This is a genomic window from Paenibacillus typhae (assembly GCF_900099765.1).
Lineage (GTDB): Bacteria > Bacillota > Bacilli > Paenibacillales > Paenibacillaceae > Paenibacillus_AQ > Paenibacillus_AQ typhae.
This window is the reverse complement of the sequence record NZ_FNDX01000013.1, coordinates 1-57,671: the sequence shown is the minus strand read 5'-3', so window position 1 is coordinate 57,671 and position 57,671 is coordinate 1. Positions and strand designations below refer to the sequence as shown.

Annotated in this window: 48 protein-coding genes, 1 tRNA gene and 1 other annotated feature; of the genes, 37 read left to right on the top strand and 12 right to left on the bottom strand. The window is 48.4% G+C overall.

Going from position 1 to position 57,671, the window contains the following annotated elements:
- Nucleotides 1-18 precede the first annotated feature (18 nt).
- Nucleotides 19-1,947 carry an arginine--tRNA ligase gene (locus BLR64_RS13490; RefSeq protein WP_090714853.1) on the bottom strand — a complete coding sequence of 643 codons (1,929 nt, stop codon included), beginning with the start codon at nt 1,945-1,947 and terminating at the stop codon, nt 19-21.
- Nucleotides 1,948-2,031: 84 nt separating this feature from the next.
- Nucleotides 2,032-2,254: a binding site (T-box leader), on the bottom strand.
- 205 nt (nt 2,255-2,459) lie between these two features.
- Nucleotides 2,460-2,741: a hypothetical protein gene (locus BLR64_RS13485; protein WP_090714851.1), complete on the bottom strand. Its 282-nt coding sequence runs from the start codon at nt 2,739-2,741 to the stop codon at nt 2,460-2,462.
- A 231-nt stretch (nt 2,742-2,972) separates the two neighbouring features.
- Between BLR64_RS13485 and BLR64_RS13480 the strand changes: the two genes are divergently transcribed.
- The gene (locus BLR64_RS13480; protein WP_090714850.1) at nt 2,973-3,323 is read left to right on the top strand and encodes a hypothetical protein; all 351 of its coding nucleotides are present in this window, start codon (nt 2,973-2,975) and stop codon (nt 3,321-3,323) included.
- Nucleotides 3,324-3,356: 33 nt separating this feature from the next.
- Entirely contained in the window at nt 3,357-5,012 is a 1,656-nt protein-coding gene (locus BLR64_RS13475) for an exosporium glycoprotein BclB-related protein (RefSeq protein WP_090714848.1), read from the top strand.
- Nucleotides 5,013-5,287: 275 nt separating this feature from the next.
- Here BLR64_RS13475 and BLR64_RS13470 read toward each other — a convergent pair whose 3' ends face one another.
- The 5 genes from BLR64_RS13470 to BLR64_RS13450 all read right to left on the bottom strand — a co-directional run bounded on the left by BLR64_RS13470 (nt 5,288) and on the right by BLR64_RS13450 (nt 12,002).
- Entirely contained in the window at nt 5,288-5,869 is a 582-nt protein-coding gene (locus BLR64_RS13470; protein WP_090714846.1) for a thioredoxin family protein, read from the bottom strand.
- A gap of 136 nt (nt 5,870-6,005) precedes the next feature.
- Nucleotides 6,006-9,347 carry a DEAD/DEAH box helicase gene (locus BLR64_RS13465; RefSeq protein ID WP_090714844.1) on the bottom strand — a complete coding sequence of 1,114 codons (3,342 nt, stop codon included), beginning with the start codon at nt 9,345-9,347 and terminating at the stop codon, nt 6,006-6,008.
- Between the two features lie 133 nt (nt 9,348-9,480).
- Nucleotides 9,481-10,170 (bottom strand): TetR/AcrR family transcriptional regulator, encoded by a 690-nt coding sequence (locus tag BLR64_RS13460; RefSeq protein ID WP_090714842.1) that lies wholly within the window; start codon nt 10,168-10,170, stop codon nt 9,481-9,483.
- Nucleotides 10,171-10,236: 66 nt separating this feature from the next.
- Complete coding sequence (locus BLR64_RS13455) at nt 10,237-11,274, bottom strand: ABC transporter permease (protein WP_090714840.1); 1,038 nt, start codon at nt 11,272-11,274, stop codon at nt 10,237-10,239.
- Complete coding sequence (locus BLR64_RS13450; protein ID WP_090714838.1) at nt 11,271-12,002, bottom strand: ABC transporter ATP-binding protein; 732 nt, start codon at nt 12,000-12,002, stop codon at nt 11,271-11,273. The genes BLR64_RS13455 and BLR64_RS13450 overlap by 4 nt, the downstream gene beginning before the upstream one ends.
- Before the next feature lie 325 nt (nt 12,003-12,327).
- Here BLR64_RS13450 and BLR64_RS13445 point away from each other — a divergent pair, with 325 nt between their 5' ends.
- The 6 genes from BLR64_RS13445 to BLR64_RS13420 all read left to right on the top strand — a co-directional run bounded on the left by BLR64_RS13445 (nt 12,328) and on the right by BLR64_RS13420 (nt 19,266).
- Nucleotides 12,328-12,777 (top strand): hypothetical protein, encoded by a 450-nt coding sequence (locus BLR64_RS13445; protein WP_090714836.1) that lies wholly within the window; start codon nt 12,328-12,330, stop codon nt 12,775-12,777.
- Between the two features lie 201 nt (nt 12,778-12,978).
- Nucleotides 12,979-14,394 carry a stalk domain-containing protein gene (locus BLR64_RS13440; RefSeq protein WP_090714835.1) on the top strand — a complete coding sequence of 472 codons (1,416 nt, stop codon included), beginning with the start codon at nt 12,979-12,981 and terminating at the stop codon, nt 14,392-14,394.
- Nucleotides 14,395-14,454: 60 nt separating this feature from the next.
- The gene (locus tag BLR64_RS13435) at nt 14,455-15,318 is read left to right on the top strand and encodes a phosphate ABC transporter substrate-binding protein (protein ID WP_068726833.1); all 864 of its coding nucleotides are present in this window, start codon (nt 14,455-14,457) and stop codon (nt 15,316-15,318) included.
- Nucleotides 15,319-15,397: 79 nt separating this feature from the next.
- Complete coding sequence (gene pstC, locus BLR64_RS13430) at nt 15,398-16,342, top strand: phosphate ABC transporter permease subunit PstC (protein WP_090714833.1); 945 nt, start codon at nt 15,398-15,400, stop codon at nt 16,340-16,342.
- Entirely contained in the window at nt 16,342-17,220 is an 879-nt protein-coding gene (gene pstA / locus BLR64_RS13425) for a phosphate ABC transporter permease PstA (protein WP_090714831.1), read from the top strand. The genes pstC and pstA overlap by 1 nt, the downstream gene beginning before the upstream one ends.
- 177 nt (nt 17,221-17,397) lie before the next feature.
- Nucleotides 17,398-19,266 (top strand): FapA family protein, encoded by a 1,869-nt coding sequence (locus BLR64_RS13420; protein ID WP_167360673.1) that lies wholly within the window; start codon nt 17,398-17,400, stop codon nt 19,264-19,266.
- 1,062 nt (nt 19,267-20,328) lie between these two features.
- On the opposite strand, the gene BLR64_RS13415 is transcribed toward BLR64_RS13420, so the two are convergent.
- A tRNA-Arg gene (locus BLR64_RS13415) sits at nt 20,329-20,402 on the bottom strand.
- Between the two features lie 217 nt (nt 20,403-20,619).
- On the opposite strand from BLR64_RS13415, the gene BLR64_RS13410 reads away from it, so the two are divergent.
- The 5 genes from BLR64_RS13410 (at nt 20,620) to ispG (ending at nt 26,301) form a co-directional block, all read left to right on the top strand.
- Nucleotides 20,620-21,465, top strand: coding sequence for a hypothetical protein (locus BLR64_RS13410; RefSeq protein WP_090714950.1), 846 nt, complete (start codon nt 20,620-20,622; stop codon nt 21,463-21,465).
- Nucleotides 21,466-21,560: 95 nt separating this feature from the next.
- Nucleotides 21,561-22,898: a trigger factor gene (gene tig / locus BLR64_RS13405; RefSeq protein WP_090714828.1), complete on the top strand. Its 1,338-nt coding sequence runs from the start codon at nt 21,561-21,563 to the stop codon at nt 22,896-22,898.
- Between the two features lie 294 nt (nt 22,899-23,192).
- Nucleotides 23,193-23,783 carry an ATP-dependent Clp endopeptidase proteolytic subunit ClpP gene (gene clpP, locus BLR64_RS13400; RefSeq protein WP_090714827.1) on the top strand — a complete coding sequence of 197 codons (591 nt, stop codon included), beginning with the start codon at nt 23,193-23,195 and terminating at the stop codon, nt 23,781-23,783.
- 12 nt (nt 23,784-23,795) lie between these two features.
- Nucleotides 23,796-25,052 carry an ATP-dependent protease ATP-binding subunit ClpX gene (gene clpX, locus BLR64_RS13395; protein WP_068726859.1) on the top strand — a complete coding sequence of 419 codons (1,257 nt, stop codon included), beginning with the start codon at nt 23,796-23,798 and terminating at the stop codon, nt 25,050-25,052.
- 115 nt (nt 25,053-25,167) lie between these two features.
- The gene (ispG, locus tag BLR64_RS13390) at nt 25,168-26,301 is read left to right on the top strand and encodes a flavodoxin-dependent (E)-4-hydroxy-3-methylbut-2-enyl-diphosphate synthase (RefSeq protein ID WP_090714825.1); all 1,134 of its coding nucleotides are present in this window, start codon (nt 25,168-25,170) and stop codon (nt 26,299-26,301) included.
- A gap of 98 nt (nt 26,302-26,399) precedes the next feature.
- Here ispG and BLR64_RS13385 read toward each other — a convergent pair whose 3' ends face one another.
- The 4 genes from BLR64_RS13385 to BLR64_RS13370 are packed head-to-tail and all read right to left on the bottom strand — an operon-like array spanning nt 26,400 to nt 30,488.
- Nucleotides 26,400-27,551, bottom strand: a complete 1,152-nt coding sequence (locus BLR64_RS13385) for a GerAB/ArcD/ProY family transporter (protein WP_090714823.1) — start codon at nt 27,549-27,551, stop codon at nt 26,400-26,402.
- A 27-nt stretch (nt 27,552-27,578) separates the two neighbouring features.
- The gene (locus tag BLR64_RS13380) at nt 27,579-27,791 is read right to left on the bottom strand and encodes a hypothetical protein (RefSeq protein WP_090714821.1); all 213 of its coding nucleotides are present in this window, start codon (nt 27,789-27,791) and stop codon (nt 27,579-27,581) included.
- Entirely contained in the window at nt 27,788-28,996 is a 1,209-nt protein-coding gene (locus BLR64_RS13375) for a Ger(x)C family spore germination protein (protein ID WP_090714820.1), read from the bottom strand. Before BLR64_RS13375 ends, BLR64_RS13380 begins: the two co-directional genes overlap by 4 nt.
- A gap of 28 nt (nt 28,997-29,024) precedes the next feature.
- Nucleotides 29,025-30,488, bottom strand: coding sequence for a spore germination protein (locus BLR64_RS13370; protein ID WP_090714818.1), 1,464 nt, complete (start codon nt 30,486-30,488; stop codon nt 29,025-29,027).
- 169 nt (nt 30,489-30,657) lie between these two features.
- Here BLR64_RS13370 and lonB point away from each other — a divergent pair, with 169 nt between their 5' ends.
- From lonB to BLR64_RS30320, 24 genes are all read left to right on the top strand, one after another.
- Nucleotides 30,658-32,364: an ATP-dependent protease LonB gene (gene lonB / locus BLR64_RS13365; protein WP_090714817.1), complete on the top strand. Its 1,707-nt coding sequence runs from the start codon at nt 30,658-30,660 to the stop codon at nt 32,362-32,364.
- A 130-nt stretch (nt 32,365-32,494) separates the two neighbouring features.
- Nucleotides 32,495-32,650: a hypothetical protein gene (locus BLR64_RS30325; protein ID WP_156123845.1), complete on the top strand. Its 156-nt coding sequence runs from the start codon at nt 32,495-32,497 to the stop codon at nt 32,648-32,650.
- A gap of 183 nt (nt 32,651-32,833) precedes the next feature.
- The gene (gene lon, locus BLR64_RS13360) at nt 32,834-35,197 is read left to right on the top strand and encodes an endopeptidase La (protein ID WP_090714815.1); all 2,364 of its coding nucleotides are present in this window, start codon (nt 32,834-32,836) and stop codon (nt 35,195-35,197) included.
- A 14-nt stretch (nt 35,198-35,211) separates the two neighbouring features.
- Nucleotides 35,212-35,895 carry a ribosome biogenesis GTP-binding protein YihA/YsxC gene (yihA, locus tag BLR64_RS13355; RefSeq protein WP_090714813.1) on the top strand — a complete coding sequence of 228 codons (684 nt, stop codon included), beginning with the start codon at nt 35,212-35,214 and terminating at the stop codon, nt 35,893-35,895.
- A 208-nt stretch (nt 35,896-36,103) separates the two neighbouring features.
- On the top strand, nt 36,104-36,691 hold the full coding sequence (locus BLR64_RS13350) for a non-ribosomal peptide synthetase module (RefSeq protein ID WP_090714812.1): 588 nt from the start codon (nt 36,104-36,106) through the stop codon (nt 36,689-36,691).
- Nucleotides 36,692-36,793: 102 nt separating this feature from the next.
- The gene (locus tag BLR64_RS13345; RefSeq protein WP_139171975.1) at nt 36,794-37,576 is read left to right on the top strand and encodes a tyrosine-protein phosphatase; all 783 of its coding nucleotides are present in this window, start codon (nt 36,794-36,796) and stop codon (nt 37,574-37,576) included.
- A gap of 134 nt (nt 37,577-37,710) precedes the next feature.
- On the top strand, nt 37,711-39,690 hold the full coding sequence (locus tag BLR64_RS13340; RefSeq protein WP_090714809.1) for an S-layer homology domain-containing protein: 1,980 nt from the start codon (nt 37,711-37,713) through the stop codon (nt 39,688-39,690).
- A gap of 103 nt (nt 39,691-39,793) precedes the next feature.
- Nucleotides 39,794-40,573: a YveK family protein gene (locus BLR64_RS13335; protein ID WP_090714807.1), complete on the top strand. Its 780-nt coding sequence runs from the start codon at nt 39,794-39,796 to the stop codon at nt 40,571-40,573.
- A complete protein-coding gene (locus tag BLR64_RS13330) occupies nt 40,554-41,240 on the top strand; it encodes a CpsD/CapB family tyrosine-protein kinase (RefSeq protein ID WP_090714805.1) in 687 nt (228 codons plus the stop codon). Before BLR64_RS13335 ends, BLR64_RS13330 begins: the two co-directional genes overlap by 20 nt.
- Nucleotides 41,241-41,283: 43 nt before the next feature.
- Complete coding sequence (locus BLR64_RS13325; RefSeq protein ID WP_090714804.1) at nt 41,284-43,116, top strand: polysaccharide biosynthesis protein; 1,833 nt, start codon at nt 41,284-41,286, stop codon at nt 43,114-43,116.
- A gap of 24 nt (nt 43,117-43,140) precedes the next feature.
- Complete coding sequence (locus BLR64_RS13320; protein WP_090714801.1) at nt 43,141-43,809, top strand: RodZ family helix-turn-helix domain-containing protein; 669 nt, start codon at nt 43,141-43,143, stop codon at nt 43,807-43,809.
- A gap of 1 nt (nt 43,810) precedes the next feature.
- The gene (locus tag BLR64_RS13315; RefSeq protein WP_090714800.1) at nt 43,811-44,833 is read left to right on the top strand and encodes a copper amine oxidase N-terminal domain-containing protein; all 1,023 of its coding nucleotides are present in this window, start codon (nt 43,811-43,813) and stop codon (nt 44,831-44,833) included.
- 214 nt (nt 44,834-45,047) lie between these two features.
- Nucleotides 45,048-46,160, top strand: a complete 1,113-nt coding sequence (locus BLR64_RS13310; protein WP_090714798.1) for a DegT/DnrJ/EryC1/StrS family aminotransferase — start codon at nt 45,048-45,050, stop codon at nt 46,158-46,160.
- A gap of 1 nt (nt 46,161) precedes the next feature.
- Nucleotides 46,162-46,803 (top strand): sugar transferase, encoded by a 642-nt coding sequence (locus BLR64_RS13305; protein ID WP_090714797.1) that lies wholly within the window; start codon nt 46,162-46,164, stop codon nt 46,801-46,803.
- On the top strand, nt 46,800-47,429 hold the full coding sequence (locus BLR64_RS13300; RefSeq protein ID WP_090714795.1) for an acetyltransferase: 630 nt from the start codon (nt 46,800-46,802) through the stop codon (nt 47,427-47,429). Before BLR64_RS13305 ends, BLR64_RS13300 begins: the two co-directional genes overlap by 4 nt.
- A gap of 25 nt (nt 47,430-47,454) precedes the next feature.
- Nucleotides 47,455-48,621 carry a glycosyltransferase family 2 protein gene (locus BLR64_RS13295; RefSeq protein ID WP_090714794.1) on the top strand — a complete coding sequence of 389 codons (1,167 nt, stop codon included), beginning with the start codon at nt 47,455-47,457 and terminating at the stop codon, nt 48,619-48,621.
- A gap of 79 nt (nt 48,622-48,700) precedes the next feature.
- Nucleotides 48,701-49,477: a glycosyltransferase family A protein gene (locus tag BLR64_RS13290; RefSeq protein ID WP_090714792.1), complete on the top strand. Its 777-nt coding sequence runs from the start codon at nt 48,701-48,703 to the stop codon at nt 49,475-49,477.
- 3 nt (nt 49,478-49,480) lie between these two features.
- The gene (locus tag BLR64_RS13285) at nt 49,481-50,440 is read left to right on the top strand and encodes a glycosyltransferase (protein WP_090714791.1); all 960 of its coding nucleotides are present in this window, start codon (nt 49,481-49,483) and stop codon (nt 50,438-50,440) included.
- 38 nt (nt 50,441-50,478) lie between these two features.
- Nucleotides 50,479-51,618, top strand: a complete 1,140-nt coding sequence (locus tag BLR64_RS13280) for a glycosyltransferase family 2 protein (RefSeq protein WP_090714790.1) — start codon at nt 50,479-50,481, stop codon at nt 51,616-51,618.
- Entirely contained in the window at nt 51,608-52,891 is a 1,284-nt protein-coding gene (locus tag BLR64_RS13275; RefSeq protein WP_090714788.1) for an O-antigen ligase family protein, read from the top strand. Before BLR64_RS13280 ends, BLR64_RS13275 begins: the two co-directional genes overlap by 11 nt.
- On the top strand, nt 52,888-54,243 hold the full coding sequence (locus tag BLR64_RS13270) for an oligosaccharide flippase family protein (RefSeq protein WP_090714787.1): 1,356 nt from the start codon (nt 52,888-52,890) through the stop codon (nt 54,241-54,243). Before BLR64_RS13275 ends, BLR64_RS13270 begins: the two co-directional genes overlap by 4 nt.
- 32 nt (nt 54,244-54,275) lie before the next feature.
- Nucleotides 54,276-55,631 carry a UDP-glucose dehydrogenase family protein gene (locus tag BLR64_RS13265; RefSeq protein ID WP_090714785.1) on the top strand — a complete coding sequence of 452 codons (1,356 nt, stop codon included), beginning with the start codon at nt 54,276-54,278 and terminating at the stop codon, nt 55,629-55,631.
- A gap of 34 nt (nt 55,632-55,665) precedes the next feature.
- Nucleotides 55,666-56,706 (top strand): SDR family NAD(P)-dependent oxidoreductase, encoded by a 1,041-nt coding sequence (locus BLR64_RS13260; RefSeq protein ID WP_090714784.1) that lies wholly within the window; start codon nt 55,666-55,668, stop codon nt 56,704-56,706.
- Between the two features lie 409 nt (nt 56,707-57,115).
- On the top strand, nt 57,116-57,271 hold the full coding sequence (locus tag BLR64_RS30320; protein WP_167360672.1) for a hypothetical protein: 156 nt from the start codon (nt 57,116-57,118) through the stop codon (nt 57,269-57,271).
- Nucleotides 57,272-57,671: the final 400 nt, after the last annotated feature.

Genomic DNA, 57,671 nt, shown 5'->3' with positions numbered 1-57,671 from the left:
AACAAGTAATAACGGCGGCTACATCCGCTCCGGCTGCGGCAGGCCGAGTACCTCCAGCACTTCGCCGAGTGTGTCCCGGAATCTTAACGTGAGCCAGAGACGGAAGGCCACGGATTCAGGCTCGCCTTTCAGAATCGGGCAGGCCGAGTAAAAATTGTTGAACAGCGAAGCCAGTGTATGCGCGTAGTTGCAGATCGTATTCGGCGTCAGCTGAACGCTTGCGCTATAGAGCGTGTCCTGCCAGTTACTGAGATGCCTCAGCAGAGCGAGCTCAGCTTTTTGCAGTGCCGCCGGGAAGACGGGAAGGGCATCCGTTTGCTCCGCATTAAGCTTAGCTTTTTCCGCAGAAGAGTTGGCCCTCTCCGCATTAAGCTTAGCTTCATCTGCCGAAACCACGACTTTACTAAGCACACTGCCTGCACGCGCGTAGGTGTACATCAGGTACACGCCTGTGTTACCGGAAATCTCTGTTGCCTGCTTGAAGTCGAAAATAATCTCCGTCCCCAGATTAAAACGCAGCAGATAATAACGGATGGCAGCGGTGGCGATGAGCCGGCTGGAGAGGCCGCTTTTGTCAGAACGGGTAGCGTCAATTGTGTTCTCCATCAGCTGTACCAGCTCGGTTACCTTGATGCCGATGCCCTGGCGGCCGGACATGGCGTAGGATGCTTTGCCCTCGGAGATGTCAATGCTAAGCTCGGCTGCGGACGCCGGACTTAGTGAAACCACCCCATAGCTAACATGATGCAATTTTTCAGCCTGCTCGGTGTACCCGAGTACCTCCAGTGCCTGCTTGACCATCGCCTGTGGATATTCCTGTCTGTAGTCGATGACATTAACCACCCGGTCAGCCCTCCCAAAAGCAAGCTGCTCCCCGCTCAGCCCCGTAGTCCAAAGTCCGGCGTTAAATTCGCTGTAGCTGAAATCCTTATCCAGCAGGCCGAATTTCCAGAGATGGTAGGCAATATCCTTGGCCGTATAGGTTAAAATCCCGTTCGAGCGCACCAGCACCTTATCCTTGTGATGCTCATCGGCATCTGCCTCTGACGGCTCCTCAGCAGCCTGCTTGAGAATCCAGCAGCCCGCCAGCTTGCCCTGTGTTTCCTGCACGAATACCTCGGTCTGCTTCAGCAGCGCAAAAGCCGATGCCCAGAAGCCCTCCTTCAGAATGCTGCTCTCCCAGACCAGCAGGTCATAGCCGATACCAAAACCCTTCATCTCCGCGACATGCTCCCGCACAATCCGTTCGGCGACAAGACTGCCCAGCCAGGCGGTATTGCCGTGGCCTTCTTCCAGCGCATGAAGGATCTCCGTCCGTTTGTGCACACTCTCCGGATGCAGCGCATATTCTTTGTTCACACCGGCATAAATGTCCCAGCAGTAATCGCCAAAACGGACATGATCACCAGCCAGCGGCACATTCAGCAGCCCGACCACCGTATCTGCCAGCTGATTGCCCAGATCATCTACATAGTTATGCACCTCGACGCTGTACCCGGTTTTCCGCAAAACACGCACCAGTGCATCCCCGATACAAGAGTTTCTAAGATGTCCTATATGCATCGACTTGTTTGGGTTCACGCTGGTATGCTCAACGATAACTTTTTCCCCTGCGGCTCCTGGCAGTTCAAAGCTTCGTCCGGCCCACTCCCGCCAGGCGATATATAGATTAATGAAGCCCGGTGCGGCAATATCGATTTTGCAAAAAAGTCCGTTTAAACCACCTGATTGACTAATTTCGGTTGTTATCAGCTCCGCGATAGCCATAGGTGCCTTACGCAGTACTTTGGCAAGCTGCATGGCAATGTTACTGGAGTAGTCGCCGAAGTCGGGATTGGCCGGCTGCTCGAGCACAACAGGGGGAAGCTCTGTAACTGCTGCATCAAGGGCTGTTAACACCTGCCGGACGCTTTGCTCCAGGCTGTTTTTGATAAGTTGGCTTAACATGACTATGACCTCCTATATTGGCAAAATGGCTGCAGCATCGATGAAAGAGAACTCTTTTTGCATAAGAAAAAGCCCTCATCTCATTAAAGAGACGAAGGCTTGATTAGCGCTCGCGGTACCACTCTCGTTGCTGAACCAGGGGTTCAGCCGCTCACAAGTTAACGGTCTTCAGCCGGGGCTTCCTACTGTTAGTTCAGAAGTCCATCTCCCGGGTGCGCTTCATGCATTGGCTCTGTACCGGTTTCCACCATTCCCGGCTCGCTGAGACTAGGGTCCAATCCACTACTGTCCCGTTCATCGATTACGTATGATTTTTTTCAAGTATAGCGAATTTCCGGAAGAAAGCAAGAGGCGGGAGGGAGAACGGCTGGTTTTTTATGAAAAAGTTTAATCCGAGGTAGGTGCTGCTGTGAGGGTTTTAATGTCTGTGGAGCCGTAGATCAGCAGTGCAATCACAATAACGAGCAAAAGCCCGCCGGCGAATTCCTCCGCGTCAAAATCCGCTTTTTGCTTCAGAGGGTCATGATTTCGTTCAAAGTCAGGCTGCTGTTATCGTCCAGAAAGCTGACCAGCTTATCCACGTTACTCTGGCTCAGATTGCTTAATGTTTTATATTTGCCGACCAGGCTGACTACCAGGGATGCATCGGTAAACATCTGAATCGAATCCACCTTTAGCTTGCCGGTCAGCAAAAGCCCTGCAACTGCGAATTCCAGCCCCTTCGGGCTTTGGGCTTTTGGATTTGCCGGCGGTTTCTTGACACTAGTCTTTTTTCCTTTGCCAGGAGGGACCATGGGACTCCCTTCTTCCATCTCCATCGTTCAGGAAAGCAGTAGCACGAAAGGCATTCACTCCATAGAACAGCGTATGCGGATTTGCAGATTTCGGTGAATGCAGCCTGTCTGCCGTCCACACGGCCGGAACTGCGCAGGAATATTAATATATTGTGCGGTTCATTTAGCAGGGCCGCTAGAATCAAAGGTTCGTTTCATAGACGGGAGAATGGAAAGGAGGAATACAACAGGATGGCTATATTATCAACCGGACCGATCGAAAATAATCCTGTATCCGGGGTCAGACCTGCCCAGCTTGTGACTGTACGGATTATTAACCGTTCTTCCACTGCTGCAGCCAGCGTTGTAATCGAAGGCTACTATCTTACCGCAATCAGAAACTTATATGTGAGTGAGGTTATCAATATGGCTCCGAATGAGTCTGTGAGCCGGGAGTATTTTGCAGACCTGGATAGCTATGAGTTTGTCATTACAACCGGAGAGATTATAGAGGCTGATCTGGGCATCTCCGTGTGGGGCAAGCAGGCTGGCGGCCAACTGGTGGAAGCCCACCGTGTAGTCTCTCATGAAGTTATGGATTAATCACAATTTTCATAGAAAAGGAGAGTTGCGCAGATGAGTTTCTTATCTACTGGACCGATTGAAAACAATATGGTTGCCGGCACAAGACCTACAACCCAGGTAACGCTCCGTGTAGATAACCGCAGCAGCAGTATGGCATCTACCGTATCTGTTCAGGGTTTTTACCTGCTTGGCGGTGTTAGAAACCTGTATGTCAGCGAGGCTCTGAATGTGGGTCCCAACCAGGTGATAACGACTACCTACTATGCGGATCTGGATGGTTTTGAATTCCTGTTCATTACTCCTACCAGTCCGCCGGATGACCCGATTCAAATCTCATTATGGGGTAAAGACAGTACAGGCCAACTCGTAACCGCCCACCGTCTGGTTTCAGCTGAGCTGCTGGGTGAGGTGATCGGGGTCACCGGTGCAACTGGAGCAACCGGTGCAGCAGGTGCGACAGGTGCTACCGGTGCAGCCGGCGCAACAGGGGCAACAGGCCCAGGCAGTGGTGCTACCGGAGCCACGGGAGCGACGGGGTTGGCTGGAGCGACCGGAGCCACGGGAGCGACAGGGTTGGCAGGAGCTACCGGAGCCACGGGAGCGACAGGGTTGGCAGGAGCTACCGGAGCCACGGGAGCGACAGGGTTGGCAGGAGCTACCGGAGCCACGGGAGCGACTGGTTTGGCAGGAGCGACCGGGGTGACGGGAGCTACTGGTTTGGCAGGAGCGACAGGGGTGACGGGAGCGACGGGGTTGGCTGGAGCGACCGGGGTAACGGGAGCTACGGGGTTGGCAGGAGCGACCGGAGTGACGGGAGCTACGGGGTTAGCTGGAGCGACCGGGGTAACGGGAGCGACGGGATTGGCTGGAGCGACCGGAGCCACGGGAGCTACGGGGTTGGCAGGAGCGACAGGTGCCACGGGAGCTACGGGGTTGGCAGGAGCGACCGGGGTAACGGGAGCGACGGGGTTAGCTGGAGCGACCGGGGTTACGGGAGCTACTGGGTTGGCTGGAGCGACCGGAGCCACGGGAGCTACGGGGTTGGCAGGAGCGACAGGTGCCACGGGAGCTACGGGGTTGGCAGGAGCGACCGGGGTAACGGGAGCTACGGGGTTGGCAGGAGCTACCGGAGCCACGGGAGCGACAGGGTTGGCCGGAGCGACAGGTGCAACGGGACCAACCGGCTCAGGGGCGATCATTCCTTACGCTTCGGGCCTTCCGGCTGCGATGACTACTGTACTGGGCGGTCTGCTTAATACCTCCAGCTTGATCGGCTTCGGCAACAATGTTGCTGGAGTCACCATAAATGGCGGGGTCATTGACCTCACAGGTGCTGCAGGTACGCTGCTCAACTTTGCCTTCTCCGTGCCGCGTGCGGGTACCATAACTTCCTTGGCCGCATATTTTAGCACCACGGCTGCATTGAGTCTGGTAGGCTCTACAGTAACTATAACAGCGCAATTATTCCGTTCGACAACGCCGAACAATACCTTTACCGCTGTACCGGGGGCGTTAGTTACTCTGGCACCGGCACTAACGGGTATCCTCGCTTTGGGTACTATCAGCAGCGGCCTCACCACAGGGCTCAGTATCCCGGTTACCGCAGGCGAACGGCTGCTGATGGTCTTCTCGGCCGGTGTTACAGCAGGACTTGATGTGGCTGCTACCGTAGCAGGATACGCAAGCGGCGGTCTGACCATCGTCTAGGTCTGGGTTTCTTTAGCTAACAATAAAATAAAGAGGGGCTTCACCAGCTTCCGGCTGGAAAGTCCCTCTTTTTATGCGAAACCAGGCTTAACTCAGCCATCCAAGCCCCGGCTAAGCGGAAAAATCCCTTTAACAGAGCCCAAACCGAGCACCCAAGCCCGGAATAAAGGGAAAAATCCCCTTAACTGAACCAAAACCAACAACTCGGTTAGCTAGGCCTTAACCTATCGAATATAATTTCATCCCGAGGCGATCCCAACCCGCTAAAAATCCATCTACACCAAATCACAAGCCTCGGAAGGCATCCAGTGCGCATCCTGACCGTCCCATTTGACGTTGCAGCCGATCGGGTTGGTCAACGGTGTGGTGATGGCTTGTCCGGCGAGCAGCTGGGACAACGCGTTGTCCAGGTCGTTGACCGTCATTTTGGCGGTTTCACGCGGGTTATCGACACCACGGCCGGTGTAGACCAGCTTGCGGTCCTGATCAAAAACAAAGAAGTGCGGCGTGCGCAGCGCACCGTAAGCCCGTGCGGTCTCCTGCGTGTCATCGCGGAGATAGAGCCAAGGGAAGTTTTGCTCCTCCATCCGCTTCACCATATGCCCGTAGGAATCGTCCGGATGGGTCGTCTCACTGTTGGCGTTAATTCCCGCAAAAGCTACTCCCAGCTCACGGTACTTTTCGGCGGTCTGGCGCGTGACTTCATCGGACCCGACGACGAACGGGCAATGATTGCAGGTGAAGAAGATAACCAGCGCTTTGGCCGTAGCAAAGCTGTCCAGCGAGTACGTCTGACCGTCTGTTGCTTTTAAAGAGAAGTCGGGGGCTGAAGCGCCCAGTTCCAGGGTAAAACTCATGTTAATGCACCTCCGTAGAATAGTATAAAAACCATTAAGAGAAGCGTCAGCAGGCCCAAACGGCCTGCTGCTTAAGCAATAACAATCCCTGCTATTATACTTTATTTGCTTCTGCGCTTCCAAATCCTTCAACTCATCAGAGCATCAGAATCTCGCGGATATCCTGCTCGGTGAGGGCGGAGAGCGCCTCTGCCCCAGGCTGGATGACCTCCTCGATCAGGTTCTTTTTCTTCTGCTGCAGCTCGTACATTTTGTCCTCGACGGTGCCCTGGGCTACGAGACGGATTACCTGCACCACCTTTTTCTGTCCGATCCGGTGGGCCCGGTCGGCAGCCTGCTGCTCGACGGCCGGGTTCCACCATAGATCGTACAGGATCACCGTGTCTGCTCCGGTCAGGTTAAGGCCGGTGCCCCCGGCTTTTAACGAAATGAGAAACAGATCGCGTTCCCCTTCATTGAACCGGGTGCACAGCTCCACCCGTTGGTCGGCCGGCGTTTTGCCGTCCAGATAAAAATGCCGGACGCCCTGCAGGGCAAGCTCCCGGCCGATCATCCCGAGCATCTCCGTGAACTGGGAGAAGATGAGCATCCGTTTGCCGGAGCTGCGGCATTCCTCGATGATCTCCAGCAGCTGGTCGAACTTGGCCGAGCCGCCGCTGTAGTCCTCGACGAACAGGGCAGGGTGGCAGCAGAGCTGCCGCAGCCGGGTGATCCCGGCCAGTACCTTGATCCGGCCGTGGCCGAAGCTCTCGTTGTCGAGGTGCTTCAGTGCTTCCTTCCGCAGTCTGGCGAGATAAGCCATGTACAGCTTTTTCTGCTCAGGCAGCAGCTCCGAGGCATGCAGCGATTCGATTTTGTCCGGCAGCTCCTTGAGCACATCGCTTTTCAGACGGCGCAGCAGGAACGGGCGGGTCCGCTTGGCGACCGTATCGCGCGGCAGATCATGGAACGCTTTTTTGCCGGGGAACAGGCCGGGAAAAACAACGCTGTAAATCGACCACAAATCCTCCAGCGCATTTTCCACCGGCGTTCCTGTGAGGGCGAAGCGGTAGCGGGCCTGCAGTATTTTTACCGCCTGCGCAGTCTGTGTGGCATGGTTCTTGATCATCTGGGCCTCATCCAGAATCAGGGTATGGAAGGATAGCCTGGCATATAGCTCAATGTCCCTGCGCAGCAGCGGATAGGAGGTGATAATAACGTCAGCCCCCGAACTCTTGCGGACCGCCTTGGTACGTTCATTCAGGCTGCCGTCGGCAATAACGGCCTTGATGTCCGGGGCGAACCGCTTGAGCTCATTCTGCCAGTTGTAGAGCAGGGAGGCTGGAGCGACGATCAGCGCAGGCTTGCCGCCTTCACGGATATCGGTAAGCTCCGAGAGCAGAAAAGCAATGCTCTGCAGCGTTTTGCCAAGTCCCATATCATCAGCCAGAATGCCGCCGAACCGGTAGTGGGCGAGCGTCTTCATCCACTGGAACCCGAACTGCTGATAATCACGGAGCACAGGGGCGAGGCTATCCGGCAGCGGAAAATCGAGATTTTCGGGACTGGCCATATTGGCCATTAACCGCCGGAAGGAGCGCCCGATCGTAACCGCATCGCCATGCCGGGATTCCGGATTCAGCTGCAGACCCTGGACCAGCGGCAGAGTAAATTGTGGTTTGTTAAAAGGAACACTGTGTACCCCGAGCTCATTCATGAACTCGATAATCTGCAGAAACTCTGCACTTTCCAGCGGCAGCAGCGCACCGTCCGGGAGGCGGTAGTATCTGCGTTTTTCCTGCAGCGCCTCAAGAATCTGCACAATGTCAGTCTCCGCGATGCCCTGCACGGCGAATTTGAACTCCAGCCAGTCGGTTTTTTCGTTCCAGGTTAATACAGCCTTAGGCGTGTAGGTATCGGCGGCGATCCGGCCCTTGACGGCAGTGGTGGCATACACCTGAAGCAGCGGCTCCAGCAGCGGAATTGTGTGGTAGAGAAAATCATACTCCGCTTCCTCGTCGCTCATAATAAAGCCGCCTTCCGTCCGCACAAAAGACTCATGCGCCATCAGCCCGAGAATCCGCCGTTCGGCTTCCCCGTCCCGCATCAGAATGACCTCGCTGCCCCGGCTGCGGCTGTCCTCCTCCAGCGGATTAATCACTATGCTGCCATATTGGAATTCGAGGCCGGCCAGCAGCCGGTCCCGCACCCGGTCCAGGTACAGCCGCGCCTGCAGCGGAGTCTGCACGATCCGGTCAGCGATGGCCTCGGCGATGTGCACGCTGCCAAGCTTTTTTAGCCCGGGAATGACCTGCTCCATAAAAGGCTCCATCTGCTCAGGCGCAATGGCAATCCCGTCCTTGCGGGCAGCGGCCAGCATCCGCTTCAGCTCAGCGAGCCTGCGGCATTCCTCAGATTCCAGCTTCAGCAGCTTGCCCCCGGACAACACCAGCCCGTAATCCTCCAGCACCATAACCTGTGCCATGCCTTCAATATCCAGATGGTATCCGTCTTCTGCAGACTGGTCGAACCGGAAACTTAATGGCGGGGATTCGGTAGACAGCTCCAGCTTCTCCAGGATCAGATCACCCTGCTGCAGCAAAGCAGAGGGGGCAGCAAGCAGCACCGGCAGCAGGCCCTCCCAGAACAAGGGCGGAACCGCCAGCAGCCGTTCCCCGCCCATCCCGGAAGATTGCGCAGCATAAGGATTGACACCTGCACGGTACAGCTTTTCATTCGACGATATGTCAATCAGCTTCAGCAGAACATCATTGTCTTCCTTGTTGAATGAGTGCAGCGCAGGATCGTAGGTGAAATGCCTGGAGAACTCAAACGGCTCGCCGCGCCGGACATGCTCCAGGAAGGTTCTGATTTTTTGTACAATATAGAGGCGCTTGGGGCCGACCTTTAACTCAATACCCAGCATTTGCGAGCTGTAGTTGACCGTAACCGGCTTGCAAATAAATTCTACCTGCAGCGGTGTCCGCAGATCGGAATAGGTTCCTGTAACGCTAGGCCGGGTGCGGCTTAAGCCTGCGAATACCTCCAGCATCCCGTTCACCAGCTGACGGTCTCCCGTGTGAGGAGCTGTACCAGTAATCCCGTTTGGTACATTGCGTGGGGTAAGAACGCCCGTCTCCGGCAGCGGCTCGCCCGGTTCTTCCTTTGACAGGCTTTCGCTCCCATCGTCCGCACCGTCCTCTTCCAGACGAAGAATAGTGAACAGGCTGGCCGCGATATGCCGGCAAAAGGCCCCTCCGTGATAATAGGCAGGACAGGTGCATTCCGCATTTACATCCCCGTCACTGTCGATGGCCAGCGCAACATCATAGCTCTCCAGCCCCTGAACCTGCGTGCGGTATTTGGAATATTCAAGCCTGTCGTCATTCTCTCTATAATTCAGCCGGACCCTTCCGGCTTCGTAGTCAGCACGGCCTTTATCCAAGGCATCACTGCCGCACAGCAGCCGGATTACCCGCTCGGGAACATAATAACCCATGTTACATTCACTTCCTTACACCTGTCCGGATTTTCCGGTTATTCGATCGTATTTATCTTACCAAAAAGCCACTGCAGAAGGTGTCCTCTACAGTGGCTTTAGACGATATAAGCTCATTTGATCCAGCCTGACGCTACTGCTCACGCAGCGCCGGCCCGCCGATCCCGTGCAGCATGAAGGTGATCAGCTGGCTGATCTCCTCCTCATCGTCCCAGTCCTTCTCCGGCATCAGCAGCAGGCGGGCCAGCAGATAGCCGATCACTGAGGAAACAGTGAACCGGATAATGGCGGGGGTTGGCGCATCAATAACCTCACCTTCAGCCTTGAAATGCTCTGTAATCGCGGTTACCCGCTCCAGCACCTGAGCCAGGACATTTTCGGCAAACTGCTCGCGCAGTGCGGGCTGGAACGGAATCTCCTGAACGAGAATCCGGATAATTTTGAAATTTTTACGGGCAAAGTCCAGCCGGTTCACAATAAACGCCCGCAAAAAGGCCTCATAGCTCTCAAAGGGCATATCCAGCACCCCATTAAAGTTGCGCATCACGAACGGGGCAATCATCCGGCTCATGGTCGGTCCGACGATGGACAGCAGCAGGTCTTTTTTGGTTTTGTAGTAGCGGAAAATCGTCCCCTCAGCCACGCCCGCCTTTTGGGCGATTTCACTGGTGGATGCCGCCGAGAAGCCTTTATCGGAAAATATCTCTATGGCCGCCTCCAGGATGGAGATTTGCTTAGGCGTCATCTGCCCGTCTTCCTTGACGGCGAGCAGCTCCTCGATCCATTGCTCTTTATCGTGCTGCCCGGCACTTTCTTTAGTCATATCATGGCCCTCCAAAATGTTGCTGTCCCTCTATAGTATCACGGCTGCAGACGAAGTTACACCAGGCTACATTCTGCGGTGCTTGCGCAGCGCCAGCACGTTAAGAACCATGAACAGCAGCGAAAAGCCGACCAGCACATAGGCACTCAGGGCAATTGCGCTCCAGCCTTTGCCGCGGATCATAATATCCATCAGCGCCTGGGCACCGTAATAGATCGGAGTCGCCAGGCTGACCCGCTGCAGCCAGAGCGGCAGCGTATCCATCGGGAACAGGCCGCTCAAAAAAATCTGCGGCACTATAACGAGCGGAATGAACTGGATCATCTGCAGCTCATTGCCGGCAAAGGCCGAGAGCAGCGTACCTAGCGTTAGCGCCGTAATCGCCAGAAGCAGCGTAATGAGCAGCACATAGCCGAAGCTGCCGGCCATCATGATACCGAGCACCTGAATGGAAAACCAGGAGATCAGCAGCGCCTGAACCACTGTGAAAATGCCAAAGCCGCAGACATAGCCGATCACAATCTCCCAGCGCTTCAGCGGGGTGGAGAGCAGACGCTCCAGTGTACCGGTCGTCCGTTCGCGCAGAAAGGACACTCCGGCGATCAGGAATACGAAAAAGAAAATGAAGACCCCGATCATAATCGGTCCGAAGCGGTCGATCGTGGTCATATCCTCGGCACCGTACAAGTAGCTGATCTGTGGCCGGATTTCACCCTGACCAGAGCCTGCCGGATGAAGCTGCAGCAAGGCTTCCTGCAGGGCGAGCAGAACCGCCCGGTTAGCGGTCGGGTTGCTGCCCTCAAGCTTTACAGCAGGCGAGGTTCCTTCCAGGGTTATCAGGGCATCTATGTCGCCGTCCTTCAGCGCAGCATTTCCCTGTTCAGCCGTAGTGAAGTCTGTAACGGCAGCGTCCTGCGCTTCCAGCGCAGAGGCGAAGACAGCGGCCCCGCCGGTTACACCGATAGTCGGTTTATAGGCATCCCCGTTAAACACGAGACTCATCAGGCTCAGGACGAGCAGGGGGGCGATGAACATCAGTGCCATCGTCCGTTTATCATGAATGAACTGCCGCAGAATGCGTAAGGTAATAGCGCGTATTTTCATTTTCGGGCACCCCCATACGTTAAAAAGGCTTCCTCGATCGTAGCGGAGCCGGTAGCCTGCATCAGTCCCGTAGGCGTATCTACGGCCAGCAGCTGGCCGTCGCGGATCATGCCCAGCCGGTCGCATTTTTCTGCTTCATCCATGACATGAGTCGTCAAAACGATGGTCGTTCCCTGGCGGTTCAGCGAGCGCAGCTCCTGCCAGATGGACTGGCGCAGCAGCGGATCGATCCCTACGGTAGGCTCATCGAGAATGAGCAGCGGCGGCTCGTGCAGCAGAGCGATGGCCAGCGATAAACGGCGCTTCATGCCGCCGGAGTACTGGTCTACGCGCTTGCGCAGGTGCTCCTGCAGGTTCACAAGCTCCATCACATCGACAATGCGCCGCGTGCGGTTTCCGCCCTTTAGCCCGTAGAGTGCTGCAAAAAACTCCAGATTCTCCTTTGCGCTCAGCTCTGTGTACAAAGCGTCCGACTGGGCCATGTACCCGATCTGCTGCAGCATGTTGAGCTTGGGCATCTTGAGGCTCATCACCTGTACTTCGCCGGAGCTGGCCTCGTCGATGCCGGTCAGAAGCTTCACCAGTGTCGTTTTGCCGGAACCCGACGGGCCCAGCAGCCCGAAGGTTTCGGCTCGGTTTACCTGCAGATTGATATCCTTGAGCACCGTTTTGCTGCCAAAAGCCCTGCTGACATGGCTGACTGAAATGACCGGAGTATCCTGATCCATGACTATCTCCTCGATTCCTTTAATAGGTGTTATATTAATGAGTGAGTACTCACTCATTATTGTAATGCGTTCACTGCACGTTGTAAATCTTTATTTGCGGCTTTAAAAGTAATAAAATTTAATTTTTCACTATGCAAATTTGCAAGAAATATGAATAACACCGTTTTCCGCCTGATTAATGCGGGTAAATAACAATATATGCTCAAAAACTTGACCCTAATCTCAACATTTTACTATTCGCATTCTTAATCGCATTGTTAATCACATTACTAATCTCAGTCCTATCCCAGGCCCAGTCCCTACTATTAAGAGGAGGCTTTTGATAATGTCCGACAGGAAACCGATTGTCCCCCTGCTGGTTCTGCTGGCCGCAAGTCTAAGCTTGGGTGGATGCAGCGGGGCTGAGACAGCCGCAACGGACTCCCGTAATTTCCATACCCTGGCTGAGGAGAGAATCAGTGAGCCGCAGTATTTACCCGGTGATTTGCCGATTCCGGAAGGGGCGGGCATTACGTTTACGGAAGGCGAGTTTGCGGGCGGCAAGAAATCATCCATGCTGATCTACGAGACGGATGAAACGATGGCCGAGCTGGGCACTACATACCTCAAATATGTGAAGCAAAAAGCACTCGAAAGCGGGACGCAGATTATGGACAAGGACAACCTGCTTATCAGCGGAAAAGCGCCGGGCAGCTATTCCTATTCGATCATCGGCAGCAGCTCGGAGGCGAAGCCGGGCGGTACCGAAATCATCGTAACGTGGGTTGAAAATTAAAAGTTTCATGCTTCATTGCAGGGGCTATCGAATTTTTTGCCGGAGATTTTACATAGCGTTAACTTTCAGGCTATCCCGAGGGTATTTTGGGGCTGGCCTTTTTGTGTACTTAATATTTCCAAAACATTCCTCTCGAACAGAATTCACACTGATAGCAGAAAATAGCATTAGCAGTTACCTATATGAAAAGGGTGAATCTAATTGAGAAATAGTAAATGGTTCAGCGCGGCTTTGGCTTCTGCACTTCTTGTAACAGGAGGAGCAGGCAGTATTCTGGGAGCGAACAGCGCGAGTGCCGCAGCCGTGGCCAGTACCGTCAAAACAGGGACAGCCACATGGACTGTAAACAGCAATCCGGCCCGGTTCAGCACAATTGACAGCAGCGGCTACAAACTGTATTCGCTTAGCCAGGTAGCCGGTGAGCTTGGTGCCAAGCTGATTCTCGCAAACGGCGGATTTGAACTGAATGACAGCAAGGGGCTACATACGGTACAGCTTCAAGCAGGCTCCAAAACCTATGTGGTGGATGGTGCATCCCAGCAGTTTACGGTAGCGCCTGTCGTATATAACGGTAAAGTTTACGTTGAGCTGACCAAGCTCGTAACTGCCCTGGGCGGAGAGCTTTCGGCGGAAAGCATGGAGATTTTGAGCTTCGCCCGTCCGGAAGGCCAGTTTGATACCCTGCACTGGACAGCAGACGGCAGCATCATTGCGAACAAGAGTGACTCCGAAACAGCCCAGCTGCTGAAGTTCAGCGCATATCCGGGCGATTATGAAGTGTTTTCTTCCAATGAAAGTGCGCTTGATTTCGCAGTTTCCGCCGACCAGCAGTGGGGCGCGTTCACAGATGAGACAGGCCAGCTGAAGCTGATCAACCTGTCGAGCGGCGCCATTTCCTCTCTGGGCACCGACACCAGCGTGAAGACGGATCTGGTATGGTCGCAGGACGGCAAAACCATCTACTTCATCCAGGGCGACAAGCAGGAGAAAATTGCCCAGATCTCGGTTGAAACCGGAACAGTAAAAGCCGTGCTCGAAGATAAAGTGGAAAATAAATCCGAGCTGCGCCTCTCCGCTGATGCGAAAAGCGTGGTGTATATCGTCAACGTAACCGGCGTAGCCAAAAACGATGCCGACAGCACTGAAGATTCCCTGACTGTAGACTACAGCAAAGCCGGAGAGCAGCTCTTCAAGCTGGATCTTGCAACCAAGGATGCCAAGCCAAAAGCACTGACTACCGAGCTCGACAACAAGCTGTATCCAGAGATCCTGGCTAACGGCGGCGTTGTTTATCTGAGTGCAGACGCTGAAGGAAATGCGGCTAACACCCTGAAGTCGATCAGCGCTGACGGAGCTACCATTACTAACATTGCACTCGATACGGAAGCAACCTGGTCTGCCGGTGTAGCTACGGGTCTGGTCGTATCCGGAATGGCTGCTGACGGAAGCACTACCATCTATTCCATCGATGCAAGCGGCAATAAAACCGTGCTGTTCCAGACGGCTGAAGATGTATCCGAAATTGCGGTATCCCATGACGGCAGCAAGCTGGCGGTAGTAAGCGATGGTAAAGTTCTGCTGATCCAGGGCGGCAAAGCACTGCAGTTGACTAAATAAGACACGTCCCTCATAGCCCACACAATATAACGGCATAGCGCCGGGAGGAGAATTCAGATCATGAAGCTTTTCAAAAAATTTACGGTAACGGCACTGACAGCAGTAATCGCAGTAACCGCATCATTCGCAGGTATTGCGGCAGCAGCCGACACCCTCAAGGGTAAAATCACAATCAACGGTTCGACCGCACTGCTTCCGCTCACACTGCAGGCTGCCAAGGAATTCCAGAAGCTGCACCCTAAGGTGAAAATCGCCGCTTCCGGTAAAGGTTCCGTAACAGGTCCCCAGGCTGTAAAAAAGGGCATCGCTGATATCGGCGCCTGCGACTGGGATGCAAGCATTGACGTTCCAGGGTTCAAGGCTTTTGACGGACAGGTAGCGAACAAGGTAGCGGTTATTCCTTTTGCCACGATCGTTAACAAAAACGTCGGCGTAGACAACCTGACCACTGAACAGCTGGCCGGTATTTTCTCCGGTAAAATCACCAACTGGAAAGAAGTCGGCGGATCGGACGCCAACATCGTAGTTATTACCCGTTCTTTCGGTTCCGGTACACGCGTTAACTACCAGGCTAAAGCGCTGGGCGGCGGAGACATCGTGAAGAAAGAAAAGAACTACAAGGAAACAGGCTCCAGCGGTGACATGAAGACTGCCGTTGCCACTACTCCTAACTCCATCGGTTATATCGACCTTGTATACGTAAGCGGCAGCGACATCAAGGCTGTAAAGCACAACGGTGTTGCAGCTACTACAGATAACGTAATCAACGGCTCGTACAAGATCTGGGCATACGGCTACTACATGACCAAAGGCCAGCCAACCGGCGCTACAAAAGAATTCATCGAGTATGTACAGAGCAAGAAGTTCCAGAACGGCTCGCTCAAAAAGCTTAAATTCATCCCGATCGCAGCAATGAAAGGCTAAGGTAAAGCTTCATTATATTGAACGGTAACAGCGGCCAGCTCCGGAATATTCGGGGGTGGCCGCTTACAGGAGGGAAAGTATGGGGGCACCCGTCCAAAGCCTGGCATCCCAAACGCCAAATAAGGCTGAGCATAGCAACATTAATGATAAACGCCACAGAAGACATCTGCTTGGCAACCGGTTATCGCGTTATTACTTCTTTTTTAGCATCCTGGCATTGTGCTTCGTGCTTGGACTTGTCATTGTGTTCATCGGAAAAACAGCGCTGCTGCTGTTCGGGGATGTCTCTCCGGCCGAGTTCTTCCTGTCCTTTAACTGGACACCGGAGGAGGAGGCTTTTGGTGCGGCGGCCTTTATTGTAAATACACTTACCCTGACTGCGCTAACGCTGCTGATTGCAGTGCCGGTTTCTGTGGGGATGGCTGTGCTCTGCGCGGAGATTGCCCCGAAATGGATGAAGAGCTTCATCCGTCCTGTGCTCGACCTGCTCGTCGGCATTCCTTCTATAGTATATGGCTACCTGGGGCTCACTGTATTGTTGCCTTTTCTGCGCAGAATCAGCGGTGAAGGACTGGGCGACGGGATTCTGGCGGCTGCGCTTGTCCTGGCACTTATGGTGCTGCCTACGATCTGCCGGATCAGCGATGATGCCATACTGGCGGTGCCGCGCAAATTCCGCGATGCAGCCTATGCCCTTGGCTCCACCCGTCTGCAGGTAATCATGCGGGTTGTGCTGCCGGCGGCTAAGCGGGGGATTATCTCGGCAATTATTCTTGGGATGACCCGTTCAGTCGGCGAGACCATGGCTGTAGTTATGGTGATCGGGAATACGCCGCAGCTGGCCAAAAGCCTGTTTACCCCGTCTTCCGTACTGACCAGTAACATTGTTATGCAGATTTCGAACGTGGAATTTGACTCGAATTGGAACTACGCGCTGCATATGATGGCCTTTCTGCTGCTGCTTATTTCCTTTGTGATGATTCTTGTCATCCGTATAATCGGCCGGAAAAGGGAGGGTGCGTAATGAACTTTACCCGTAATCCTCATACTGCACGCTCCCGGCGCAACAACCAGATCGCCACCTTCGGCTTCTATGCGCTGGGTGCACTGGTTATGCTGCTGATCTTCTGGCTGCTCTTTACGATTCTCAGCAAAGGATTGCCGCAGCTCAGACCCGAGTTCCTCGTCAAGCTCCCGGAAGAGATTGATCCGGGCGGCGGCATCGGGCCGGTGCTGTTCAACTCCTTCTACATCCTGTTTATCTCTTTGCTGATTTCGATTCCAATCGGATTGGGCGCAGGGATCTATATGGCGGAGTACGCTCCGGATAACCGCTTTACCGGCGCACTGCGCATCTGCGTGGAGTCGCTGTCCTCGGTGCCTTCCATCGTCTTTGGTCTTCTGGGGCTGGCCATCTTCGCCGAATACTTCGACATTGGCCTGACCATTCTCGGCGGCGGCGTCTCGCTGGCCCTGCTTAACCTGCCGATGCTGGCCCGCGTAACCGAAGAAGCGGTGCGCGCCGTTCCCGGCGACATCCGTGAAGCCGGCTATGCGCTGGGGATGACCAAATTCCACGTCATCCGCAAGGTCGTATTGCCTGTGGCCCTGCCGGCCATCGTTACCGGCATCTGCCTCGTAGCGGGCCGCGCCTTCGGGGAGTCGGCAGTAATAATCCTGACCGCCGGCCTCAGCACCTCCGGCGAGATGTGGGACTTCAACCTGTTCTCCCCGGGGGAGACCCTGGCGGTGCATCTCTGGTATGTGCAGTCCGAGGCAATTGTCGAAGACGCGCGTCAGATTGCCGACAAGTCGGCGGCGGTGCTGGTCTTCGTCGTGCTGCTGATCAACTTCATTTTCCGGTTCCCGCTGTGGCTGGGCAACCGCAAAAAAGGACACTAAAACAAGCTTTCCGGCTGTCCGGGGTGGATGTTGCTCTCCGGGCGGCTTTTTTGTATGCCCGCAGAGTTCCGCTGTTTAGTGATTGCTAATAAAAATTATTAATACTACAATGAAAGCAATTACGCAGATTGTGCATTTTTTCGACAAATGGGCACTTACCAGGGAGGTGCAGCCCCAATGCCAGACCGTATGAGTGAGCAGGAGCTGAACAAGCTGATCAACATGCTGGAGCTTTCCGAGCATGTGGATGAGGATGAGCTGGATCAGGCTTTTATTGAAGCTGAAGCCGAAAATGACCTTGGAGGGCGTGTGCTAGTCCGGGCAGGTAAAATCTTCGTCCAGGACCCGCTGCCCGGCGGCAGTCCGGCAGTGATCTCGGCTGCTGCTCCGGTCGTTATCAGCGTCAACGGGGAGCCGATTACAGGTCCTGCCGAGGTAACCACACTGGATGAGATAAAATGGTCGATAACGGAGCCTCCGCTGTACAGGATTCATGTATCGGAGGATCATTTGCAGGCTTTTTTCACCCTGTATTCAACGCGGCGTTACCAGTGGAAGCTGAATGACTGTTATTCTTCCAGCATGGTTGAAGTAGAAGCGGCGATGGACACAGATACGGTAATCGGGCTGCTTGGACTCAATCAGGTTATTGCCGATTTCGAGCAGCGGGGCATTATGCAGAACCTGAACATTTCCGGCATTCATGCCGAGCTGCAAAACCCCACTTACCAGCCGATTACAGCGGCCAAGGGGCGGGCGGCGGTTCCGGGGGAGAATGCGGCGCTTGAGCTGTTTTTTTCGGAGACGATTGAGAATGAATTCAGCGAAATAGAGGGCCACGTGGACTTCCGCAGCCATCTCCGGATTCCGTCTGTGATCAGGGGCCAGGTGATTGCCCGCAAAATCCCTTACATTGAAGGGATTCCCGGTTGTGACGTGTACGGAGAGATTCTGTATCCGCCCATCCCGGGCGATATTACAATCGTTGCCAAGAATAACACGGTGCTGCTGATCAACAATGAGATCCGTGCGCTGCGGGAAGGCCGTCCCCGGGTTACCGGGGAGAAGGTCAAAACTTTTGACATTACGACTACTTATACCGTTCCGGGCAACGTCAGCATCAAAACGGGGAACATCCTCTTTTCCGGCGATGTGGTGGTGCAGGGGAATGTCGAAGACAATATGATTATTGAATCGCTCGGCAATGTTTACGTGGAAGGCAGTATTTACAACTCCACCATTACAGCAACCGGCAGTATCGTCGTCAAGGGGAATGTCCTCAACAGCAAGCTATATTCCGGCTACTTCGGCGTGCTGTACAACCGGGTTTTTAACTGCTCGAAGCTGCTGATTGAGGAGGCTGTCCAGCTCAAGAAGGCGGTCCGCCTGTTGATCCAGGCCGTCCAGGCCCGCAAGCAGAGCGTAAAATACGGCCAGGCGGTGCTGCTGCTGCTGGAGAGCAAGTTTCAAAGGATCCCCGGGCTGATCAAGGAGCTGCTCTTGGTGCTGGAGACGATCCAGGCTTCGTATCACCAGGATCTGGAGCATACTATGCATTTTCTGAATCTGATGCTGAAGCCGGTTCAGCTGGTCGACTTTATGGACGAGGCTTCGCTGAACGGTGTAATCGGCATGATCGAGGAGCTGCATGCAGGCGTGGCCCGGATGCAGGAGAACAAGGTGGAGGTCAACATCGGTAAATGCCAGAACAGCACTATTAAATCAAACGGCGACATCAACATCCACCGGGACGGGATCGTGCAGAGTGAGCTGTTCTCTTCGGGCAACATCACCTTCCGCAAGGTGTTCGCGGTGTGCCGGGGTTCAAAGCTGGAGTCGGGCGGTAGCATCAGCGCGTATTATGTCGGCGGCGAGAGCGGGGCACAGTCCTACCTGAAGGCCAAGCACAGCATAACCGTACGCAAAATTTACGCCGGCCGGATCACCATCGACAGCTACACCGCAGACATTAGCAAGCCGCTGGAAAATATGACGTTTGATCTGGAGAATATCCGTACGGTCAAGCTGCGGATGGAGTCGGAGTAACGGCTGCGTTATTAGGAGCTTGTGCAGAGTGGTATGGCTAATGCGAGCGGCGAGTGTTCTATGAAGAAGTCTGCAAAAGCGTCCGTCCGGGAAACATTGCATACGGAGTTTGTGCCGGTGCGTCTGCGTTAAAAGCGGCTACGGGCAAGTTGTCTGATGTACCAATTGGACCAAATCTGCGGGGGAGCCATTAATGCGCCGATTAGATGCTGGCGGGGGGATTTCAACTAACTCTATAGTTTGTTTCTTCAGGCCCGGGGAGGACTCGGGCTGTCCGGTTACTGGCTGACAGCCCGGGTTGCACCCGCTGCGCGCTGTATTGAGGACTGCTGAGTCCGGTCTGAACTCGCTGCGCGCTGTCTAACGGACTCCTGAATGGGTCCGCGCCCGCTGCGGGATGTCTAACGGACTCCTGAGTCGGTCCGCCCCCGCCGCGCGCTGTCTAACGGACTCCTGAGTCGGTCCGCCCCCGCTGCGTGATGTCTAACGGACTCCTGAGTCGGTCCGCCCCCGCTGCGTGATGTCTAACGGACTCCTGAGTCGGTCCGCCCCCGCCGCGCGCTGTCTGACGGACTCCTGAATTGGTCCGCCCCCGCTGCGTGATGTCTAACGGACTCCTGAGTCGGTCCGCCTCCGCTGCGTGATGTCTAACGGCTCAGGAGCTCGGTCCGCCCCCACTGCGTGATGTCTAACGGACTCAGGAGACGCTATTAGTTAGTTTTATTGTGTCTCCACCGTTTAACGGACTCGGTTGCCGTTATTTATGCATTGGGTTAGCGAATGGCGCCTTTTGGAGCAGAATAACGGCTGTGGAGTCCGTTAGAGTTGGATTAAGCAGAAAATCGGCCAAATAGCGTCATCTGAGTCCGTTAAAGGCTGCAGTAGTGTTCTGGTTGAGCTCAGACAAATAGTGACATGTTTCGCCGTTCTACTTTCAGCTATGATCGCTGCTACAATAACGCTGGCTCCTTGGACTCCGAGTAGTATCGCCGCCCACAATGGCGCTCATCCCCCCGGAAAGCAGAAACAGCCCCCCTGAAGGAAGGCTGTCTTTGCTTGTTACGTCCCGGAAGGGATTCGAACCCCCGACCGTGCGCTTAGAAGGCGCATGCTCTATCCAGCTGAGCTACCGGGACACGGACACTCAAAAGCAAGCAAAAATTATGTTATCATAGATGAATAATTTTTTCAACTTGTTTTTTTGAATGCTCTACAGGATATGCTATAATCTACAATTGATCATGGATCGGATAAAAAGGAGGTGCCCTCATTAATCAATTCAATTCCCCCGCCAAAGAGAATGTCGTGCTGTTTCCGAAGACACTGGATTATTACCAGATTCAGCTTACGGTAATGCTGGAGAGTGAACGCTACGGGGAAGCGATGGAACTGCTGCGGTTTCTGCTGCAATGCCAGGGACAGGAGGAGCGGCACTACGAGGAATGGCAGTCATTGCTGGACTGGCTGGAGGCGGCGTTTCCGTATGATGCCGGAAGCACAGAGGCGGACCGTGCCGCTTCCAGCGAGGAGCAGGATCTGAAGGAAGAGGACATGGCCCGTATTTTGGCGAAATCCAAGCTAGAAGAGGATGCGGGTTACCCGGACAAGCTGCTGCGCAAGGTGATGAATGAGCCGCTGTCGGAGGGAACCATTCTGGCGCTGGAGCAGCTCTCGTATCTGGAGGGCGGCAGTGTGGATGAGACGCTGACAACCTGGCTGCAAAAGACCCCGGTGCATCCGCTCCTGCAATTCAGGGCGCTGCAGACGCTTAAAAAGCGTGGTGTTCAGGGAGTCATCCGGCTGGCACGCGGCAGCGAGCTGGCGCAGATCGAGATTGAAGCGGTCCCGCTGCAGAATGAGGACTTTCCGCCACAGGTTGCCCAGGTTATGGAACGGGTGGCCGAACAGGCTGAGGTGCATGAGCCTACATTGTATTATTTTGCCCAGGAGCTCTGGGGACAGTTTATTATGTCGATTTATGGGTCGGGCGAATATCGTAAATTGCTGGATGGCGAGGATGAGCTGCTTGATATTTGGGCGGGTGCGCTGCACCAGCTGGTATCAGAGAGTCTGAACGGAACCCGGCAGGAGGAGGAGACCCGGGCCATGTACGGCATTACCGGGGGCATGCGCTTTCAATTCGAAGGGGCATACCGTTCCCTGAAAGGATTTGTTAAGAGTTCCATACTTGATAAATAAGGCGATGTTGTATATAATATAATGGTTATTCTGTGCGTGAAAGTCGTAATAATCTAAGTTAACATGCAACCTATTTTTGGAGGGAAAAGTATATTATGAAAGCAACCTGGGAAAAAATAGAGAAGAACCTTGGAGTTCTTGAAGTCGAAGTAGAAGCAGAGCGCGTAGCTGCAGCTCTCGACAAGGCTTTTAATAAAGTGGTTAAGAAAGCAAACGTACCTGGCTTCCGTAAAGGTAAAGTGCCGCGGCCGATCTTTGAATCCCGTTTCGGTGTAGAAAGCCTATACCAGGATGCAATCGACATCCTTCTTCCTGAAGTATACGGCGAAGCTGTTGAGCAGACTGACATCTTCCCTGTTGACCGTCCTGAAGTGGACATCGAGCAATTCGCGAAAGGCCAAGCCTTCATCTTCAAAGCGAAGATCACGGTTAAGCCTGAAGTGAAGCTGGGTCAGTACAAAGGCCTGGAAGTTCCTGCCCAGAAGGCTGAAGTTACGGAAGACGAGCTGAACGCTGAACTGAAACGCCTGCAGGAGCGTCATGCTGAGCTGGTTGTTGTTGAAGAAGAAGCGGCAGTTAACGGCGACATCGCTGTGATCGACTTTGAAGGTTCTGTTGACGGCGTTCCTTTCGAAGGCGGTTCAGCTGAGCGTCATTCCCTTGAGCTTGGCAGCAACTCCTTCATCCCTGGCTTTGAAGAGCAGGTTGTAGGTATGGCTACTGGCGATTTCAAGGATGTTGAAGTTACCTTCCCTGAGAGCTACCATGCAGAGAACCTTGCCGGCAAGGCTGCAGTATTCAAAGTGAAGCTGCACGAAATCAAGCGCAAACAGCTTCCTGAGTTGGATGACGAATTCGCTAAGGATGTAAGTGAATTCGACACACTGGAAGAATACAAAGCAGACCTGAAGGCACAGCTTGAATCCCGCAAGCAGGATGAACTTAAAGGCGTACGCGAAAATGCGGTAGTTGACGCAGCAGCAGCCAACGCTGAAGTTGAAATTCCTGAAGCGATGATCAAGAGCGAAGTAGCGAACATGGTTCGTGATTTCGACAACCGTCTTCGTCAGCAGGGCATGAACATGGACATGTTCCTCAGCTTCTCCGGCCAGACCCGTGAAGATCTGGAAGGCCAGATGAAGGGCGATGCCGAGAAGCGCGTCCGCAACAACCTGGTTCTTGAAGTGATCGCGAAGGAAGAGAACATTGAGGTTTCCGAAGAGGAAGTAACCCAGGAGCTTGCTAACATGGCTGAATCCTTCAAGCGTACACCTGAAGAGATCCGCAGCATTCTGGCAGCGAACGGCTCCCTGAGCAGCCTGAACGAAGAAATCTCCCTGCGCAAAACAATCGACCTGCTTGTAGCAAGCAGCGTTGAAGTAGAAGCACCTGCAGCTGAAGAAGCACCGGCTGAAGAAGCAAGCGCTGAGTAAGTTCAGCTGTAAACTTCATTTTACCTAGAGCGGCCAGGCAAGTCGGCCTCCATAATAGCAGTCAATAAGGCACGTAAGTTCTGTTACGTGCCTTATTTTTTATCGGTGGAGGGGCGTTTGTGTGTACATAACCAGAAGACGGATTGGCATTCTGCCAGGAAGTGCGCTATAATGGCAGGCACGCGGTATCATGCGTTTTTTGCTGATAGTGAAAAAATGACATCCCGCCGCGAACGTGTTAAAATATTTCTGAAACGGTAAGACTAATCTGTAAAGAGAAAAGAGGTTGGTGGCATGAGTCTGGTACCTATGGTTGTGGAATCAACGAATCGTGGCGAACGCTCATACGATATTTATTCCCGATTGCTTAAGGACCGCATTATCTTCCTGAGCAATGCGATTGACGATGATGTTGCCAATCTGGTCATTGCCCAGCTGCTGTTCCTGGCCGCTGATGACCCGGAAAAAGACATACACTTGTACATCAACTCGCCCGGTGGTTCTGTAACAGCCGGCATGGGTATATATGATACGATGCAATATATCAAACCGGACGTTTCAACCATTTGCGTCGGAATGGCAGCCAGCATGGGTTCACTGCTGCTCACAGCTGGAGCGCCAGGCAAGCGTTATGCGCTGACCAACAGCGAGGTTATGATTCATCAGCCGCTCGGCGGTGTTCAGGGGCAGGCGTCCGATATTTGGATTCATACAGACTGGATTCTCAAGACGAGACAGAAGTTGAATCAGATTTATGTGGAGCGCACAGGTCAACCCCTTGATAAAATCGAACGGGATACGGACCGCGATAACTTCATGAGCGCGGAAGAAGCGAAGGAATACGGGCTTATCGACCAGGTACTCTCTTCACCGATCATATCTTAAAGGGGTGGTTAGATGTTTAAATTTAATGATGAAAAAGGGCAGCTGAAATGCTCCTTTTGCGGTAAGTCACAGGAGCAGGTCCGCAAGCTTGTAGCAGGACCGGGCGTTTATATATGCGACGAATGTATCGAGCTGTGCACGGAAATCGTGGAAGAAGAGCTCGGTCATGAGGAAGAGCTGGATCTCAAGGATATTCCGAAGCCGAAAGAGATCCGTGACATTCTTGACCAGTACGTAATCGGCCAGGAGCAGGCGAAGAAATCGCTCTCCGTTGCCGTATACAATCACTACAAGCGTGTCAACAGCCAGAGCAAGATTGAGGATGTTGAGCTGACCAAGAGTAACATTCTGCTGCTCGGTCCGACCGGTTCCGGTAAGACCCTGCTGGCCCAGACGATGGCGAAGATTATCAACGTTCCTTTTGCTATTGCAGACGCTACTTCCCTTACTGAAGCCGGCTATGTCGGTGAAGATGTGGAGAACATTCTGCTCAAGCTGATCCAGGCTGCAGATTACGATGTTGAGAAGGCCGAACGCGGCATTATCTATATTGACGAAATTGATAAAGTGGCCCGTAAATCGGAGAACCCTTCGATTACCCGCGACGTTTCCGGTGAAGGCGTGCAGCAGGCGCTGCTGAAGATTCTGGAAGGTACAGTCGCTTCCGTTCCTCCGCAAGGCGGACGCAAGCATCCTCACCAGGAGTTCATTCAGATCGACACGACGAACATCCTGTTTATCGTTGGCGGTGCTTTTGACGGACTGGAGCAGATGATCAAACGCCGTATCGGCAAAAAAGTCATCGGCTTCAACGCTGCAGTTGAAGGCCAGAAGGATCTGAAAGCCGGCGAATACCTGTCTATGGTATTGCCTGAAGACCTGCTGAAATTCGGACTCATCCCTGAGTTTGTAGGCCGTCTGCCGGTTATTTCCACTCTGGAGCCGCTTGACGAAACAACCTTGGTACGCATTCTCTCTGAGCCTAAGAATGCATTGACCAAGCAGTACATCAAGCTGCTGGAGATGGACAATGTGGCGCTGAAGTTTGAGCCGCAGGCCCTTGAAGCTATTGCCAAGGAAGCGATCAAACGCAACACAGGTGCCCGCGGTCTGCGAGCTATCATTGAGAGCATCATGCTCGATGTGATGTACGAGGTTCCGTCACGCGACGATATCAAGGATTGCGTGATTACGGAGCAGGTTGTCCAGGAGAAGGCACTGCCTGAGCTGGGCATCAAGAAAGACAAAAAGAAAGAGGAAAGCGCCTAAGAGCCGCTGGCCTTACAATAAACCACATCACAGCCTCCACCGTTCTCCCGCTTATCCCGCTTCACGGCGGAGCGGGAGGGGTGGAGCTTTGACCGTTATGGGGGAGAGAGAAACCATGTTCTTGAGACACCAGACCCGGCCCGTCAATGTCGGCGGCGTAATTATCGGGGGTAATAACGAGGTTGCTATTCAAAGCATGTGTACGACCAAGACCGCTGACGTAGAAGCTACAGTGGCTGAAATTCTGCGTCTGGAAGAAGCGGGCTGCCAGATCGTGCGCGTAACCGTCAACAATGAAGAAGCGGCTGCAGCGATCAAAGAGATCAAGAAGCGGATTCATATTCCGCTTGTTGCGGATATTCATTTCAACTATAAGCTGGCACTGCTGGCGATTGAGAACGGTATCGACAAGGTGCGGATCAATCCCGGCAATATCGGCCGCCGTGACAAGGTAGAAGCGGTAGTCAAAGCATGTAAGGACAAAGGCATTCCAATCCGGATCGGGGTTAACGCGGGTTCCCTGGAGACTCACCTCCTGGAGAAATACGGTTATCCGACACCGGAAGCAATGGTAGAAAGTGCCCTGTATCATATCGGTATTCTGGAAGAGCTGGATTTCCACGATATTATCGTCTCGCTTAAGGCTTCGGATGTTCCTATGGCCATTGAAGCTTACCGCAAGGCTGCAGAAGTCATCCCTTATCCGCTGCATCTCGGGATTACCGAGTCCGGCACGCTGTTCGCCGGAACGGTGAAGAGCTCGGCAGGGATCGGTGCGCTGCTCTCGATGGGCATCGGCAGCACGGTGCGCATCTCGCTTAGTGCTGACCCGGTGGAAGAGGTTAAGGTAGCGCGTGAGCTGCTCAAGACCTTTGGCCTGATCTCCAACGCGGCTACACTTATCTCCTGCCCGACCTGCGGACGTCTGGATATCGACCTCTTTTCCATCGCGAATGAAGTGGAAGAGTATATCTCCAAGCTCAAGGTGCCGATCAAGGTGTCTGTGCTGGGCTGTGCCGTTAACGGTCCCGGAGAAGCGCGAGAAGCAGACATCGGTATTGCCGGTGCCCGCGGAGAAGGTCTGCTGTTCCGTTACGGACAGATGATCCGTAAAGTACCTGAAGCCGAGCTTGTATCCGAGCTGAAGAAAGAAATTGACGTGATTGTTGAGCATTTTGAACGGACAGGAGAAATACCGGGGCGTAAGCATGCCAATCTGGCGCCCGCTGTGCAGCCGGGAAATGTCTGAGTCTGTTGAACCGGGAATTCCATTCCTCTAGAAAAAGGCGCTCATTTTAACATACACAATTCATTATAAATCCCCTTAGATTTCGGAGTGTCCGGAGTCTAAGGGGATTTTTGGCTTTCCGGCTGCTGCGTCTGGCTGCCTGCAGGATTCTCCGGCTGCTCCTGCTTCAGCAGCTTCACCCTGACCACAGCTATGAGGTAAAGGACGGCCGGCATGATCAACAGAAACAGCGACGAAAATTTCATCCATACCGTAGCGATGATGTCATTGACATACACAGTGTTGATATAGGTATTCCAGGCGATGATCATAAACAGGGCGGCCAGCGGATAGATCAGATGATTTTGCCGCTTCAGCCCGAATATGCTGCGCAGCCCCTGAAGCATGGACAGGAATAGCACGGAGATTTTAATGAAATAGGTCAGAATCCAGATGGTGATCAGTATGCCTTCCACCCGCTGCAGGATGTTGCCGATATTGATGGTTTTGGCCAGGGCATATGCAGGGAAGGTGCTGTTCTCCGTCTGCTCAATGCCAAGCACAAGCACGCTGAGCAGCACGATGGCACTGAGGACAAGATTGCCTGCGGCGGTTCCCAGAAGGTAGGCGCGTTCACGGGATTTCTGTTGCTTGACGAGGGGAAGGAAGACCATCAGGACAATCACTTCCTGAAAAACAGAGGATTGCAGACCGGCCTGCAGCACCGGCAGCCACCCGTCCTCAAGCACCGGCTTGATATAATTCCATTCAATCTGCGGGGTCAGGGCCAGAATAAGAATGAGCAGCAGCAGCACTACCCACGGGAAGAACAGCTCCCCGACCCGGGCGAGGATGATGATCCCTTTGCGGGCGCTGATGATGGCGGCGATCAGGAAAATAATCTGCACCACCTCCGGCGGCGTTTCCGTCATCACCTCACCGGAGACGAAGAAGCCGAGATTGCCCAGCAGAGTGCCGACCAGTGAGATGAAGTAGAACAGGTAGACCAGTGACAGCAGCTTGCCGGGCCATTTTCCGGTGACAGCTTCCAGGATCTCGTACAAGGACTGTCCGGGGTATAGCCTGGCAAGGGCGATATACAGAATAACCATCAGCAGATTGATTGCCATGCTGACTAATGAGGCGATCCAGGCATCCTCTCTGGCGATATGAGCTACGCCGCTGGGTATGACAAGAATGGAGGTGCCTATGGTTAGACCGAAGGTCAATATGAAGAATTGCAATGCGCTTATCCCGCTATGGCGCTTCACAGGCAGCCTCCTTTCATCTCATAATGTTCAGCCCGGATAAAGCTGAATGAAGCTGCGGGCCCAGTCGAGCACCCTCCACTGCGGGAGGCCGGCCGTCACACCGATGGCAGAGGCCAGCGCAACGGCCCATAATCCGAAGAAGACAACCAGATCCCTGGGGGAGTGAAGCTTGACCAGCTGAGGCGTTTCAAATACCGGCACCAGAATCAGTGAAATGACTAATAAGAGACCCCAGTTCATTTCTGTTCCATCTCCTTTTGCTGCGGCTGCACGACTGAACCGATCCGCCGGATGGCGACATCGGATTTGACGCTGACCTTGACCGACTGGAAGCTCTCGTCCCAGTGCTTACGGTAGCTGCGCCACAGCTTCGGGTACTGCCGGTGCAGCTCTTCGCCCAGCCCGAAAATATCAGAGTCGAACTTCTCCTGAACAATCCTGATATTGGCAGCCATCAGATTATCAAATTTCTCTTCGATCCGCTGCTCCAGCTCTTTGATGCTGGCTGTCCGGCTGAGGTCAAGCCTGCTGTGAAGCGTGGTGAGATTGGCCTCCGCTTTTAGCTGGATGACAAATTCGGGCTCATTCTTTTCATTGATCGAAATCCTGATGCGGCTTTTGGCATCGGTGATGATAAAGCCTGCAACGCCGCCGTCCGGAGAATCGATGCTGCCTTCGGTTGTATCTACCTCATTCAGCACATAATTGACCGTTTTACTCGGGGCTTCCCCTAGCCAGCCGATGAGCTTGTCTTTTTTGAATACGGCGATGCCGGCCTGCTTGATCAGGGATTTAGGAATTACGCTCTGTACATTTTTGAGAGAACCCTGCTCAGAAGTGTCACCCTGCAGCTGAACCCCGGACATGATCGGGTTGGAGCCGCCGCGCTCCAGCTCTACAATGAACTGCTGCAGCGTCACTTTTCCTGTGCCTGCCCAGTTTTTGTGCGAGACAAGTATGGAGGAATAGAGGGAATTGGCCGGAATCTGCTCAAAGGGAGTGATGACATCCAGAATTTTAATTGCCTCGGTATGCTTGGCTACAAGCAGGAAGAAATCCGTCCGTAGCTCATGACTGCGGGTCAGAAAATCGATGGCATCGCCTACACCCTGCCTGGCATAAGCCTCTCCGAAGACCAGCACCCGGACGTGAGCCAGGTACAGATCGCGCGGGGTTGTACTGAGCATACGCTGAAGCGCTTCCGGTATCGTTCTGCCTGTAGCTTTATATGTTACAACAGGCAGACTTCCATTAGAGCCTCCTGTCAGATTGCCGGCCTGGCCGGGGTTCATTACCTGAGCTGAGACAGCATAACCATCCTTATCCAAATCCACGCCGAGTGCCATAACGATGGCCAGATCATTGAGCTCTCTGCGGCTCCAGCAGCCACTGAGAACGGTCAGGCTGATAAGCAGCAGGATGCAGCCGAGTGATTTTGTATACAAAAGAACAGCCCTCCTCTTTCTGCCATAATCAGCTCCGGTTGAAATACCGCTTCTTCATCCGCTGTGAGAGTCTGACAAAAGTGTCCTTCTGTGCTCCCCGGCGCAGCGGGGCAAAGGAGCCCATATAAGGAACACCCAGCGATTCCAGGCTGCACAGATGCAGTGCAAGAATAATTAGCGCAATTACCATGCCGTACAAGCCGAACGAAGCAGCAATCCCCATCAGTACAAACCGCAGGATCCGCACGGAAATGCCCACATTGAACGCCGGCAGTGCAAAGTTGGCAATCGCTGTGATCGCGACGACAATGACCATGGCCGCAGAGACCAGACCGGCATCGACTGCAGCCTGGCCGATAACCAGCGTTCCGACAATTGAGACCGATTGGCCTATTGATTTGGGCAGGCGGATGCCGGCTTCGCGCAGAATTTCGAAGGTAACCTCCATAATGAAGGCCTCCAGAAAAGCGGGAAATGGAATGCCTTCACGTTGACCGATCAGGCTGATCAGCAGGCTGGTGGGGATCATCTCCTGATGAAAGGTCGTAATCGCGATATAGAATGACGGTGTCAGCAGGGCGAGCAGAAAGCAGAGATAGCGGAGCATCCGGACCAGGCTGGCAAAATCACTGCGCTGGTAGTAGTCCTCACTGGACTGGAAAAACTGGACAAGCAGCGCTGGAACGACCAGCACAAACGGTGTACCGTCCACTAGGATGGCAATCCGGCCCTCCAGCAGGGCAGAAGCTGTTACATCCGGTCTTTCCGTGTTGTACACTGTGGGAAAAGGGCTGTAGCGTTTGTCCTGAATCATCTCCTCGATATAATTACTCTCCAGCACACTGTCCAGCTTGGCGGCATTCAGCCTGCGCCTAAGCTCCTCCAGTGCTGTCATATCCACTCTGTCTTCCATATACATGACTGACACGGCGGTACAGGTGGCTGTACCCAGCTTCCGTTCTTCAATCCGCAGCTGCGGATTCTGAATCCGTCTGCGGACAAGCGCAGTATTCTCGCGCAGCGACTCCGTGAAGCCCTCACGCGGGCCTCTTACGACGGACTGTGAAGTAGCATCCTCCACAGCGCGCTGCTTCAGATTTTCGGTTCCAACGGACAAGGCACCAGCAGCTTTTTCAATGTAAAGAACCGTATTGCCGCTTAGAATTTCCGCTTCAATCTGTTCCAGCGTATGGACTTCTCCTACTTTGCCGAGCGTGATAGTCCGTTCTTTTAACAGCTTCAGTCCACGTGCGGGCTCTGCACCATCTATCTCCGAGAATAGAGACAGATCCCTGTGCAGCGCCTCAATCAGAGCCTGGGGGTCAGCCATTCCTTCTATGAAAATAATAACAGCAGAGAATGGGCCAAGCGCGAGAAAACGGTAAATAATATCTGTGCTACTCCCCAGGCGTCTGCGCATCTCCTCCTGAAAAAGCGCCTGCGTACCCGGCAGATCATCCTGGCGCTTCTCCGGATGCTGCTTCTCAGTCATTTCCATCTCCTCCTGTCCGCTCAGTATCTCCGCCTGTATAGGGTAGTATGCAAAAAAATAGTGCAGCCTGAATCGCCTGCGCGTTTACTAATTTCTGAAACGGCTATACTACCTAGTAGCAGCCAATTGGGCCGAACAGATAGATATGAATGAAACAGGAGGGTGACCTATGGAATTAGGTATATTGCTGATGATCGTGCAGCTCTTTTTTGCGCTGGTTATCGGCGTTTATTTTTGGAATCTGCTGCGTGGGCAAAAGACCAACAAAACCGCGGTGGACCGGGAGTCGCGCAAGGAGCTGGACAAGCTGCGGAAAATGCGGATGATCTCCCTGACCAAGCCGCTCTCGGAAAAGACGCGTCCGGCCTCAATCGGAGATATTGTCGGGCAAAAGGACGGGCTGCGAGCGCTCAAAGCGGCGCTCTGCAGCGCGAATCCCCAGCATGTGATCATCTACGGGCCCCCGGGAGTCGGCAAGACTGCGGCAGCACGGGTGGTAATGGAAGAGGCGAAGAAGAACGCGCTCTCCCCTTTTAAGCATGATGCCAAGTTTACAGAGATTGATGCGACTACGGCACGTTTTGACGAGCGGGGGATTGCCGATCCGCTGATCGGTTCTGTGCATGACCCGATTTATCAGGGGGCCGGAGCAATGGGGATTGCCGGAGTGCCGCAGCCCAAACCGGGGGCTGTGACGAAGGCACATGGGGGTATTCTGTTCCTGGATGAGATCGGCGAGCTGCATCCCATTCAGATGAACAAGCTGCTCAAGGTGCTGGAGGACCGCAAGGTGCTGCTGGAGAGTGCCTACTATAACTCGGAGGACAGCAACACGCCGGCTTATATCCATGATATTTTCCAGAATGGGCTGCCCGCCGATTTCCGGCTGGTTGGAGCGACTACGCGCTCACCCGATGAAATATCGCCGGCCCTGCGTTCACGCTGCATGGAGATTTACTTCCGGCCGCTGCTGCCGGAGGAGATTGAGGTGATTGCCAGGGATGCGATCCAGAAGATCGGCCTGAAGCCGAGTCCGGAAGCGGTGGCGGTGGTTCAGCAGTACGCGACTAACGGCCGTGAAGCTGTGAATATGATCCAGCTGGCCGCCGGCCTTGCTCTGACCGAGCAGCGGGACACGCTGACGGCGGCAGAAGTCGAGTGGGTAGCGGGCAGCAGCCAGCTGCCGCTGCGCACTGAGCGCAAGATCCCGACCTCCCCGCAGATCGGGCTGGTCAACGGGCTAGCCGTCTACGGGCCGGGCATGGGGACACTGCTGGAGATTGAGGTATCTGCCGCACTGGCGAAGAACGGGCAGGGCCGGCTGAACATTACCGGCGTAGTCGATGAAGAAGAGATCGGCGGAGGCTCCCGGACGATCCGCCGCAAGAGCATGGCCAAGGGCTCGGTCGAGAATGTGCTCACCGTGCTGCGCACGATGAACCTGGAGCCGGACCGGTATGACCTGCATGTGAACTTCCCCGGCGGCACGCCGATTGACGGCCCGTCTGCCGGTGTAGCAATGGCTGTCGCCATCGTCTCCGCCATTCGTCAGCTGCCGGTAGATAACACTGTCGCTATCACCGGCGAGATTGGTATCCACGGCCGCGTGAAGCCGGTCGGCGGTGTCATCGCCAAGGTCGAAGCCGCCTTCCAGGCCGGCGCGACCACTGTCTTTATCCCGAAGGATAACTGGCAGTCCTTATTCGCCGACGTTGCTCCGCTCCAGGTCATCCCCGTTGACACCGTTGACGAGGTTTTCCGTCACCTGTTCGGCTCCGGCACTGCCGACATCCGCCTGCCGGCAGTATCGGGCGAGACGTTCTCCTCGGCTTCGCTGCTCAAGGCGGATGCTGCGGGGGAAGGTGCGCAGGCTTAGGGAAAGAAGAGGAAGACAAAAAGCCGGAGGAATCATGTCCGGCTTTTTGTGCTGGTTGTACTATTTTCGCTTAATCCCTCATAGAATTGGTTAATAATCAATACTAACAATTCAGCAAAGGGGGATGCTCATGCTACACGAATGGAGACGCAAATGGAATGACTTTCTGGCCGGGTACTATGAAACTCTTTATGCCGATTGCCTCGTCCCCGCCAAAAGAGAAGAGCTGCTGTTGAAAGCCCGCGAGCATTCATACAGATCCTATAGATTAAGCCGGACGCCGTGAGGCGTCTTTTTTAATCTTGAGGAAATAGGACATATTCTATAATAAAAGCACGAATAATACATAACGAATGTCCTGTACAAAAAAGGACTGCTGCTTAACGTGGTGCCAGTTGGTGTTTTCAACCTGCTTTTGTTAAAATGATCTATATGACATAACTTGAGAACCATGGGAGGTGCGAAAGCGATGATGCCGAACAAATCCAAAGGTCGTCGTTTTCCTTTATTGCCGCTTAGAGGTCTTCTTGTGTACCCTAGCATGGTTCTGCACCTTGATGTAGGGCGCGAGAAGTCCGTTCGTGCACTGGAAAAAGCTATGGTTGAAGATAACTTGATTCTCCTCTGCTCCCAGTCAGAAGTGAATATTGAGGAGCCTGGACAAGAAGATATTTTTCGGGTCGGTACTGTTGCCAATGTGCGGCAGATGCTGAAGCTTCCGAACGGCACGATCCGTGTGCTGGTTGAAGGAGTGGAACGGGCCGAAATTATTCATTATACGGATAATGAGGAGTATTACGAGGTTATGGCGCGCGAGCTGCCGGAGCAGGAGGATGTCGATCAGGAGAGCGACGCCTTGATGCGCACGGTGCTCAGCCAATTCGAGCATTATATTACGTTGTCCAAGAAGGTCACTCCAGAGACTCTGGCAGCTGTCTCCGATATTGAAGAGCCGGGACGTCTGGCTGATGTCATTACAAGCCACCTGGCGCTGAAGATCAAGGATAAGCAGGAGATTCTGGAGACCATTGATGTCAGCAAACGCCTGGAGAAGCTGCTCGATATTCTCAATAATGAGCGTGAAGTGCTGGAGCTTGAACGCAAGATTAACCAGCGCGTGAAGAAGCAGATGGAGAAGACCCAGAAGGAATATTACCTCCGCGAACAGATGAAAGCGATCCAGAAGGAGCTCGGTGAGAAGGAAGGCCGGGCCGGGGAAGCTGAAGAGCTGCGCTCGCAAATGCAGGAGAAGAACCTGCCTGAGCGGGTGCAGGAGAAGATCGAGAAGGAAATCGACCGTCTGGAGAAAATGCCTGCAAGCTCAGCCGAAGGCAGTGTGATCCGCAACTATGTGGATTGGCTGCTTGGTCTGCCTTGGAGCGAAGAGACCGAAGATGATCTGGATATTCTAAAAGCGGAACAGGTGCTTGATGCCGATCACTACGGTCTGGAGAAACCTAAGGAACGTGTCCTGGAATACTTGGCTGTGCAGAAGCTGGTTAAGGAGCTGAAAGGGCCGATTCTCTGTCTGGTAGGGCCTCCGGGCGTCGGTAAAACCTCACTGGCACGCTCCATAGCCCGTTCGCTGAACCGCAAGTTCGTCCGCATTTCGCTTGGCGGTGTGCGTGATGAAGCCGAGATCCGCGGCCACCGCCGCACCTATGTCGGCGCCATGCCGGGCCGGATCATCCAGGGGATGAAGACAGCCGGAAGCCTTAATCCGGTCTTTCTGCTTGATGAAATCGACAAGATGGCTTCTGATTTCCGCGGCGATCCGTCCGCAGCCTTACTTGAAGTACTCGATCCGGAACAGAACAATACGTTCAGCGACCACTTTGTGGAGCTGCCGTTTGATCTTTCGAAGGTGATGTTCGTAACCACAGCGAATGCGGTACACAACATTCCGCGTCCGCTGCTCGACCGGATGGAGATGCTGTATATTCCCGGCTATACGGAGCTTGAGAAGCTGCAGATTGCCAGCCGCTACCTGCTGCCGAAGCAGCGTAAGAATCACGGTCTTGAGGATGCACAGCTCGTAATTGAGGACGACACTTTGCTGAAGATTGTCCGTGAATATACGCGGGAATCCGGCGTGCGTAATTTGGAGCAGCAGATTGCTGCACTCTGCCGTAAGGCTGCGAAGCAGATTGTATCCAGTGAGAAGGAGCAGGTTACGATCCTTCCTGCTGAAGTTAAAGAATATCTGGGTGAATCCAAATACCGCTACGGAATGGCAGAGCTGGAGGATCAGATCGGCACAGTCACCGGTCTGGCCTGGACTGAAGTCGGCGGCGATACACTGCTGATTGAAGTAACAGTGGTTCAGGGTACAGGGAAGCTCACGCTTACCGGTAAGTTGGGCGATGTGATGAAGGAATCCGCACAGGCTGCATTCAGCTATACCCGTTCAAAAGCGGAGGAACTAGGGCTTGCCCCGGACTTCCACGAGAAGAACGATATTCACATTCATATTCCTGAAGGTGCCATACCTAAGGATGGTCCGTCTGCCGGCATTACGATTGCTACCGCGCTCATCTCAGCACTCACCAAACGTTATGTCTCCAAGGATGTAGCGATGACAGGTGAAATTACGCTCCGCGGACGTGTCCTGCCAATCGGCGGACTCAAAGAGAAGTCACTGGCTGCCCACCGGGCCGGCTACAAAAAAATTCTGCTGCCCAAAGACAACGAACGCGACCTCAAGGACATTCCTGAGAGCGTACGTAATGACGTGGAGTTTATACCAGTGTCCCATATGGACCAGGTGCTCCAGCATGCGCTCGTAGACCAGCAGGCAGATATCAGCAGTAAAGCGCCGAGTAGTGTGCATTAGAAAGGAAGTTCCATTTGAAAGTTAACAACGCCGAATTTATCATCAGCGCCGTAGGCCCTGATCAATACCCAACGGACGCCTTGCCGGAGATTGCTCTGGCAGGGCGCTCCAACGTCGGGAAGTCTTCTCTGATTAACCGGATGATCAACCGCAAGAATCTCGCCCGCACCAGTTCTACACCGGGTAAGACACAGCATATGAACTATTACCGGGTTAATCAGGATATGTATTTTGTCGATTTCCCGGGATATGGATATGCCAAGGTATCCAAGACACAGCGGGCCTCATGGGGCAAAATGGTTGAGAAATACATGGAAGAGCGTGAGACACTGAAGCTTATCCTGCTTGTAGTGGACCTGCGCCATCCGCCGACAAGCAACGATAAAATGATGTTTGACTGGCTCAAGCATTACGATCTGCCGCTCTGTGTGGTAGCAACCAAGGCAGACAAGATTCCCAAGACACGCTGGCCGAAGCACATCAAGATCATGAAGCAGGAGCTCGGCGTGCTGCCGGGGGATAACTTCATTCCATTCTCATCGGAGCTGGGACTAGGCCGTGAGGAGCTGTGGGCTCTGATTGAGGATTACAGCAGACTTAATGAGATGGAAGAAACAGAAGAGCCATTGGAACAAGGTGAACCAGAAGAGGTAACTTCCGGGCGGGAAGCCGGGCCTGATGAGGAAACCGAATCCTGAGCATCTGCTGCTGTAGTGCGTAAAAGCAAGCATCCGGACGCATTCCTCACAGAATAGTGAGGAATATATATGATATCTCCCGCTCACCCTGTATTTTTAAGACGCAAGATCGATTATGCCAATATAGTCTGTTTCCGCTCATGAGATAACCCGCACTCATCCATGTATAATCGTTGTAGAGGCTATTACAAAGAATAGAGGGATGGTTATGGCTCAGCGATTGGCTACAGAATATGTAAATGCGACTTTGCAGATGACAGAATTTCAGATGAACCAGTTTCTGCTCACAGCCGATACCTGCTATATCAGCCACCGGGTTAAGGTCGCCGGGGGCGGGGAGCAGGTCATTGTTCTTGAGGAAGCCGGGGGTGAGGAAGTACGTCTCACAGTTGAGAATAAGCGGGGGATCTACACCTGTTCGCTATCCTGCCGTGTGGTTAATTCGCATCTCAATAATGCTGTCCGCAAGCTGTTCGTCACCTATAAAGGGACCGGGACTGTGAATAGAATCTATAAAGGTTTTACTATGGTCTATTATTATGAGCGCGGATCCGTACGCCGGATTTCGGAATTGACGGATTCGGGGAGTAAACTAATCTATCAGCATAAGCATTCCCTTTCAGAAATAATCAATGTATATAAATCAGATGCTGTAGAGCGGGAAATTACGGAGCTGAGACGCAAGGCTGACAGATTGCTGGATTTACGCAATGATGCACAGTCTGTTGAGGAATGCAGTGAGATCGATAAAGAGCTTGCGGCGATAGCCAAAGTCATGTTTTTCCTGGAAGCTTAAGCATGAACAAAGTACATTTTTAGCAATCATTTCCTAGTGAAATGGTTGTATTTTTTTGATGAATCTATTCAATTCAACTGGAAAAGGACCGATAAATAGGATATGATAGATATTCATAGCCACATTTTGCCTTTTATGGATGACGGTGCTGCCGACTGGGAAGCAGCCCTCTCCATGGCACAGGATGCCGTACAGGATGGCATTTCTACTGTTGTTGCCACGCCGCATCATGCTAACGGAGTATATATGAATCCCGCACCGGCCATTGGACAAGCGGTAGCGCTGCTGAATGATAGAATCCGGCAGGCTGGCCTTCCGCTGCTTGTGCTTCCCGGCCAGGAGATCCGTGTCTACGGGGAGCTCTTGAATGATCTGGAGCAGGGTGAACTACTGACGCTGGCAAATACGAGATACATTCTGTTGGAAATGCCTTCTTCCCGTGTGCCGCGCACAATGGAAGAGACCTGTCACGAGCTGGTGATTCAGGGCTTCGTTCCGGTCATCGCCCATCCGGAGCGCAACGCTGAGGTTGCCGGTAACCCAGTCAAGCTTGAGAGATTAATAGAGCTGGGAGCTGTAGGGCAGGTAACTGCCCAGAGTCTGGCCGGAACCTTTGGGAGCAAGCTGCAGAAGCTGTCTATCGATCTGTGCCGCAGGAACGCGGTTCATGTTATCGCCTCGGATGCACACGATAACAGTCATCGTCCGTTCGGACTAAGTGAAGCTTTCAAAGTTTTGGAGAAGGAACTGGGAACTGTGGCTTGCGACAAATTCCGCCAAAATTCGCAGAAAATCATCGACAATGAGGAGTTAATTCGGGCTATTTATAGTGATTCTGGCAAGAAGCTTCATAAATTGTTCGGATTTTTTTCTCGTAAAGGGTGACCTGCCTGTAGAATGATGGTAGAATTGTTTTTACTGGGTTATTGTTACAATTTTTTTGATGAGTCAGGGCGCAACTTATCTAGCATTACCGCAGTATAAGATTTTATAACTACATATGAAGAGGTGGATGACAAGTGAGTTTGAAGAAGAAACTGGCAGTATCAACACTAGCAGTAAGCATGGCAGCAGCATCCGTAGCAGGGTTTCCATTCAGCAGCGAAGGACTGGCTAAGCACTTGAACGGTGTGGCATCAGCAGCTTCCGTATCCCACGATACAGTGAAGAACAAGATCAAGGCGATCTATTCCAACCTGACTGTAACAGAAGCAACTTATTTGAAAGCCTATTCTACTGAAGTAGCAGGCCTGAGCCAGGATAAGTTCGATGAAATTTTCGCTCCGGTTCTTGGTAAGCTTGAACTGAACCCTGAGGAGAAGGCAACTTCCCTGAAATTGTTCAAGAGTGTATCCAGCGTAGTTTACAATGTATATGCCGATGATTTCGATGCGCTGAAAGAAATTCGTTACGATGTTGACAACGTTAAGCTGTTCAACAGCATTGCAGCCAAAGCCCAGGTAGAAGGTCTTACTTTCGATGATATTCTTGATTTCTTCTTCGCTACTAACGGTGTAGAAGCAGAGCTTCGCGCTTTGCTGGGAAGCAAGAGCAATGCCGACCTGATTAACATCATCGCTAATCCTGAATCCCAGAAGACACTGGTTAAGGATGCAGTATACAAGGTGCTTCAGCACAAGACGGGTGCCGGTGAATTGACAGTAAGCCAGGCTGTTTACAACCTGGGAATTACTGCGGATGACATCGTTAAGACATTTAATAACGTGAACACTGAGATTAAGTCTGCTAAGCAGGCAACTCAGGCGCTTGCTCTTGCTTACATCCGTACGTATCCGCTTGTTACAACAGACGGTAACAATACCGGTAATACTGGAGGAGTCATTACTACACCAACAACTCCTGTTCCAGGTGTATATGATGTTTCCAAGCAAGTAACTGTTGTTGGCAACAAAGCGACTCTTAATCTCGTAGACGCTGATGTCCTCAAAGCATTCGATGCTCTTGTAGCTGCTAACGCTGGTAAGACTGGCCTTACACTTACCCTGAACCTTGGTACAGTGAACGCTGCGACTGTGGAAGTTCCGCTGTCCAAAGCAATTATTGAAGCTGCAAAAGCTAAAGGTATTGCTAACGTTGCTGTAACCTTCAATGGTTTGACAGTAACCATTCCAGTAACGCAATTCGGTGAAGCAGTAACTTTGACCGTTTCTACTGAAGCTGATACCACAGTAACTTCTATCACTACCCTGAAGCTGGCTTCCAAGGTATACTCCTTCGACCTGACAGTGGGCGGAGTAGCAACAACAACCTTCAAACAACCATTGACTATCAAGCTTCCATTGGTTGCTACAACTGGCCTTGATAAAGAACTGCTGTCGGTAGCGAAGATTGTATATGGTGCTCTTCAATTCCAGGGTGGGGTTGTTGACGGTGATTACATCGTTGAACCGCGTGATACCTTCTCTTCCTATGCTGTAGTTGAGAACAAGGTAACCTTCAGCGATATCGCAATTGTACAGGCTTGGGCTGGCAGACAGATTCAGGTTGTAGCTGCTAAGGGCGCAATTGAAGGAATCGGCTCCGGCAAGTTCGCTCCTAAGAGCAATGTAACCCGTGCTGAATTCGCGAAGATGCTGATCCGTGCACTGAACCTTGAGAACAGCACAGCAACTGAAAGCTTCAGCGATGTAGCTTCCACTGCATGGTATGCTCCATATGTTGCAGTAGCAGCTGAAAAGGGTATCATCACTGGACGCAACGCTTCGACCTTTGATCCAAATGCAACAATCACACGTGCTGAGATGGCAACCATGATCTCCCGTGCAGTTAAATCCCTTAACCCTGCTGCAGCTACAGATGCTTCTGCACTGAGCAAGTTCTCGGATGCTGCGAAGATCAGCGCTTCCCTGAAAGACGGCGTAGCCTTTGCAGCAAGTAACAACCTTGTAATCGGTAATGCGGGTAAGTTTAACCCTAACAATACAGCTACTCGTGCAGAAGCTGCTGTTATCATCTACCGTACAATCAACTTCAAGTAAGCAATAATGAAGCAAGTGGAGAGCCTCCTCTCGTCAGTATGAGAGGAGGCACTTTTTTAGCACGGATTATATCATTTTAGAAACCGCTTGGAGGGAAATTCACTTGTCAGCTCAAGAATTGGATCTTCGCGATTATTTCCAGATTGTTAAGAAGAGACTGTGGATGATTGTCAGTATTGTGGTCGTCGTATGTCTGCTTGCCGGAGTGTACAGCCTGTACATTAAGAATCCGGTATATGAAGCTTCAACCAAGATTATTGTTAATCAGACACAGCAGGTACAGACCTCAGCATCACAGCTGGACTTGAACCAGATTAATACCAATATTCAATTGATTAACACCTATAAAGAGATTATCAAGACACCGGCTATTCTGGATGTTGTAGCCAAGGATTACCCGGAGTTTAATACCACTGCCGAAGAGTTGCTTAAGAAGGTTAATGTGAGCTCTGTCAATAACACGCAGGTGATGACACTTGTCGTTCGAGATAATTCATACCAGAGAGCAGCAGAAATCGTAAATGCGATTTCACTTGTGTTCAAACAGGAGATCCCTTCCTTGTTCAATGTACAGAATGTATCGATCCTGAATGAGGCCAAGCTCAATCCGCCTGTCGCACCAGGGCCGGTTGAACCCAACGTCGTGATGAACATGGCTATTGCCATTATTGTGTCGCTGATGATCGGACTTGGTATAGCCTTCCTGCTGGAGTATCTGGATGATACATTGAAGACGGAAGAGGATATCGAGAAATACTTAGGTCTGCCGACGATTGCAATGATTACCAGACTCGGCCAGGAAGAAACAAAGGGAACAACAACACAGGCACAGACGTTATCCAGAAAGGCGGGCGAACTCGAACATGTCTCAGCAGCCAAATAAACAACGCCACCTGATTACCGTAACCAACCCGCGTTCTCCGGTATCGGAAGCGTTCCGGGCGCTGCGTACGAATATTGATTTCTCGTCTGTAGATGAACGGATTCAGATTATTATGGTTACCTCCTCCGGACCGGAAGAAGGGAAATCCACGGTTACGGCCAATCTTGCAGCTGCTTATGCTCAAGCTGATAAGAAGGTGCTGTTAATTGACGGTGACCTGCGGAAGCCTACGGCTCACAAGACATTTTCGCTAAGTAACCGCTATGGATTATCGTCATTGTTATCCCAACAGTCTGAATTAAGAGATGTTATACAGGAATCTGGAGTTCCTAACCTGTCCATCATGACGTCGGGACCGATTCCACCTAATCCTGCCGAAATGATGGCCTCGAACCGGATGAGTATGGTTCTGCAGGAGTTACGTCAGCAGTTTGATGTAATCATGTTTGATACTCCACCGCTCCTTGCTGTAACGGACGCACAGATTGTTGCCTCGAAGAGTGATGGTGTTATTATGGTTGTCAGCTACGGCAAAGTGAAACGGGAAATTGCTGCTAAGGCCAAGGCGAACCTGGACAGAGTAGGCGCGAAGATGCTGGGTGTGGTGCTGAATAATGTCAAACGGAAGGCCAGCGAAGGCTACTATTATTATTACTATGGAAATTGACATTGTTCTATAGATCAAATTGTTATTTTTGGAGGCACTAAAAATGACAGCGAAAACCAGAGTGTTCATGTTGTTCATGATTGATCTTGCCATCATATGGTTCAGCATCGTGACTTCTTACCTGTTCCGTTTTTATAATGATATTCCTCAGGAATATGTTGTACAGATGCTGTTATACGGGTTAATCTGCACCATATCTTTTGGGGGGAGCCTAATTTATTTCGGATTGTATCGAAGAATGTGGCAGTACGCCAGTATTGGCGAGATTGTATCGGTCATGAAGGCTATTGTAGTAGGGGCGGTAATCTCATACGCAGTAGCTTTTGTTATGCTTCCGTCACGTGTCCCTTTCAGTATTGAGGTGCGTTCAGTTGAGACTATTCTTCTCCTGGTGGGTGGCGTCCGTCTATTCTGGAGAGTCTTCCGCAGAGGCAGATTTAACAGTGTAGATACCGAGGTGCATACCTTAATCGTCGGAGCAGGAGATTGCGGGATATTGATTGCCAGAGAGTTAAAGGGCGCATCCTTTGCCAATACTCGTCTGATTGGTTTTGTTGACGACAGTGCCGATAAACTCCATTTAAAGATCCTTGGAGTTCCGGTACTGGGGAACCGCTATGATATTCCAAGGATCGTGAAAGAACGGGGCATTCACGAGATTATTATTGCCATGCCTTCGGTATCGCGAAGTGAAATTTCCGAGATTGTAAGTTTGTCCAAGACAACCGGAGTGAAGCTGAAGATTATTCCTGCGCTTAGTGATCTAATCACCGGAAAGGTATCCATCAAGAAGCTGCGCGATGTTAGTGTAGAAGACTTGCTTGGGCGTGAGCCTATCGTGGCTGACATGAACAGTATCCTAGGTTATGTACACAATAAGACGGTATTAGTTACGGGTGCCGGAGGTTCTATCGGGTCCGAGCTTTGCCGCCAGATTTCACCTTTTGCACCGGACAAGCTGCTGATCCTCGGTCATGGCGAGAACAGTATTTACACAATAGAGATGGAACTCCGAAAGAGCTTCCCGGAGCTTTCGATTGTGACTGTCATTGCCGATGTACAAGACCGCACCCGGATGATGGAGGTCTTCGAGAGCCACAAGCCGCAGGTTGTCTTTCACGCGGCAGCGCATAAACACGTGCCACTGATGGAGCGTAATCCTTCCGAGGCCATCAAGAATAACGTGTTCGGTACACGCAATGTGGCAGATTGTGCGGATAAGTATGGAGTAGAGCGATTTGTTCTGATCTCCTCAGATAAAGCGGTTAATCCGACCAGTGTTATGGGAGCTACGAAACGGATTGCTGAAATGTATGTACAGAGCCTCAATACTACAAGCAATACGAAGTTTTCTGCGGTACGCTTTGGTAATGTGCTGGGCAGCCGCGGAAGTGTTATTCCGGCCTTTAAGCAGCAGATTGCTGCTGGCGGACCAGTAACTGTTACTCATCCGGAGATGGTACGTTACTTCATGACGATTCCGGAAGCTGTACAGCTGGTCATTCAGTCCGGTTCTTTCGCCAGGGGCGGCGAGGTATTCGTACTGGATATGGGTGAGCCTGTGAAGATCCTGACACTCGCAGAAGACCTGATTACCTTGTCCGGCTATGAGCCTTACAAAGATATCAACATCGTCTTCTCGGGTATTCGTGAGGGTGAGAAGCTGTACGAAGAATTGCTTACAGCAGAAGAGAATCTCGGTTCCACTCAGCATGACCGTATATTTATAGGTAAACCAAATGTCATCAGTCAGAATCAGCTGGAGCTGGAATTCAAACGATTGGAACGCGTCTTGTCTGAAGAGCCAGAAGCCATACGTGAGGTTATTAATCAGATTGTGCCAATGCAGCCGGTAGCTCAGGCGGCGATTAGCTAACTATTGTATGTGGAGGTACATGAAGTGAAAAGATGGAAGAAAGTTTTAATCTGGACATTGTCGGTAATTGTGGTGCTGGGTGTAGGCGGTTTGTTTGCGGCGAATTATGCCGTAGATAAGCTGATGAATTCAATGGCAGGCGGCTTTGAGGTAGAGGATACTACAAATAATGCAGCGCAAGGTGAGGTTGTTGAGCCTGTTGTGGTTGAAGGAAACACAGAGCCAGAACCAACAGCAACAACTGCTCCATCAAACACTGCTACTCCAGATGATAGTGCAGATAAACCTGCCGTCGAAGGGAATTCATCTGATAATGCAGGGGAAGCAACAAGTGCACCAGTTGCAGCCAAACCTACTGCATCTGCAGATGGGTACACTGCCCAAGTATCAACAGACAAGGCCAAGGAAATTCAAGATAACGTTACTGTCAAAGACAAAGCAGACGTGGCTTCTATTGTTATGAGCCAATTAAGTATCTCTGATATTAAACGCCTTCAAGAGCTTGCTAAAGGCGGATTAACAATTGAAGATAAGCGGGAAGCGCGCAGTATTATTCTTGGTAAAGTATCTGAAGAACAGTACAATGAGCTCTCACAGATCGCTAAGAAATATGGTGTAAGTCAAGGGAAAACCCAGAAAGAGATTATTGCTGAAGAAGAACGGATTAAAGCACAAGAAGGAGGGAGTAAGTGATATGTCAAAAGTGAAATTGCCGGCTGCTGCATTGCTATTAATATTACTTACTGGTGCTGCACCTCTAACTGCCACTGCGCCAATATCGGCATCTGCTGTAACGGTATCAGCAACTGCCGCAGCTGCCGAAGACACAATTAAAGTACAGAGTATGGATGTAAAGATGGTGTTTGACGGAGTAAGCATGCAGCCTCCAACAGGTCAACATGTCTTCATTTATAACAACACTACCTATGTGCCAATCAGATTCGTTTCCTATGCTTTACAGAAGAGTGTCAGCTGGGACGCCAAGAATCTGAAGGTCACTGTCGCTGAACCAAGCAGCACGGAATTAGTGGTTATTAAAGAATATCTTATGAACGCTGGGAATACTAGCACTATAGCAACAACGATAAAGAGTATCTCGCTAAACAAGGTAAAAGCAAGCTATGTGTTCAATGGGTCAGCGAAGGCAGTACCTTCAGGACAGGATAGCTACATGCTGAATGGTTCATTGTATGTTCCGCTTCGTTTTCTTTCTGAATCTGTAGGCAATAAGATTACTTGGGATCAGAAGACTAAGACCATTACAGCTATATCTGCTGGTTATCAGGAGCAAAATAGCGGTTCAACAAGTAGTGGAGCTACAGGAGGTGCCAATCCTTATGCTACAGCTACACCTGCACCAACTAGTGGGGCATCAACCGGGGGCGGATCTGCTGAGTCTGGGAAGGTCACATATGAGCAGATTACAAGTGAGACAGAAGCTAAGCTCACTGCACTGCGTAATCAAAGTAGCTCAGTTTTGGTAAGTCTTGTCTTCCAATATGTTCAAGCAACAGATCAAGCCACTAAATCCAGTCTTCTTGCTCAGGGAAAGCAACAACTAGCTTCCTCCACTTCTAGTTTTAATAGTATCGTTGCTGATGCTGAGAAGCAACTGACTGCTAATGGTTACAGTACAGATATTATCAATCAGTACAGAGCAACCTTTGAAGCTGAATTGCAAGAGGGTATGAAATTGGCTGAAAGTTTGGCGAATTAAGATTAGTGTATAACCTCTAAATTTCATAGAGGTTATACACTAAAATTTCATTAAAACTTTATTTAAGAGAGCCTGTTTAAAGAAGTAAGGCTCTTGCATTAAGGTGAATAGGAATAATCATTAATCTCTCTAATTGAATACTACAGGGTTGGTTTGTTAACGCACCCGTAAATATATTATATAGACTTGAATTTAGAGCGTAGGGGGAGAATAAATGGTTGAAAAAATTTGGTTATCTTCACCACATATGAGCGATGAAGGCTATGAAATGGATTATGTTAAGGAAGCCTTCGACACCAACTGGGTTGCGCCTTTAGGTGCTAATGTCACTGGGTTTGAAAATGAATTGGCGGAAAAGATTGGTATTAATGCAGCGGCAGCACTTACAACAGGTACTGCTGCTATCCATTTAGCTCTTAGAGCAGTTGGGGTTGGGGCAGGTGATATTGTTTTCTGTCAATCCTTAACTTTTTCAGCAACAGCAAATCCGATTATTTATCAGGGAGCTGTCCCTGTATTTATTGATAGTAACATGGAAACTTGGAATATGGATCCAACTGCGTTAGAAGAGGCTATTAATAAATATCCAAATGTTAAGGCTGTTATAGTCGTACATTTATACGGAATTTCAGCTGAAATGGATAAAATTATGGATATCTGCAGCAGATATAACGTTCCGGTAATTGAGGATGCTGCGGAATCACTAGGAACCTACTATAAAGGTAAACACACCGGCACTTTTGGAGAGTACGGAATTTTTTCGTTTAATGGAAATAAAATTATTACTACCTCAGGTGGCGGAATGCTGGTTTCTAATAATGAAGAGCAAGTTGCCAAGACTAGATTTTGGGCTACTCAGTCAAGAGATCATGCTAGACATTATCAACATAGTGAGCTTGGATTTAACTACCGTATGAGCAATGTTGTTGCTGGAATAGGCCGAGGCCAACTTAAAGTATTGGACGAGCGTGTTGCTAAAAAGAGATACATATTTAATTATTATCAAGAAAAGCTGAGCGGTCTTGATGGAATAACATTTATGCCCATCAACGAGTGGAATGAGCCTAATTGCTGGCTAAGCTGTATTACGTTAGGCGGGGTAGTAAGACCGCTTGACATCATGATAACATTGGAACAAAACAATGTTGAATCTAGACCGATTTGGAAACCGATGCATATGCAGCCTTTTTTTGCTGAGTATGATTATGTTGGAGGTACAGTGTCTGAACAATTGTTTGAGAATGGGCTATGTTTACCTTCAGACACAAAAATGACGGATGCAGATTTGGAACGAGTTTGCGCATTGATTAAGGGGTTGTGGAAGTAAAATGAATCGAAAAAAAGCGTTTTATGCAACATATATTAAGAGACCGCAGGATATTTTGCTTTCAACTATTGCACTTCTTTTACTTAGCCCAATTCTGATTATTGTTGCTTTTCTAGTAAGAATCAAATTAGGTGGACCTGTATTGTTTGTTCAAGAACGTCCGGGCTTAAATGAGAAAATATTCAAAATGTATAAGTTTAGAACGATGACTGATGAACGTGATGCTAATGGTGAATTGCTTTCTGATAGTATACGCCTTACATCGTTCGGGAAATTTTTGCGCTCAACAAGTTTAGATGAACTTCCAGAGTTATGGAACATAGTACGTGGTGACATGGCTATAGTTGGACCTAGACCATTATTGGTGCAGTATTTGACACTGTATGACGAACAACAAAGACGCAGACATGACGTTAAGCCAGGACTTACTGGTTTAGCTCAGGTGAATGGCCGTAATGCATTAAGTTGGGAAAGTAAATTTAATCTTGATGTTAAATATGTAGACCAAATTGAATTTGCGAGAGATTGGAATATTATTTTTTTAACTATTAAAAAGGTTTTTATCAGAGAAGGAATTAATTCGAATAACTCTGTAACTATAGAGCCTTATAGTGGAAATAGCAATGAAAGTGTAAGATTATGAAAAAAGGCTTAGTTATTATTGGTGCCGGTGGTCATGGCAAAGTAGCAGCAGATGTTGGAAAGGCAATGAACCATTGGGAAAAAATTTTTTTTGTTGATGATGATCAATCTATTAGAGAGTGTAGTGGCTTTAAAGTTATAGGTGGTTCAAATGCGATTGATGATTATTTGTCTGATTTTGATTTTTTTGTCGCTATTGGAAGTAATGTGATAAGGGAGCGAATTCAGAGTAAACTAGAGCATCAAGGAGCTTCAGTCATTTCTTTAATTCATCCTCAAGCTGTTATTGGCTCTAACGTTACAATAGAGCGTGGCACAGTTATTATGGCAGGAGTTGTCATTAACAACTCTTCTTCTATAGGAAAAGGCTGTATAGTTAATACTGCTTCCAGCATTGATCATGATAATGTAATTGAAGAATATACCCATCTCTCTCCTGGAGTACATTTAGCTGGAACTGTAAAGATTGGAAAAGGTGCATGGTTGGGAATTGGCTGTGTTGTAAGCAATAACATTAATATATGCAGTGGATCAAAAATAGGGGCCGGAGCTGTAGTGTTAAGAGATATAAATGAATCAGGAACTTATGTCGGTGTTCCAGCGAAAAGATTGCAAACGGATAGTTAATGCACATTGCAGAGGGGGCGGAAGAATGGATGTTTGGTTGAAAATTCTTTTTTATATCAGTGCATTTATAATTGTATGGGCAATGATTGGGTATCCCTTATCTTTAAAAGTAATTAGTAATTTGTATAAAACCAAGAGACTTGAAAAAAACTTTAGCCACACACCCTCCGTTACAGTTATGGTTGTGGCGCATAATGAAGAAAAGGTAATTTTGGACAAACTCCATAATATTGTGAGTCTTGAATATCCAAAGGACTTGATAGAGTTCTTGGTCTCATCTGATAACAGTACGGATAAAACAAATGAGATTGTTAAAGATTTCATACGTAGTTTTCCGGAACATAACATTAGGTTATTCGAAGTTAAAGCCCGTAAGGGGAAAACAAATGCTCAGAATGAAGCGCATAAAACAGTAACAACTGAATATTTAATTATGACTGATGCAAATTCTATAATGGACAAAAGTGCTGTAAGCGAACTTATGGCTGCTTTCACTTCTGAAGAAATTGCCTACGTTTCTGGTCGGCTTTCAATAATTAACCACGATGTTAGTGACGTGAGCAGTGCTGAAGCAAGTTATTGGGATGGTGATTTGGCATCGAGAGAAATTGAGGGCAGAATCCAGACAATTACTGCAGGTAATGGTGCACTATACGCTTGTAGAACAAAAGATTACAATGATTTCAATCCAATTCAATGTCACGATAGTGCTATGCCTCCTTATTATGCTTTACAAGGTAAGAGGGCTATTGCTAATCATGATGCTATAGCATATGAAAAAGCTGGAGAAGTTATTGAAGATGAGTTTGGAAGGAAGGTCAGAAGTAATAGGGTTCTTTTATCTCAAATATTACCTGATTTTAGAATTCTGAATGTTGTTAAATATAAGTGGTTTACTTATTTTTATCTTGGGCACAGAACTTGTAGGTATTTGCTTTGGATAGCTCACTTCGTTTTATTGATGACTAATATTTTTTTGGTTGATGATCATTTTATTTATTCCATGGCATTAGTTGGGCAATTACTAATCTATTCATTAGGTTTATATCGAGCTATTACTAAATCAAAGAATAAGTATCTAACACTAATCTATTATTATTTAGTGACTATCTTGGCTCAATGGGTAGGTGTATATAAAATAATTAGTGGGGAAGCAAAGCCATTTTGGGAAAAAGCAGAAAGCACGAGATAGAAAATTAAAAATCTCGAATTATCATATGTACACTGCTAATAGAAAATCAAAGGTAAGAAAATTGAAAGGGAACTTGAACATGAACTTGGAAGTGTTGATTTCTACAATGAATCAAAAAGGTCTTGGTTTACTTGAAGAGATGAATATTCAATCTGATGCTATTGTAATTAATCAATCTGATAGCTTTTGTTCAAATACACTGATATTTAACGATTATAAGGTTAACTTTCTGTCTTTTGATGAACGAGGCATCGGACTTAGTAGAAATAATGCATTAATGAGAGCAAGTGCAGAAATAAGTCTATTAGCAGATGATGATGTCATCTATATTGATGGGTATAGAGAAGCTGTCATTAAATCATTTGAGGAAAATCCTCACGCAGATATGATATTCTTTAATGTTCCAAGTAAAAATCATTTAAGGCCAACTCATATTATAAAAAAGAAAAGCAGAGTAAGATGGTATAACTGCTTAAAGTATGGGGCTGTTAAGGTTGCCTTTAGGACAGAAAAATTAAAGCAAGCAAACATATATTTCTCCTTACTCTTTGGTGGAGGCGCGAAGTATGGCAGTGGAGAAGATAGTCTTTTTATTTCGGAATGCATACAAAAAGGGTTAAAGATATATACTGATCCAACCATTATTGGTTATGTGAAACAAGAAGAATCTACATGGTTTAAAGGATATAACGATAAGTTTTTTAAGGATAAAGGAGTATTATTTTATTTTATTTCAAAAAAATGGGCACGATTGCTTTGCTTGCAATTTGTTATTCGTCATCGAAAAATGTTTGCAAATGAGAAAAATGTGTTGGAAGCTTACAAATTAATGCTTAAGGGTGTTGAGGAGATCTAGATTATGAAATATCCGCAAATTTCTATAGTTGTTCCAATTTATAATGTTGAGCAATATTTAGAACGATGCATGCAAAGTCTAGTTAATCAAACTTATAGGAACGTAGAAATTATTTTAGTTAATGATGGAAGTACAGATGGAAGTTCTTCAATTTGTGATAAATATGAAAATATGGATCAGAGAATTCAAGTCATTCATAAATTGAATGGGGGGTTGTCAGACGCAAGAAACTTTGGACTAAAAGTTTCAAGGGGAGAGTACGTGCTTTTTGTTGATTCTGATGACTATATTGAATTGGATGCATGCGAAAAATTATACAATGTCATTAAGCAGTTTTCTTCTGATGCTCCTGATTTAATCATTGGTAATGCGAGGAAAATTCATAATGACACAACGACTTATCTGATGCATAAAGGAACCGAGAATTATGCTTTATTATCTGGACCCAATTATATGCTAAAAGAATTAAAGACGGAAAGCTTACACATGGCAGTGTGGCTAAACTTGTATAGAAATGAATTTTTGAAAAAGAACAACTTGGAATTTAAAGTGGGATTATTACATGAAGACGAGCAGTTTACTCCGCGAGTTCTCTTGAAGGCTAACAATGTGATTTGCACAGATATTATATTTTATAACTATATTATTAGGAGCTCCTCTATTACTATGAGTAAAGACTTATCTGTTAATGGTTTACATATTATTGAAACATGTAATGAATTGTCGAGTCTTTATGAGCAGGTCGGTAATGTTGAATTAAAAAAAATGTTAATGAACAATTTGGTGACAAAGTATTTGAGTGCTATAAAAACAGGAAAATTACATCGAAAAGAATATAAAGATTCTATTGATTTGAGATTTATGTATAGCCGTGTCTATAGCAGGAAAAATTTAATTCAACTGTTAATGTTATCATGTAGTAGTAAGTTGTATGCCTTTGTATATAGAATGATTTCGAAGTGAAATATGAATGATTTTATAAAATATAGGAGTTACTCAAAATGAAAATCATTAAGAAGGCTATTGCGAAATTACCATTGAAAACAAAGCTGTATTTACGAGAAATATCTAATTTTAGAAAGCCGTTTAGTATTGTGAAAACAAAAAATATACTTGATAGGAAAGTAAAAGAAACTAATGGCTTAAATATTAAAGATGGATTAGAGGTTTGGCATAGATCATTTAAAAAATTTATTTTGTCAAATCTAAATGAAAGTGAAGTAGCATATGATTTTTTTGAGAATAATATAGAGTTAGTTAGTCAATCAAAATTTAATTACGACAATAGAGAGGTCATACTATTATGTGTCGTTAAAAATGACCTCATGAAATTAAAGAAGATGGTAGATCATCATAGGGGAATTGGGGTTACTCATTTCGCAATACTTGATAACATATCAACTGATGGAACTGCTGAATGGGTAAAAGATCAACCCGATATTGATTTGTTTACAAATGACGATAAGTACACAACTAATAGAAGAGAGGCATGGATTAACAGATTGATTGCTTATTATGGCTTAAACAGATGGTACCTTATTGTGGATTCTGATGAATTGTTTGTGTATCAACAAATGGAGGAGTACCCTATTGAATGTTTAATTAAATATTGTGTTAATCATTCAATTACTAGAATACGTGGGTTAATGGTTGATATGTACGCTGAAGATGCATTTTACTTACAAAATAATGATGAAGATTATCTAACCCAATGTATATATTTTGATTTAAATAGCTACAAAAAAGAAGAAAGGGATTATATAGAGCTAATTACTGGGGGACCCAGAGAAAGAATGTTTAATCAAAATCCATGGTTAACTAAGTATCCGCTTTGCTATTTTAGTAAAGGAGATATTCAAAGTAGGTCGCATTTTTTGTTTCCATTTAATAAAAATAAAAATTCTGAATGCCTTGCCGCACTTTTACACTATAAGTTTTTACCAAGCGATCTACCCAAATATAAAATGATATCAGAAAATAGTAATTATTATAATGGGAGTATAGAGTACAAGAAATACTTAGAGGTTATGGAGCACAATATTCTTTCATTTATGTATGAGGATTCACAGATATATAGGGATTCAAATTCTTTGTGTAATATTCCTTTTATGAAAAAAATGGATTTTTCTGATGGAGAATAAAAACGCTAAAGTAGTAAGGAATGATAAAATGATTCTTAAAGGTATTGCAAGGAAGAAATTTAACATATTGAATATAGGTATATTTCTTATCCCTTTTCAATATTTAATAGAAGATAAAATATTCGCTTTAATATTGATTGGAATTTCGATATTGGGGCTAATAAGGCTAATAAAATATAATAGTAAGTTTATAAAATCATCTGGATTTAATACTGGATATACAATGCTGCTTTTATATGGATTAGTTAGTACTTTTTTTTCAAAAGATATCTCTTCTACATATTCCATTTTAATTATGGTTATACCTTTTTTGTTCTATAGCTATATTTTGTCATGGTATGTTATGGAGCATAATGATCAAATTTTTAATAAAGTTAAGAATGCTTTTGGAACATTTTTAGTGAGTACTATTATTGTTTCTTTCTTGGCAGTAATAAGTGATATTCAAGGATTTAATAAATACACAAGAATTGGTGCTGAATTATTTGGGAACCAATACACAATGTTTATATACTATTTAATGATTAGTTTGTGTATAGCTATTTGGTTATTATACCAACAAAAAATGACAACAAAAAAACAAGTTATTATAGTAATTATAGCTTTTCTTTTTTTTATATGTGTTTCAAGTGGGATTCGTAAAGCAATATTAATACCGATTGTTTTTGGTCTTCTCTATATGTTTTTTAATTCGCAAAGCAAAAAAAAGCTGCTTATTGGCTTAATAAAAATTCTAGTTGCATTAATTATGTTAATTATAGCTTTTAGACTATTAATGTATAATGAATACTTTTCCTCTACAGCCGGAAGGCGATTAGAAAGTTTTATTTCAGGCTTACAGGGGAAGGAATCTGATAACTCCTTTAATGTCAGAAGGTTACTACTTGAAAGTGCTATACGTTGTTTTTATGAGTATCCTATTTTTGGATACGGATTTGGAGCATTTAGAGATTATGCTGAAAGAACAATTGGAATTAGACTCTATGCACACAACAATTACGTAGAGTTGTTAGCTTCAACTGGCATTATTGGCTTTGGCATCTACTATGCTAGTATTGTTCTAATGCTTAAAAAATGTTATACGCGTTTTAAATTAACAAAAAATAGTATCCACCTGTTTGCAATTGTATTTATATTCTCATTGCTAATTAATGATTTTGGTGCTGTAACTTATCTTAGTTTACCTTATATATGTTTTTTGAGTTTAATATCTTGTTTATGCAATATAAAGGTGCAAGTTGAGGAAAGATTGAGCAAGGTGAGCAAAATATGAATCTTGTAACTAAGAGATTTTCAGAAAATTTTAAAAATGTTGGGAAGTTATCACTGGGCACTATTTTAGGTCAACTAATTTCTATTATTTCACTGCCGATTTTCACAAGAATTTACGGTCCTACTGTTATGGGGAATATGGCTTTGTTCACATCTGTAGCTGTCATAATAAACTCATTCTCAGATTTAGGTATGTCTAATGCAATAATGGTAGAAGAGGAAGAAGAGGAAGCAGGAAAAGTGTATAAGATTGTTTCAACTATAAGTTTAGGAATGAGCCTATTGTTTGGAATGATTTTCTTTTTCTTTTCTAACGTATTCTTTGAATCGGTTGATCAGAACCCGTTATTTGTCGCTATAGTGTTAGCAGCTCTTATTTTTTCATCCCAACAAATAAAAATATGCTATACATGGCTTAATCGAAGAAAGCAGTACAAGTTACTAATGTTAAATCCTATAATTAATAATGGTGTTGTGTTGTTAATAGGATTGGTTATTGGTTTATCTGGTTATGTTTCATTCGGATATTATATATGTATTATTTTGGGGCAAGTTGTTACTTTAATTCATATGAAGCGATTTTTGCCCAAAGGCTTTTTTTCTTTTGCTAAGCAAGATTATGTGCAGATTTGTAAAAAACATTATAAATTTGTATCTTACCAAATGCCTTCAAACATAGTTTTACAGGTTAAAGGTCAGTTGCCCACATTACTGATCAATTTGTTTTTTGGACCTAAAGTATTGGGGTACTATTATATTTCAATGAGAGTATTAGGTATGCCAATTACATTTCTAGCAAGTTCCTTGGGAAAAGTCTTTTTCCAAACCGCATCTGAAATCAAAAGAAAGGGAGGAGAAATTGGAGAATACACCTTGAAATTGCTGTCGAAGGCCATGAAAATTTCATTTATTCCAATCATATTAATGCTTTGTATAGGTGACATAGTCATTCTCCTTCTTTTTGGTTCGGAGTATATTATTGGAGCGAATATTTTGCGGATCATGACTTTTTATGGTTTTTTCTTATTCTTATCTATGTCAGTTGATGGCATTGCAACTGTAATCGACCGTCAAAAATATCTATTAGTTTCCGGGCTAATTCAGTTAATAGGTATAACAATTGGAATTTGGATAGGTGCTAAAATATTTAACAGTGTTTATATCAGTGTATCATTATTCAGTTTAACTTTTTGTATAATACAAGTTGTTTATTTTTGCTTTATTTTCAAAACAACTAAAATAAATATTAGCCGCTATCTAAAACCTTTGTTTATTGAAATAGTATTGATTTTATTGGTGTTTAGTGTTCTAAGAAGTTTTTTATTGTTATTGGGTATTGTTGAAACTATTTAAAATTTAAAGATGAAGGTAAGGGATGATCGATTATGTATAAAATAGCAGTTGCCGGAACTGGCTATGTAGGCTTAGTAGCAGGCGTATGCTTCGCAGAGGTAGGTCATAGTGTAACTTGTGTAGACATTGATGAGAACAAAGTACAGTTAATGAAATCCGGTGTCTCTCCGATTTATGAAGCTGGTCTGGAAGAACTTATGCAAAAAAATTATGCTGCTGGTAGAATTGACTATACAACAGATTATGCTGAGGCTTATAGAAATGCCGATGCGATCTTTATTGGTGTGGGAACTCCTGAACAGCCAGATGGTTCAGCAAACTTGGCTTATATTGCAACTGTAGCTAGACAAATTGCCGAGACTATTGAGAAGGATTGTCTTGTTGTCGTTAAATCTACAGTTCCGGTTGGAACTAATGATAAAGTAGAACAATTTATTCATGATTTCTTGCCCTATGATGCTGAAGGCGTAACAGGCAATGGGAATGGAAAAGGTAAAAAAATTAGAGTCGAGGTAGCTTCTAATCCGGAGTTTTTAGCTCAAGGTACGGCTGTGAAAGATACATTGCAGGCTGCAAGAATTATTATTGGAACCGAGAGTGAATGGGCCGAGGAGCTTCTAAAGAATATTTATGAGCCCTTCAATATTCCCGTTGTTTCTGTAAGAAGAAGATCTGCAGAAATGATTAAATATGCATCCAATGATTTCTTGGCTCTAAAAATATCCTACATGAATGATATTGCTAATCTGTGTGAATTAGTAGGTGCTGACATTCAGGATGTGGCTAAGGGAATGTCATATGATGAGCGTATCGGCAGCAAATTCCTAAACGCAGGTATCGGTTATGGCGGAAGTTGTTTTCCAAAAGATACTAAAGCTCTAGAGTATTTAGCACGCCAGCATGGATATGAGCTGAAGACGGTTAAGGCTGCTATTGATGTAAATACCACTCAGAAAACCATTCTATATAAGAAGGCTTCAAAAAGATTAATTACATTTAGTGGACTGAAGGTGGCCGTGTTGGGACTTACCTTTAAGCCAGGCACAGATGATTTAAGAGAAGCTGCATCGCTAGAGAATATCCCCTTGTTGTTAGATCAGGGAGCTGATGTATATGCTTATGATCCTGTAGGTAAGAACAACTTTTCAAGAAAATTCCCTGAAGGCAAAAACAGAAATGGAAATATCTCTTATGTAGATAATCCTGAGGCTGCGTTAGATAATGCTAATGTCTGCTTTATTTTTACTGAGTGGAGTGAGATTAAAGCTGTCACGCCAGACATGTTCAAAGAGCTGATGAGAACACCTTTGGTTTATGATGGGCGTAATCTATATCATGTTGAAGAGATGAAAGCTACAGGAATAGAATATTACTCCATTGGGAGATAACTATCTTACATTTACATATAAGGGAGACGAAGTTTTGAGCTATATACCTTTGGATGTGACTAAAAAGTATCTAATAACTGGCGCTGCTGGCTTTATTGGCTCAAACTTAGCCAAAAAACTTCTTGATATGGGTTGTACGGTTATAGGTATTGATAATATAAACGACTATTACGATACTAATCTTAAAGAAGATCGATTGAAGCTACTATTTCCCTATGAGAAATTCACCTTTATAAAAGTGGATATTTCTGAAAAAAATTCAATTATGGATATATTTAAAGAGTTTAGTCCGAACATAGTAGTGAATTTGGCAGCACAAGCTGGTGTGCGTTACTCCATCGAAAACCCGGATGTTTACATTCATAGTAACATTATTGGTTTCTTTAATATACTTGAAGCCTGCAGATCATATCCAGTGGAGCACCTTGTTTATGCTTCATCAAGCTCTGTGTATGGATCGAACAAAAAAGTTCCTTTTGAAGAATCTGATGTTGTTATTCATCCTGAATCGCTTTATGCTGCTACAAAAAAGTCTAATGAGCTAATGGCCCATACATATAGTCATCTCTATAAAATTCCGGCAACCGGTCTTAGATTTTTCACGGTGTATGGCCCGATGGGACGGCCGGATATGGCTTATTTTGGATTCACTCAGAAGTACTTTGCTGGTGAATCTATCAAGATCTTTAACAATGGGGATTTTGATAACGATCTATATAGAGATTTCACCTATATTGACGATATTGTTGAAGGTGTACAAAGAATCCTGAGCAATGCATCTACTGAAGCTGTACCGCATAGAGTCTTCAATATCGGTAACAACCAGCCTGAGAAACTTATGAACTTTATTGAGACCTTAGAAAAATGTTTAAGTCGGAGTACAGGTAGCGAAGTTATCTTTAAGAAGATATTTGAACCCATTAAACCAGGAGATGTACCTGCTACATATGCATCAACTGATTTGCTGCAAGAAGCTGTGGGTTTTAAACCAAGTACTTCGATTGAAGAAGGTCTTCAGAGATTTACTGACTGGTATGTCAGTTACTATAGCCTTAAAAATAATGAAAAAAACTAAATGCAATATACATCCAGGCAAACATACTAAGAGATCATTCTTTCTATGTTTGCCTGTTTTCTTAATTCTTATTGTGTTGTTTTTTGCTGGCCGCTTCCTCAATTTCTCGCAGACCCCACAGCTAACTTACGTAAGTGCGAACTCAGGCTATAACGCAAAATGGTGGTGGAGCGACCGCTACAGCCGGGAAACTACCTTTAACGAGTATATTAAAATGATCGGCAATGCCTTCGGCTATAATGGGCCCGAGGCCAAGGAGTCCTTGCAGGAAATCAAGCGCTGGTTTCACTGATTCTGACAAAAAAACATAAAACATTTCATATTTCCACGGACAGGTTCTGACAAACAAATTAGTTATCCCGGTCTATAATTAGATTCAAATCTAGTTATTTTCCGGGAGAGAAGTCCTATGCCAAATTATTATTTCAAGGAAATCTGGACACCGCTGAAGTGGGTGAAGATCCGGTTCTTCCGGGATGATGATAACCGGGTCTGGGTGAAGTTCGGATCGCGGAGACGGCAGCTGCTGAGTCGGCAGGAAGTGGAGAGCAAAACGGAGGCCTAAGGGCCTCCGTCAGAATGTCGTGAAACCCAGGTCGTCTGAAGACCCTGGGTTTCTTTGGTGTGCGCCCGGCATGGGCGATAACTTGGCGGTGAAAGTCCGCTACAGGCTTGGCAGTAGGAACTGTTAGCCAAGGGCAAGGGTGTCCGCCGCGAGGCGGAATCTGAAGGAAGCCGGAGGCAAACCCTCGGTCTGACGAACAGAAATCACATAGAAGGCATGCTGGGACGGACGAGCTTGCACTACAAAGCAAAGTCCAATACTGCCCGAATTCCAGGATGTAAATGTGGCAGATAGATGAGGGGAAAGTTATCGCTCTTACCCGGGGAGGTCTCACAGACGTCAAGTAGGGAAAAAAATCCGAACGACGGAGTAAAGCTTGCTGTGAGAAGTCAGCAGAGGC

What these genes read in the sequence shown, in the direction of transcription:
- BLR64_RS13485 (WP_090714851.1), bottom strand. Translation starts at nt 2,741, where the DNA reads ATGGTCCCTCCTGGCAAAGGAAAAAAGACTAGTGTCAAGAAACCGCCG.
- clpX (WP_068726859.1), top strand. Translation starts at nt 23,796, where the DNA reads ATGTTTAAATTTAATGATGAAAAAGGGCAGCTGAAATGCTCCTTTTGC.
- BLR64_RS13285 (WP_090714791.1), top strand. Translation starts at nt 49,481, where the DNA reads ATGAAATATCCGCAAATTTCTATAGTTGTTCCAATTTATAATGTTGAG.
- BLR64_RS13310 (WP_090714798.1), top strand. Translation starts at nt 45,048, where the DNA reads ATGGTTGAAAAAATTTGGTTATCTTCACCACATATGAGCGATGAAGGC.
- clpP (WP_090714827.1), top strand. Translation starts at nt 23,193, where the DNA reads ATGAGTCTGGTACCTATGGTTGTGGAATCAACGAATCGTGGCGAACGC.
- BLR64_RS13305 (WP_090714797.1), top strand. Translation starts at nt 46,162, where the DNA reads ATGAATCGAAAAAAAGCGTTTTATGCAACATATATTAAGAGACCGCAG.
- BLR64_RS13455 (WP_090714840.1), bottom strand. Translation starts at nt 11,274, where the DNA reads ATGAAAATACGCGCTATTACCTTACGCATTCTGCGGCAGTTCATTCAT.
- BLR64_RS13465 (WP_090714844.1), bottom strand. Translation starts at nt 9,347, where the DNA reads ATGGGTTATTATGTTCCCGAGCGGGTAATCCGGCTGCTGTGCGGCAGT.
- BLR64_RS13475 (WP_090714848.1), top strand. Translation starts at nt 3,357, where the DNA reads ATGAGTTTCTTATCTACTGGACCGATTGAAAACAATATGGTTGCCGGC.
- pstC (WP_090714833.1), top strand. Translation starts at nt 15,398, where the DNA reads ATGGGGGCACCCGTCCAAAGCCTGGCATCCCAAACGCCAAATAAGGCT.
- BLR64_RS13280 (WP_090714790.1), top strand. Translation starts at nt 50,479, where the DNA reads ATGAAAATCATTAAGAAGGCTATTGCGAAATTACCATTGAAAACAAAG.
- BLR64_RS13330 (WP_090714805.1), top strand. Translation starts at nt 40,554, where the DNA reads ATGTCTCAGCAGCCAAATAAACAACGCCACCTGATTACCGTAACCAAC.
- BLR64_RS13460 (WP_090714842.1), bottom strand. Translation starts at nt 10,170, where the DNA reads ATGACTAAAGAAAGTGCCGGGCAGCACGATAAAGAGCAATGGATCGAG.
- BLR64_RS13345 (WP_139171975.1), top strand. Translation starts at nt 36,794, where the DNA reads ATGATAGATATTCATAGCCACATTTTGCCTTTTATGGATGACGGTGCT.
- BLR64_RS13275 (WP_090714788.1), top strand. Translation starts at nt 51,608, where the DNA reads ATGGAGAATAAAAACGCTAAAGTAGTAAGGAATGATAAAATGATTCTT.
- BLR64_RS30325 (WP_156123845.1), top strand. Translation starts at nt 32,495, where the DNA reads ATGCTACACGAATGGAGACGCAAATGGAATGACTTTCTGGCCGGGTAC.
- BLR64_RS13470 (WP_090714846.1), bottom strand. Translation starts at nt 5,869, where the DNA reads ATGAGTTTTACCCTGGAACTGGGCGCTTCAGCCCCCGACTTCTCTTTA.
- BLR64_RS13480 (WP_090714850.1), top strand. Translation starts at nt 2,973, where the DNA reads ATGGCTATATTATCAACCGGACCGATCGAAAATAATCCTGTATCCGGG.
- BLR64_RS13490 (WP_090714853.1), bottom strand. Translation starts at nt 1,947, where the DNA reads ATGTTAAGCCAACTTATCAAAAACAGCCTGGAGCAAAGCGTCCGGCAG.
- BLR64_RS13410 (WP_090714950.1), top strand. Translation starts at nt 20,620, where the DNA reads ATGCTGGAGAGTGAACGCTACGGGGAAGCGATGGAACTGCTGCGGTTT.
- BLR64_RS13325 (WP_090714804.1), top strand. Translation starts at nt 41,284, where the DNA reads ATGACAGCGAAAACCAGAGTGTTCATGTTGTTCATGATTGATCTTGCC.
- lonB (WP_090714817.1), top strand. Translation starts at nt 30,658, where the DNA reads ATGGAATTAGGTATATTGCTGATGATCGTGCAGCTCTTTTTTGCGCTG.
- BLR64_RS13450 (WP_090714838.1), bottom strand. Translation starts at nt 12,002, where the DNA reads ATGGATCAGGATACTCCGGTCATTTCAGTCAGCCATGTCAGCAGGGCT.
- BLR64_RS13290 (WP_090714792.1), top strand. Translation starts at nt 48,701, where the DNA reads ATGAACTTGGAAGTGTTGATTTCTACAATGAATCAAAAAGGTCTTGGT.
- lon (WP_090714815.1), top strand. Translation starts at nt 32,834, where the DNA reads ATGATGCCGAACAAATCCAAAGGTCGTCGTTTTCCTTTATTGCCGCTT.
- BLR64_RS13350 (WP_090714812.1), top strand. Translation starts at nt 36,104, where the DNA reads ATGGCTCAGCGATTGGCTACAGAATATGTAAATGCGACTTTGCAGATG.
- BLR64_RS13295 (WP_090714794.1), top strand. Translation starts at nt 47,455, where the DNA reads ATGGATGTTTGGTTGAAAATTCTTTTTTATATCAGTGCATTTATAATT.
- BLR64_RS13300 (WP_090714795.1), top strand. Translation starts at nt 46,800, where the DNA reads ATGAAAAAAGGCTTAGTTATTATTGGTGCCGGTGGTCATGGCAAAGTA.
- BLR64_RS13445 (WP_090714836.1), top strand. Translation starts at nt 12,328, where the DNA reads ATGTCCGACAGGAAACCGATTGTCCCCCTGCTGGTTCTGCTGGCCGCA.
- BLR64_RS13265 (WP_090714785.1), top strand. Translation starts at nt 54,276, where the DNA reads ATGTATAAAATAGCAGTTGCCGGAACTGGCTATGTAGGCTTAGTAGCA.
- BLR64_RS13420 (WP_167360673.1), top strand. Translation starts at nt 17,398, where the DNA reads ATGCCAGACCGTATGAGTGAGCAGGAGCTGAACAAGCTGATCAACATG.
- BLR64_RS13315 (WP_090714800.1), top strand. Translation starts at nt 43,811, where the DNA reads ATGTCAAAAGTGAAATTGCCGGCTGCTGCATTGCTATTAATATTACTT.
- BLR64_RS13270 (WP_090714787.1), top strand. Translation starts at nt 52,888, where the DNA reads ATGAATCTTGTAACTAAGAGATTTTCAGAAAATTTTAAAAATGTTGGG.
- BLR64_RS13370 (WP_090714818.1), bottom strand. Translation starts at nt 30,488, where the DNA reads ATGACTGAGAAGCAGCATCCGGAGAAGCGCCAGGATGATCTGCCGGGT.
- pstA (WP_090714831.1), top strand. Translation starts at nt 16,342, where the DNA reads ATGAACTTTACCCGTAATCCTCATACTGCACGCTCCCGGCGCAACAAC.
- BLR64_RS30320 (WP_167360672.1), top strand. Translation starts at nt 57,116, where the DNA reads ATGCCAAATTATTATTTCAAGGAAATCTGGACACCGCTGAAGTGGGTG.
- BLR64_RS13380 (WP_090714821.1), bottom strand. Translation starts at nt 27,791, where the DNA reads ATGAACTGGGGTCTCTTATTAGTCATTTCACTGATTCTGGTGCCGGTA.
- BLR64_RS13435 (WP_068726833.1), top strand. Translation starts at nt 14,455, where the DNA reads ATGAAGCTTTTCAAAAAATTTACGGTAACGGCACTGACAGCAGTAATC.
- ispG (WP_090714825.1), top strand. Translation starts at nt 25,168, where the DNA reads ATGTTCTTGAGACACCAGACCCGGCCCGTCAATGTCGGCGGCGTAATT.
- tig (WP_090714828.1), top strand. Translation starts at nt 21,561, where the DNA reads ATGAAAGCAACCTGGGAAAAAATAGAGAAGAACCTTGGAGTTCTTGAA.